Origin of the sequence: Streptodolium elevatio, assembly GCF_040649515.1 — a bacterium.
GTDB classification, from domain to species: Bacteria; Actinomycetota; Actinomycetes; order Streptomycetales; family Streptomycetaceae; genus Yinghuangia; species Yinghuangia elevatio.
Genome location: NZ_JBEZFP010000082.1, coordinates 1 through 42,283, shown reverse-complemented (window position 1 = coordinate 42,283; position 42,283 = coordinate 1). Strand labels below are relative to the sequence as shown.

39 protein-coding genes and 2 pseudogenes are annotated in these 42,283 nt (G+C 70.0%); 24 read left to right on the top strand and 17 right to left on the bottom strand.

The window, feature by feature from the left end; translation table 11 throughout:
• The first annotated feature begins 208 nt into the window (after positions 1-208).
• Positions 209-523, top strand: a complete 315-nt coding sequence (locus AB0C36_RS27430; RefSeq protein ID WP_358358832.1) for a hypothetical protein — start codon at positions 209-211, stop codon at positions 521-523.
• Positions 524-1,000: 477 nt separating this feature from the next.
• A pseudogene (locus tag AB0C36_RS27425) lies at positions 1,001-1,681 on the top strand (ice-binding family protein); the annotation flags it as partial.
• A gap of 73 nt (positions 1,682-1,754) precedes the next feature.
• On the opposite strand, the gene AB0C36_RS27420 reads toward AB0C36_RS27425, so the two are convergent.
• The gene (locus AB0C36_RS27420; RefSeq protein WP_358358840.1) at positions 1,755-2,036 is read right to left on the bottom strand and encodes a hypothetical protein; all 282 of its coding nucleotides are present in this window, start codon (positions 2,034-2,036) and stop codon (positions 1,755-1,757) included.
• A gap of 886 nt (positions 2,037-2,922) precedes the next feature.
• On the opposite strand from AB0C36_RS27420, the gene AB0C36_RS27415 reads away from it, so the two are divergent.
• Positions 2,923-3,114 (top strand): hypothetical protein, encoded by a 192-nt coding sequence (locus AB0C36_RS27415; RefSeq protein WP_358358830.1) that lies wholly within the window; start codon positions 2,923-2,925, stop codon positions 3,112-3,114.
• An 87-nt stretch (positions 3,115-3,201) separates the two neighbouring features.
• Here AB0C36_RS27415 and AB0C36_RS27410 read toward each other — a convergent pair whose 3' ends face one another.
• The gene (locus tag AB0C36_RS27410; RefSeq protein ID WP_358358827.1) at positions 3,202-3,960 is read right to left on the bottom strand and encodes a MerR family transcriptional regulator; all 759 of its coding nucleotides are present in this window, start codon (positions 3,958-3,960) and stop codon (positions 3,202-3,204) included.
• Between the two features lie 626 nt (positions 3,961-4,586).
• Here AB0C36_RS27410 and AB0C36_RS27405 point away from each other — a divergent pair.
• Positions 4,587-5,972, top strand: coding sequence for an alpha/beta fold hydrolase (locus tag AB0C36_RS27405; RefSeq protein WP_358358824.1), 1,386 nt, complete (start codon positions 4,587-4,589; stop codon positions 5,970-5,972).
• A 376-nt stretch (positions 5,973-6,348) separates the two neighbouring features.
• On the opposite strand, the gene AB0C36_RS27400 is transcribed toward AB0C36_RS27405, so the two are convergent.
• Complete coding sequence (locus AB0C36_RS27400) at positions 6,349-7,545, bottom strand: hypothetical protein (RefSeq protein WP_358358821.1); 1,197 nt, start codon at positions 7,543-7,545, stop codon at positions 6,349-6,351.
• Positions 7,546-7,850: 305 nt separating this feature from the next.
• On the opposite strand from AB0C36_RS27400, the gene AB0C36_RS27395 reads away from it, so the two are divergent.
• The 9 genes from AB0C36_RS27395 to AB0C36_RS27355 all read left to right on the top strand — a co-directional run bounded on the left by AB0C36_RS27395 (position 7,851) and on the right by AB0C36_RS27355 (position 18,237).
• Positions 7,851-8,771 carry a menaquinone biosynthetic enzyme MqnA/MqnD family protein gene (locus AB0C36_RS27395; protein ID WP_435839123.1) on the top strand — a complete coding sequence of 307 codons (921 nt, stop codon included), beginning with the start codon at positions 7,851-7,853 and terminating at the stop codon, positions 8,769-8,771.
• A gap of 115 nt (positions 8,772-8,886) precedes the next feature.
• Complete coding sequence (locus AB0C36_RS27390; RefSeq protein ID WP_358358818.1) at positions 8,887-9,468, top strand: pyridoxamine 5'-phosphate oxidase family protein; 582 nt, start codon at positions 8,887-8,889, stop codon at positions 9,466-9,468.
• Positions 9,469-9,503: 35 nt separating this feature from the next.
• Positions 9,504-10,724: a cyclic dehypoxanthinyl futalosine synthase gene (gene mqnC, locus AB0C36_RS27385; protein ID WP_358358815.1), complete on the top strand. Its 1,221-nt coding sequence runs from the start codon at positions 9,504-9,506 to the stop codon at positions 10,722-10,724.
• Positions 10,725-10,877: 153 nt separating this feature from the next.
• Complete coding sequence (locus tag AB0C36_RS27380) at positions 10,878-12,131, top strand: amidohydrolase family protein (RefSeq protein ID WP_358358813.1); 1,254 nt, start codon at positions 10,878-10,880, stop codon at positions 12,129-12,131.
• Between the two features lie 342 nt (positions 12,132-12,473).
• A complete protein-coding gene (locus AB0C36_RS27375; RefSeq protein ID WP_358358811.1) occupies positions 12,474-13,235 on the top strand; it encodes a DUF4232 domain-containing protein in 762 nt (253 codons plus the stop codon).
• A gap of 156 nt (positions 13,236-13,391) precedes the next feature.
• The gene (locus AB0C36_RS27370; RefSeq protein ID WP_358358809.1) at positions 13,392-14,093 is read left to right on the top strand and encodes a demethylmenaquinone methyltransferase; all 702 of its coding nucleotides are present in this window, start codon (positions 13,392-13,394) and stop codon (positions 14,091-14,093) included.
• Positions 14,094-14,244: 151 nt separating this feature from the next.
• On the top strand, positions 14,245-15,843 hold the full coding sequence (locus tag AB0C36_RS27365; protein WP_358358807.1) for a N,N-dimethylformamidase beta subunit family domain-containing protein: 1,599 nt from the start codon (positions 14,245-14,247) through the stop codon (positions 15,841-15,843).
• A 90-nt stretch (positions 15,844-15,933) separates the two neighbouring features.
• Positions 15,934-16,635 carry an MOSC domain-containing protein gene (locus tag AB0C36_RS27360; protein ID WP_358358805.1) on the top strand — a complete coding sequence of 234 codons (702 nt, stop codon included), beginning with the start codon at positions 15,934-15,936 and terminating at the stop codon, positions 16,633-16,635.
• A 354-nt stretch (positions 16,636-16,989) separates the two neighbouring features.
• On the top strand, positions 16,990-18,237 hold the full coding sequence (locus AB0C36_RS27355) for a geranylgeranyl reductase family protein (protein WP_358358837.1): 1,248 nt from the start codon (positions 16,990-16,992) through the stop codon (positions 18,235-18,237).
• Positions 18,238-18,295: 58 nt separating this feature from the next.
• On the opposite strand, the gene AB0C36_RS27350 is transcribed toward AB0C36_RS27355, so the two are convergent.
• Together AB0C36_RS27350 and AB0C36_RS27345 are read right to left on the bottom strand one after the other, a co-directional pair.
• Complete coding sequence (locus AB0C36_RS27350; protein WP_358358802.1) at positions 18,296-18,472, bottom strand: DUF397 domain-containing protein; 177 nt, start codon at positions 18,470-18,472, stop codon at positions 18,296-18,298.
• A 2-nt stretch (positions 18,473-18,474) separates the two neighbouring features.
• Positions 18,475-19,320: a helix-turn-helix domain-containing protein gene (locus tag AB0C36_RS27345; RefSeq protein ID WP_358358799.1), complete on the bottom strand. Its 846-nt coding sequence runs from the start codon at positions 19,318-19,320 to the stop codon at positions 18,475-18,477.
• Positions 19,321-19,506: 186 nt separating this feature from the next.
• Here AB0C36_RS27345 and AB0C36_RS27340 point away from each other — a divergent pair, with 186 nt between their 5' ends.
• From AB0C36_RS27340 to AB0C36_RS27330, 3 genes are all read left to right on the top strand, one after another.
• Positions 19,507-19,956, top strand: a complete 450-nt coding sequence (locus tag AB0C36_RS27340; RefSeq protein ID WP_358358797.1) for an ATP-binding protein — start codon at positions 19,507-19,509, stop codon at positions 19,954-19,956.
• Between the two features lie 54 nt (positions 19,957-20,010).
• Positions 20,011-20,412 (top strand): ACT domain-containing protein, encoded by a 402-nt coding sequence (locus AB0C36_RS27335; protein ID WP_358358794.1) that lies wholly within the window; start codon positions 20,011-20,013, stop codon positions 20,410-20,412.
• A 74-nt stretch (positions 20,413-20,486) separates the two neighbouring features.
• Positions 20,487-21,248 (top strand): hypothetical protein, encoded by a 762-nt coding sequence (locus AB0C36_RS27330; protein WP_358358791.1) that lies wholly within the window; start codon positions 20,487-20,489, stop codon positions 21,246-21,248.
• Between the two features lie 89 nt (positions 21,249-21,337).
• Here the strand turns inward: AB0C36_RS27330 and AB0C36_RS27325 are convergent, their stop codons facing one another.
• Together AB0C36_RS27325 and AB0C36_RS27320 are read right to left on the bottom strand one after the other, a co-directional pair.
• Entirely contained in the window at positions 21,338-22,483 is a 1,146-nt protein-coding gene (locus tag AB0C36_RS27325; RefSeq protein ID WP_358358788.1) for an alpha/beta hydrolase family protein, read from the bottom strand.
• Positions 22,484-22,724: 241 nt separating this feature from the next.
• Positions 22,725-23,327 (bottom strand): annotated as a pseudogene (locus tag AB0C36_RS27320) (hypothetical protein); the annotation flags it as partial.
• 746 nt (positions 23,328-24,073) lie between these two features.
• Between AB0C36_RS27320 and AB0C36_RS27315 the strand changes: the two are divergent.
• Positions 24,074-25,246 carry a hypothetical protein gene (locus AB0C36_RS27315; protein WP_358358786.1) on the top strand — a complete coding sequence of 391 codons (1,173 nt, stop codon included), beginning with the start codon at positions 24,074-24,076 and terminating at the stop codon, positions 25,244-25,246.
• A gap of 175 nt (positions 25,247-25,421) precedes the next feature.
• The gene (locus AB0C36_RS27310) at positions 25,422-26,387 is read left to right on the top strand and encodes an SDR family NAD(P)-dependent oxidoreductase (protein WP_358358784.1); all 966 of its coding nucleotides are present in this window, start codon (positions 25,422-25,424) and stop codon (positions 26,385-26,387) included.
• A 43-nt stretch (positions 26,388-26,430) separates the two neighbouring features.
• Here AB0C36_RS27310 and AB0C36_RS27305 read toward each other — a convergent pair whose 3' ends face one another.
• On the bottom strand, positions 26,431-27,213 hold the full coding sequence (locus AB0C36_RS27305; protein WP_358358782.1) for an alpha/beta hydrolase: 783 nt from the start codon (positions 27,211-27,213) through the stop codon (positions 26,431-26,433).
• 192 nt (positions 27,214-27,405) lie between these two features.
• Here AB0C36_RS27305 and AB0C36_RS27300 point away from each other — a divergent pair, with 192 nt between their 5' ends.
• Positions 27,406-28,470: a hypothetical protein gene (locus AB0C36_RS27300; protein WP_358358780.1), complete on the top strand. Its 1,065-nt coding sequence runs from the start codon at positions 27,406-27,408 to the stop codon at positions 28,468-28,470.
• Positions 28,471-28,561: 91 nt separating this feature from the next.
• Here the strand turns inward: AB0C36_RS27300 and AB0C36_RS27295 are convergent, their stop codons facing one another.
• Positions 28,562-29,107: a hypothetical protein gene (locus AB0C36_RS27295; RefSeq protein ID WP_358358777.1), complete on the bottom strand. Its 546-nt coding sequence runs from the start codon at positions 29,105-29,107 to the stop codon at positions 28,562-28,564.
• Between the two features lie 126 nt (positions 29,108-29,233).
• Between AB0C36_RS27295 and AB0C36_RS27290 the strand changes: the two genes are divergently transcribed.
• Entirely contained in the window at positions 29,234-29,764 is a 531-nt protein-coding gene (locus AB0C36_RS27290; RefSeq protein ID WP_358358774.1) for a PadR family transcriptional regulator, read from the top strand.
• Positions 29,765-30,028: 264 nt separating this feature from the next.
• Complete coding sequence (locus AB0C36_RS27285) at positions 30,029-30,811, top strand: hypothetical protein (protein ID WP_358358772.1); 783 nt, start codon at positions 30,029-30,031, stop codon at positions 30,809-30,811.
• A gap of 78 nt (positions 30,812-30,889) precedes the next feature.
• On the opposite strand, the gene AB0C36_RS27280 is transcribed toward AB0C36_RS27285, so the two are convergent.
• Entirely contained in the window at positions 30,890-31,537 is a 648-nt protein-coding gene (locus AB0C36_RS27280; protein WP_358358834.1) for a TetR/AcrR family transcriptional regulator, read from the bottom strand.
• Positions 31,538-31,694: 157 nt separating this feature from the next.
• Between AB0C36_RS27280 and AB0C36_RS27275 the strand changes: the two genes are divergently transcribed.
• A complete protein-coding gene (locus AB0C36_RS27275) occupies positions 31,695-33,167 on the top strand; it encodes an MFS transporter (RefSeq protein ID WP_358358769.1) in 1,473 nt (490 codons plus the stop codon).
• 522 nt (positions 33,168-33,689) lie between these two features.
• Here AB0C36_RS27275 and AB0C36_RS27270 read toward each other — a convergent pair.
• From AB0C36_RS27270 to AB0C36_RS27250, 5 genes are all read right to left on the bottom strand, one after another.
• On the bottom strand, positions 33,690-34,097 hold the full coding sequence (locus AB0C36_RS27270) for a hypothetical protein (RefSeq protein WP_358358766.1): 408 nt from the start codon (positions 34,095-34,097) through the stop codon (positions 33,690-33,692).
• Between the two features lie 104 nt (positions 34,098-34,201).
• On the bottom strand, positions 34,202-34,651 hold the full coding sequence (locus AB0C36_RS27265; RefSeq protein WP_358358764.1) for a hypothetical protein: 450 nt from the start codon (positions 34,649-34,651) through the stop codon (positions 34,202-34,204).
• A gap of 450 nt (positions 34,652-35,101) precedes the next feature.
• Positions 35,102-36,064 (bottom strand): AraC-like ligand-binding domain-containing protein, encoded by a 963-nt coding sequence (locus tag AB0C36_RS27260; protein WP_358358762.1) that lies wholly within the window; start codon positions 36,062-36,064, stop codon positions 35,102-35,104.
• A gap of 605 nt (positions 36,065-36,669) precedes the next feature.
• Positions 36,670-37,788: a serine/threonine-protein kinase gene (locus tag AB0C36_RS27255; protein WP_358358760.1), complete on the bottom strand. Its 1,119-nt coding sequence runs from the start codon at positions 37,786-37,788 to the stop codon at positions 36,670-36,672.
• A 159-nt stretch (positions 37,789-37,947) separates the two neighbouring features.
• Positions 37,948-38,865, bottom strand: coding sequence for a helix-turn-helix transcriptional regulator (locus AB0C36_RS27250; RefSeq protein WP_358358758.1), 918 nt, complete (start codon positions 38,863-38,865; stop codon positions 37,948-37,950).
• 336 nt (positions 38,866-39,201) lie between these two features.
• Between AB0C36_RS27250 and AB0C36_RS27245 the strand changes: the two genes are divergently transcribed.
• A complete protein-coding gene (locus AB0C36_RS27245; RefSeq protein WP_358358755.1) occupies positions 39,202-40,053 on the top strand; it encodes an aldo/keto reductase in 852 nt (283 codons plus the stop codon).
• 123 nt (positions 40,054-40,176) lie between these two features.
• Here the strand turns inward: AB0C36_RS27245 and AB0C36_RS27240 are convergent, their stop codons facing one another.
• Positions 40,177-40,725 (bottom strand): NUDIX hydrolase, encoded by a 549-nt coding sequence (locus AB0C36_RS27240; RefSeq protein WP_358358752.1) that lies wholly within the window; start codon positions 40,723-40,725, stop codon positions 40,177-40,179.
• A gap of 273 nt (positions 40,726-40,998) precedes the next feature.
• On the opposite strand from AB0C36_RS27240, the gene AB0C36_RS27235 reads away from it, so the two are divergent.
• Positions 40,999-41,580 carry a CAP domain-containing protein gene (locus tag AB0C36_RS27235; RefSeq protein ID WP_358358749.1) on the top strand — a complete coding sequence of 194 codons (582 nt, stop codon included), beginning with the start codon at positions 40,999-41,001 and terminating at the stop codon, positions 41,578-41,580.
• Positions 41,581-41,875: 295 nt separating this feature from the next.
• On the opposite strand, the gene AB0C36_RS27230 is transcribed toward AB0C36_RS27235, so the two are convergent.
• A partial coding sequence (locus AB0C36_RS27230) for a DUF885 family protein (RefSeq protein WP_358358747.1) occupies positions 41,876-42,283 on the bottom strand: 408 nt, incomplete at its 5' end.

The following is a 42,283-nucleotide window of genomic DNA, read 5'->3' as shown; positions in this document are numbered from 1 at the left end:
TGTCGCAGACTGACCGTCGGGAGCCGGTCTCAGTCTGACGAGCACACAGCAAGCGGCCCCGTTCCCCCCATGCCGTAGGGGACCGGGGCCGCTTGCGGTCGGCCACTACGCGCGGGGCGGCAGCCGTCCGGCGTCTTGGCGGGTTCTTGCGCGTTCCAGGGGCGGCAGTATGCCGGAGTCGCGACGCCATCGCTGAGGGAGCAACTGAGTGAACGAGCACTTCCGAGGTTTCCTGCGCACGTACCTCGATCTCGAGCAGGGGTACGACACCAGCGGTTACCTCCGTCCCACCCTGATGTCCTTCAGCGATGCCTACGTCGAAGCGGTGCGCGAAGGCTTCATACAGGTGGCGAGAGACCACTCGTTCGGCCCGGCCGAGTACGAGCGTCTGACCAACATCGAGTTTCCCGACCGGCAGAGCTTGCATGCGTACCTGCGGGCGCTCTACGCCTACCTCTTCGCAGAGGCGGAGCGGCAACCCCTGCCGCCGGAGGACCGCTGGCCACGTACGCCGGGAGGTTGACCGACGCTCCGGACGACACCGACTTGGACGTCGACACCACCAAGAACATGCCCGCCCAGACGGACCGTCGGGAGCCGGTCTCAGTCTGACGAGCACACAGCAAGCGGCCCCGTTCCCCCCGTGTCGTGGGGGAGCGGGGCCGCTTCATGTCTGGAGCCTTGACGCAACGTGGAGGGCGTCGTGCCGTGGTCCCTGGCGTCGCGCCCGGCCTGTACCGGTTTCCCACTGGTAGCGGAGAATCACCCGTTTGACTCCCGGAAATTACGATAAAACGATGCTCTGATTGCAGATAGTGAGCGTTGGATTGTCACGATTCACACTCATTGTCCCAAGAGTGGACGCGTCCCATGGCTCCCAAGGCGACGCGCCCGTTCGCCCTTGTGTCGTCCCCGCGTCATTCGACGGGCCCCACGCAGATGGGGATACGTCGGCCTGTCGGCTGTCTCGTGGCGGCATCGAATTTGTGAAAGGCCATCCATGGCAATCGACGACGCCTGTTCAACGGGCTTCCGAGAACCCCGGCTGCAACGATCTGCCGGACCAATGGCGGTGTTTCTCGGGCTGACCCTATTGGTCTCGGCGGCCCTCGTGTCGCTGGCTCCGATCGCCGGGGCGGCGACCGCCACAGTCGACTTGGGAACCGTCGGCAGCTATGCCGTGTTGGGCGGGCAGACCGTAACCAACACCAATCCGACCGTTCTCCACGGCGACCTGGGCGTCAGCCCGGGAACAGCGATCACCGGTTTCCCCCCGGGAATTGTCAACGGCACGACGCATGCGGCCGACGCGGCCGCATTGCAGGCGCAGTCGGACCTGACCATCGCCTACGACAACGCGGCCGGCCGTGCGCCTACCGCGAGTGTGGCGGGCGACCTCGTCGGCCAGACCCTGGTCTCCGGCGTCTACAAGTCCACCGGCCCACTCGGGCTCACCGGCACCGTCACGCTCGATGCTCAGGGCGACCCCAACGCGGTCTTCATCTTCCAGATCGCGGACACCCTGATCACCGGCTCCTCCAGCACCGTCGCGCTCATCAACGGCGCCCAGGCGTGCAACGTCTTTTGGCAGGTCGGCAGTTCGGCCACCCTGGGGACGAACACGTCGTTCAAGGGCACCATTATGGCGCTGACCTCCATCGCGGTGACCACCAGCGCCACCATCGAAGGCCGGGCCCTCGCCCGCAACGGCGAGGTCACCCTTGACAACAATGTCATCACCAGGCCCTTCTGCATCATCGGACCGCCTGGACCGAGCGGTTCGCCTGGGCCGACCGGACCAGCGGGACCAACCGGGTCTCCGGGGCCCACTGGACCGGCGGGACCGACCGGACCGACCGGACCGACCGGACCGGCAGGACCGACCGGTGCGCCGGGTTCGCCGGGTGCACCGGGTTCGCCGGGTGCACCGGGTTCGCCGGGCGCGCCTGGAGCGCCCGGATCACCAGGCTTGCCTGGAGCGCCCGGAGCGCCCGGAGCGCCCGGAGCCCCTGGGGCGCCTGGAGCGCCTGGAGCACCGGGCTCCCCCGGAGTCCCCGGAGCCCCTGGTTCGCCGGGGGCGCCCGGAGCACCGGGAGCGCCCGGTTCGCCTGGACCGGTCGGACCCGCTGGACCGGTCGGACCCGCTGGACCGGCTGGCCCCGCTGGACCGGCTGGCCCCGCTGGACCTGCTGGCACCCCGGGAGCAACTGGGCCCAGCAGTCCGACAGCTCGACCCTCGGGCTCTCCCAAGCCGAGCGGCACGCAAGCCACGCCCAACAGGCCCGGGAAACCCGGCGATCATGGGTCGAACCGGCCCAGCACGTCGCATACCCGTCCTGCCGACGGTGTGCAGACGACCGCTGCCGCCCCGCATCACGGGGGGCCCAAGCCGATTGCGTCGCAAACCTGTTGTGCCAGCAGCCCGCAGACCTCGGCTGCTGCTGTGCATCAGGGCGGTGACGGCCGCGGCAGTGCCTCGCATGCGGTATCACCCGACAGATTGGCCAATACCGGCTTCAGTGACCTCACCGGCTGGCTGGTCGGTGCCGGTGTGGCAATGCTCGCCTTGGGTGTCCTGGGCATCGCCTGCACCCGAAAGACCCGCACCCCCGCAATCGAAGCCGGTGGTCGCCACGAACAAGGCTAGGCAGGTGTCCCAAATGGCCGGGTAACAGCCCCTCCGACTTCCGCCCCCGATTCGCGGTGACATGTGCCGCGACTCGGGGGCGGACTGTTTTCGGCGATCCGGCCGACACGTCGATCACGGGTGTGAATCAGTCAAATTCGATCATCTAGCCGTTATTGTGTGATTCGAGCGCGTCCTGGCCGTGGAAGATGAGGCCAGGGCGCGCCACGGCCTCGGATATACAGCCAGGGGTGCAGCGGGCAGGCACGGCCCTGGGCGGGTGTCCCGGCATTGGCGTGTCCGCCACGAAGGTGGCCGGTCAGGCGGTCGTCCCGGTCCTGGTCTCCGCTCGCGAGAAGACGCTCGACCTGGAGAAGTACAACAACCCGCGTGACATCGATGCGCCGGACGACGACGAGTCCGGCCCCGTCGACACCACCAAGAACGTGCCCGCCCAGACCGACCGTCGGGAGCCGGTCTCAGTCTGACGGTCACACCCCAAGCGGCCCCGGTCCCCTCGTGTCGTGCGGGACCGGGGCCGCTTCACGAGCAGGGGACGCCAGTTGGCCTGTGGTTCAGGTCAGCCGGTTGGTCGTGTAGGCGTGGATGGCGTCGCGCTGGAACGTGGACAGGCCTGGGGCGATGGCCTCGTACGCGGTGTGCCAGGTCTCGTTGTCCACGCAGGCGTTTCCGATGGCGCGGTACTCCGCGGCGGAGACCGCGCGCAGTTGGACCAGAGCCCGGTACTGGACGTCGATCTCGTCTTGCACCGGCTCGGAATCGGCTGGGTGGCCCGCGGCCATGAGCTCGGCCAGCCGGATCATCTGGGCTGTGCGTGCGCGGTGCGCGGCGTCGGCATCGGCCTGGCTCATCGTGGCGGCTTGCCTTCCGACCGCTTCGGCGATGCCGGGGAAGTCGCGCATGTTCTCTTCGTAGTGGGAAGGCCGTACGCCCTCGAAGAGGTTCTCTGGTCGGTTGATGGCCATCGGCTTGCCGTCCTTCCTGGACTGCTCCAGTTCGGCGATCGTGCGGGAGACTGTGCCGGCCAGGGCGTCGAGCCGGTCGCGTTCCGCGAGCAGGCGCCGGTGATGACCCTGTAGGGCCACCACCTCGTCGACCTGTTCGGAAAGAACACGCCCGATCTCCGGAAGGCCGAGGCCCAGGGCGCGCAACACGAGGATTTGCTGCAGACGCAGGAGCTGCTCCTCCTCGTAGTAGCGGTGTCCGTTGGCGCCGATCCGGGATGGCACCAGCAGACCGGTCTCGTCGTAGTGGCGCAGTGTCCGGGCGGTCACGCCTGCCATCCGGGCCACCTCGGCAATCGGCCAGTCCATCCCCGCTCCCGCGCGATATGTCACCGGGCCGGTCGCTCCGGCCTGGTCACGACGGTAGGAGCTGCCGCAGCGGCAACTTCAACCCAAAGCTCGGGTACCCATTCGAACCAGCACGAGCCCGCTCGCCCACTCCCGCCATGTCATTCCGCGCGGCTGTGCCTGGGAGTGCACGTTCGAGCTGCTGAGACCCTCGGCCGCGACTGCGGGTGCCGACTTGGTCCGCCCAGCAATGTGGCCGGTCAGGCGGTCGTCCCGGTCCTGATCTCTGCCTCCGTTTCGTGGGGGAGTGGGGCCGTTTCGCGTGGCCGTGGATACGCTCGCGAGATTTCCATGCTTGTCCAGCACCGCCGCTGCGACGACGAGACCGGCGGGCGGCCGTCCATGGGCTACGAGTGCGGCTGTTGACGGGCGACGCCGCGTGCGAGGGGATGCGCACCGATCGGCCGGGATGCCGGGGGGATGTGGACAAATTTGTTCGCCGATATTGCGGGGGAGTCGTGGTGAAGTCGGTGAGATTTACCGGGCTCTGACCTCCCAATGTGTCTTGTTCACGTCGGGTGTCGCAGCAATACTGCTCCGGCAACGTAGAACGTGTTCTATCCATAAATGCGGGTGGGGGCCGGGCGATGCGTTCGACAGGCAAGGCACGTACGGGCGTCGTGGGCAGGCGGACACTGCGGCATGCCGCCGCGCTCGCCGTGGTCGGCGTGCTCGCGGCGGCCGGGTGCGGTCGGAGCGGGGTCGACCGGGTCCCGGAGGGGGGCCGCTTCCGGCCCGCCGCCGCGCCCGCCCCGCCCTCCGCGACGCAGACGACGCAGGCGACGCCGCCGACGTCGGCGGCTCCCTCGGAGTCCGGCAACGGGACGGGGGCCGGCGCCGGGTCGATCGGAACGGAACCGGAGGCTGAGGCGTTCTTCGACGCGCCCGAACAACTGCCGGGGGACAAGCCGGGAGGCCTCGTACGCGAGCGCCCCGCCGCGTCGGACAAGGCCGTCGCCGGGGCGGCCAAGGAACAGCTGGTCATGTACCGCACGACCGGACCCGACGGAAAGCCGGTCGCCGCTACCGGCACCGTCGCGCTGCCCGCCGGCCCCGCGCCGGAAGGCGGTTGGCCGGTCGTCGCGTGGGACCACGGCACGACCGGCATCGGTGCGACGTGTGCGCCCACCCGCGAAGGCTCCGGGCCGAGCGAGCAGGGCTCGGCGGAGATGCTCGCCGAGTTCGTGAAGCGCGGGTACGCCGTCGTGCAGCCCGACTACATCGGCATGGGCGTCAACGGGGTCAAGCACCCCTACCTGGACGGCAAGTCCGCCGCGTACGCGACGCTCGACCTCGTGCGCGCGGCCCGCGAGTTGGACACCGGAGTCGGAAAGACGGTGTTCGTCGCGGGCCACTCGCAGGGCGGCCATGCCGCGCTGTGGAGTGCGCACTATGCGCCCGAGTACGCCCCCGAGTTGGAGCTGAAGGGTGTGGTCGCCATCGCTCCCGCCAACGGGTTCCACTTCGTGCCGTTCCTCGCCGCGCAGGGCGACCCGGCGGCCAGTGAGTACATCGGGATCGTGCTGTTGCTGGTCAACGGCGCCGGAGCGGCCGACCCGGCGATCAAGCCGGAGGACCTGCTGAGTGAGGCCGGCGCCGCAGCGGCGGAGAAGGCGTGGACCACGTGCGTGGGGGAGCAGGGTGCCCAGGGACAGCAACCGCCTTCGTCAGCTGAGCTGTTCAAGGCCGGCGCCGACCTGTCGCCGCTGACCCAGCGCCTGGTCTCGAACTCTCCGGACCTGGTGAGGACGCCGGTCCCGGTCCTCATGCCGCAGGGCGGCAAGGACCCGCTCAGTGCGCAGAACCAGGCGCTCGCGCAGTCGATGTGCCAGGCCGGGGGCAGCGTCGTGTACAAGCCGTATCCGGATCTCGCGCATGATGCGGCTGAAGTCTCCACGCCCGCGCCCGACGTGGTCGCGTGGATCGAAGCCCGCAAGGCCGGGACGCCGGTGGAAGGCGCCTGCGCCTCCTAGGCTGCCTGCGTCTTGAGCGGGCCCGCGTCTTGCAGGCGAGCGCGCCCACCTGACGCCACACACTCCGGGGCATCGCCCTCCGGGGCCCGCATCGCGCGGAACCGCGCGGTGCGGGCTTCCGCCTGCGGAACCGCACGATGCCACCCCGGCATAACGCACCGGACCGCGTACGCCCGGCAGTTCACCGGCCCCTCCCGGAGGGCAGCCCGCACGCCGCGGCCGGCCCCGGACCGGACGCGCGAGGGCCGCCGCGGGATCGCATCCCGCGGCGGCCCTCATGTCTGCCGTGTCCGGGCCGTCAACCGGCGGTCACGCCGGTGACGAACCCGCGCGCCCCAGGCACCCGAGGCGTATGCACCCAGGCACCTCGGCCGTCTCAGGCAGCCGACTCCCGCCGACTGCGCAGCACCGCCCCGGCGACCGCCGTACCCGCGAGGGCAACGAGGCTGATCACGACGACGATCCACGACGACGTGATGAGTGAGTCGGTGAAGACGTCGTACACCGCGCCCGTCGCCTCGCTGCTGAGCGTGGAGCTCTTCGTCGCCTCGTCCACGACCGGCGACCGCGCGAGGTTGGTGGCCACCAGCAGCACGCCGCTCGCGACGAGCGTGCCCATCGCGGCCAGCGCGAGCGCCCGCAGGCGGTGGACGGCCACCGCGACCCCGGCGATGAGCAGGCCGATCGCCAGCGACGGCAGCATCCACCCCGCGTCGTCGACGCCCTTGAGCGCGTCCTGCGCGGGACCCGATTCCGGGATGTCGGCGAGCGACACCGGGATCTCGGTGGGCAGTTGGGTCCGGTCGACCCGTACGCCCGCCTTGCTCAGCTCGGTGAACAGCGGGTCCAGCGGCGTCTGCACCTTGATGGTCAGGCTGTCGCCGTTGACCTCGGTCATCGCGGAGTCCTTGCCGAGCAGCGTCGACACCACGACGTTGTGCGCGGTCGCCGCGCCTTCCTTCCACACGCGCTTGAACTCGTCGGTCGCCATGACCGCGCCCACCGACGAGATCACCATCGAGCGCGCGCTCTGCGGGATGGCGGCCTGGTCCATGACCTCGCTGGCGATCCGGCTCTGGATCTCGTCGCGGATCGCCGGCTTCTCGATCAGCTCGGCCGCGTTGTCGGCGAAGCCGGAGTCCGAGATCAGCTCGCCCTTGAGCCACGACGCCGATATCGCGGGGATCGTCAGCAGTACGGTCAGCAGCAGGCACAGGAACGCGGCGGTGCCGCGCAGGCCGGAGTACGCCGGACGGCTCGACCGCGGCGCGCCGCGCGGGCGCCCCCCGGGACCACCAGGACCACCAGGACCGCCGAAGCCGCCGCCGGGCGATCCCGGGCCGCGCGGCGCGTCGCCGAACTGCGGCTGCGGCGGGTAGCCCGAGTCGGCGGGAGCGTACGAGGGGGCGGCCTGCGCGCCGTACCCGCCGTACTGTGTCGGTGCGTCGGCGACGCCGGACGGGGCGGGAGCGGCACCAGGCGGTGCCGGCGGGCGCGGCGGCGGGGCCGCCTGCCCGTAGCCCGGAGGGCCCGGGGGCGTTCCGCTGTCGCCCGGGCGGGACGCGGGGTACATAGGGCCTCCGTGGGTGATCTGGGACTCGTCCCCTGGTAGATGTGGCCGGCAATGCTGCTAATAGAGACTGGTTCCGGGGACAAGTGGTTGCGACAGGCGGTCGCCGCGACCGGCCGCGAGCCTTTCACCGGCCTCGGACCGCGCGCGGGCATGCCTGTTGCCGGCCCCCCTGAATGACGAGAATGCCAGTCGGCGCGCCTGTCCGGGCGACCAGGGGCCTTGTTGTGGCAGGGCGGTGACACTCCTCGGACCTCCCCCTCGCACGGCGGCCCGCCGCCCGGGCATAGCCTCTGGGGGTGGACATCATGGACACGGCGCCCCGCGACCCGGGCGACGCCGGACAGCCCGCTCCGTCGACGATCTCTGGCGCCGCCGAAGGGGAACACCCCACCCGGCCGCGCGTCGGCCACATCCAGTTCCTCAACTGCCTGCCGCTGTACTGGGGCATGGCGCACAGCGGCGCGCTGCTCGACATGGAGCTGACCAAGGACACGCCCGACCACCTCAACGACATGCTCGTGCGCGGCGACCTCGACATCGCGCCGATCAGCCTGGTGGAGTTCCTGCGCCACGCCGACGACCTGGTCGTGCTGCCCGACATCGCGGTCGGCAGCGACGGCCCGGTCATGTCGGTCGTGCTGGTCAGTCAGGTGCCGCTCGACCAACTCGACGGCGCCACGGTCGCGCTGGGCTCCACGTCGCGGACTTCGGTACGCCTGGCCCGCCTGCTCCTCGAAGAGCGCGACGGCGTACATCCCCGCTACTACACCTGTCCGCCGGACCTCGCGCTGATGATGCAGGAGGCGGACGCCGGCGTGCTCATCGGCGACGCCGCGCTGCGCGCCTCGCTGCACGACGCGCCGCGGCTCGGCCTGCACGTCCACGACCTCGGCCAGGAGTGGAAGGAGTGGACGGGCCTGCCCTTCGTCTTCGCCGTGTGGGCGGCCCGGCGCGACTTCCTGGCGCGGCACCCGGACCGGGTACGCGACGTGCACCGCGCCTTCCTGGAGTCGCGCGACATGTCGATGGCCCGGGTGGACAAGGTCGCCGCACAGGCCGCGCGCTGGGAGGCGTTCGACGCCGCGACGCTGGAGCGGTACTTCGCGGAGGCGCTCGACTTCTCGCTCGGCGAGCGGCAGCTCGCGGGCATCGCGGAGTTCGCCCGGCGCACCGCGCACGACACGGGGTACCCGTCGGACGTACGTGTGTCGCTGCTCGACCCGTGAGACCGACCGCGACCACCCGAGAACTCGGACCATCCGGGATCTGAGACGACTGCCACAGCACCTCGTCGCCGCCAGACCTTGCCCTGAAGATCGCCTTGATCAAGGGTGGGCTTCCATGGGCAAGATTTATGCAGAAGGCGTCACGAGCGACCTGAAGTCGTTCATTCTCGACCAGCCGGTCTATTTCGTCGCGACCGCACCGCTGGATCCGGACGGCCACGTCAACGTGTCGCCCAAGGGCCACGCGGGGTCGTTCGCGGTCCTCGACGACTGGACGGTCGCCTACCTCGACTGGACGGGCAGCGGCGCCGAGACGCACGCCCACATCCTGGAGAACGGCCGCATCACCCTCATGTGGACGGCCTTCACCGGCCCGCCGATCATCGTGCGCCTGCACGGCCGGGGCGAGACGGTACGCCGCGACGACGCGCGCTGGCCCGAACTCGCCGCGCACTTCAAGGACGCCGACGAGCCCGGTATCCGCGCGATCGTCCTGGTCCACGTCGCGCGCGTGTCGGACAGCTGCGGCTACTCCATACCGTTCATGGACTACGTGGGCGAGCGCCCGGTGCTGCGTGAATCCTGGGACGGCAAGACGGAGGACGAAGTCGAGGCGTACATGGAGAAGAAGAACCGCACGAGCATCGACGGCCTTCCGGCCCTGCCCGCGGCACAGGGGGCCTCGGCCGCCGGTTAGGCTTCGTGGTGGTTCCAAGTTGCCGTGGAGGTCCCGTGAGTGCTGTTGCCGCCGAGTCCGAGGGTGTTCGGTACGAGCTGCAACCGGTCCTGGACCGGGCCGCCGCGGGCGGCCGCATCACCCCCGAGGAAGCCCTGGAGCTGTACGCCCACGCCCCGCTGCACGCACTGGGCCGCGCCGCCGACGAGGCGCGCCGCCGCCGGTACGCCGGGACCGAGCACATCGCGACGTACATCATCGAGCGCAACATCAACTACACGAACGTGTGTGTCACGGCGTGCAAGTTCTGCGCGTTCTACGCCCCGCCCAAGAGCGAGAAGGGCTGGTCGCGCGAGCTCGACGAGATCCTGCGCCGGTGTGCGGAGACCGTGGAGCTGGGCGGCACCCAGATCATGTTCCAGGGCGGCCACCACCCGGACTACGGCGTCGAGTACTACGAGCGCGCGTTCTCCGCGATCAAGGCGGACTTCCCCGAGCTGGTGATCCACTCGCTCGGCGCGTCCGAGGTCGAGCACATGTCCAAAGTGTCGGGCGTGCCGATCGAGGAGGCCATCACCCGTATCAAGGCGGCCGGCCTGGACTCGTTCGCGGGCGCCGGCGCCGAGTTGCTGCCGGCCCGTCCGCGCCAGGTCATCGCGCCGCTCAAGGAGTCGGGCGAACGGTGGCTGGAGATCATGGAGACGGCACACGGCCTGGGCCTGGAGTCGACGTCCACGATGCTCATGGGCACCGGTGAGACGAACGCCGAGCGCATCGAGCACATGCGCATGATCCGCGACGTGCAGGACCGCACGGGCGGCTTCCGGGCGTTCATCCCGTACACCTACCAGCCGGAGAACAACCACCTGAAGGGCCGCACGCAGGCGACCCTGCTGGAGTACCTCCGCATCATCGCCGTCGGGCGGCTCTTCTTCGACAACGTGAACCACCTCCAGGGCTCGTGGCTGACGGTCGGCAAGGAGGCCGGGCAGCTGTCGCTGCACTACGGCGCCGACGACCTCGGCTCGGTGATGCTGGAGGAGAACGTCGTCTCGTCGGCGGGCGCGAAGCACCGGTCGAACCGCATGGAGCTGATCCACCTGATCCGCGCCGCGGGGCGCGTCCCGGCGCAGCGCGACACGACGTACAACCACCTGGTGATCCACGACGACCCGGCGGCGGACCCGGTGGACGACCGCGTGGTGTCGCACCTTTCGTCGACGGCCATCGAGGGCGGTACGGCGCACCCGGCGCTGACGATCGTCGAAACCCGCTGACCGCTCTCGCCGCTCTCAACGCCCTCAGCGCCCTGACCGGGCCGGCCCGTCGCTTCCGTCGACGCGTCCGTGGCCTCTGCCGCGCACGGGTACGTCGGCCGCCGTCCACACGCGGGATGGCGGCCGACGTACCCTCTCCGGGAGGATGGCCCGATGCCGCTGACCATCCACGCCGCGCCCGTCGTGCTCACCATGACGGGCGAACCTCCCCTCCGTGACGGCGCCGTCGTCGTGGACGGCGACCGCATCGCGGCGGTCGCGCCCGCCTCCGAGGCGGTCGACCGCTTCCCGGACGCGCGTGTGCGCCGCTGGCGCGGCGTGCTCACGCCGGGCCTCGTCAACGCGCATGCCCACTTGCAGTACACCGACTTCGGGCACCTGGCGTCGTCCGGGCTGCCGTTCCCGGAGTGGCTGGCGGCGCTCAACCGGGACCGCGCCGACTACACCGAGGCGCGCTGGCAGGAGAGCGCGCGGCGCGGCGTACACCTGATGCTCAAGTCCGGCACCACGGCCGTCGCCGACATCGTCTCGAACCGGCCTGCCCTGACCCCGGTGGCTCGGTCCGGCATCCGCGGTATCTCGTACATCGAGGTCATCGCCGACTCCGCCCGCTGGGACGCCAAGCGCCGCGCACGCCTCCTGGACGTCCTGACCTCGCCCGCGGACCGGACGCTCGGCGTCTCGCCGCACACGCCGTACACCGTCGGCACCGACGTCTTCCGCGAATGCGTCGCCATCGCCCGCGAACGCGGCCTGCGCATCCACCCGCACCTCGCGGAGTCCGCCCACGAGATCGAGTTCGTACGCGACGGCACAGGCCCCTTCGCCCTCGTCAACCACGCCGTCGGCTTCACCCTCGAACTCCTGGACGGCGGCAGTGGGTTGACCCCCGCGGCCTACCTTGACTCGATCGACGCCCTCGGCCCGGACGTGCACGTCGCCCACGGCGTGCACCTGGACGCGGCCGACCGCGCGGTGCTGCGCGAGCGCGGAACCCCCGTGGCGCTGTGCGTACGCTCCAACCGCATCCTCCAGGCCGGCGAACCCCCTGTCGCCGACTACCTGTCCGAAGGTTCCCCACTCGCCCTCGGCACCGACTCCCTGGCCTCCTCCCCGTCCCTGGACCTGTGGGAGGAGGCGGCTGCCGTACGTGAGTTGGCCCTGCGCCAGGGCTACACCGCCGCCGACCTCGACCGCCGTCTCGTCGAAGCCGCCACCGTCGGCGGTGCCGCGGCTCTCGGCCTCGGCGAGACCGGCGCCGGCACCCTGCGCCCCGAAATCCCCGCCGACTTCGCCGTCTTCGACGTCCCCACCGACGAAACGGACCCGCACACCGCGCTGGTCATCGAAGGCGGCGGCAGTTGCATCGGAACGGTCCTCGCGGGACGCCTCGTACACCGCCGCTGACACACCCAACTCCTGTGTGGAGCCCGTACTTTCGGGCCGAAAAGCGCGCCTGCGCCGGCCCCGGGAGCCGTGCTCGGAGCAATCTGCCCGCGATCCGGCACGCCCCCCCGAAACCGCAGGCTGTTACACGGGCGGAGCCCAGTCCCCGCAACGAGGAATGCGGCGTACGAGGCCGTCCGGTGCGCGTTTGTGTGACCATGTCACTGGTTGGTGACAGCGCAGTCGTGGATCGACGACGCCTATTTCCCCTCGGTTCACACCCGCCACATAGTGATCACACAAGCACCGAGGAGCCGAAACCGCTTCGGCTTCGATCACTGACTGGCTATCAAGGGGTTCTCCATGTTCGGCCACCGTCGCAAGGCTTTGCTCGTCTCCGCAGCCCTCGTCAGCAGCGCCATGCTGCTCACCGCGTGCAACGGCTCGGACTCGGACTCGGGCGCCGCGCAGGGTTCTTCCTCTGCCGCACAGCCCGGCGCGGCGGTTCCCCCCTCCAACGCCCCCGCCCCGGGCAACGGTCAAGGCGCCGGCGCGGGTGATTCCGGCACAAACGGCAACGGGCAGGCCCCCGCTCCCGCCGGGAAACCGTCCGGCGGACAGGGGACGGCAGCCGGAAGCGGGGCCGGGGCCGGCGCCGGGACCAGCGCCGGGGCGGGAGCCGGGACCAGCGGTGGCGCCGACGGCAGCATCGGCAAGTGCCGTACCGACGACCTGAAGATCACCGCGATGGACGCCACCATCACGGGCGACCCCAATGGCACCGTCGCGGTGACGTTCGAGAACATAGGCCACAACTGCACGATGTCGGGTTACGCGGGTGTCGACCTGAAGACCGCCGCGGGGTCGGTGTCCGCGCAGCGCATCGGCCAGCCGGCCGAGCCGACGGTCCTGCAGAGCGGCAAGTCGGTGTCCTTCGGTATCGACTACCCGATCAACGACTCGGGCGGCTCCGGCGTCCGCATCACGGACCTGGTGGTCACCCCTCCCGGTGAGACGAAGTCGATCACCCTCAAGTGGCCGGGCGGCGGCTCGCTGCCCGTCACCGACGGTTCCGGTACGCCGGTGCAGGTCGGCCCGATCGGCAGCGCCGGCCAGGGCGGCTGATCCGCGCGCCCGCGCCCGGGCAAGGCAAAAGATCCGACAATGTCCGTGAGTTCGGGCCCCATCGCGAGAGCGGTGGGGCCCGCGCCGTTGTGCCGACGGGGCTCGCCCGGACCCCGCGTGCGCGGTGCGCGTACGCCGACAGGCGAAGATGTACCCGTGACCCGAGCATCCCTGGACAAGAAGCCGCGCGACGTCGCCGCGATGTTCGACGACGTGGCCGAGAAGTACGACACCACGAACACGGTCCTCTCCCTGGGCCAGGACCGCCTGTGGCGCAAGGCCGTCGCGCAAGCCGTCGACGCACGCCCCGGAGAGCGTGTGCTCGACCTCGCAGCCGGTACGGGCACCAGCTCGCTGCCGTTCCGCGACGCCGGCGCCACGGTCGTACCGTGCGACTTCTCCATCGGCATGCTGCGCGAAGGCAAGCGCCGCCACCCCGAACTGCCCTTCACCGCGGGCGACGCCATGCGGCTGCCGTTCGCGGACGGCGTGTTCGACGCGGTGACCATCTCGTTCGGGCTTCGCAACGTCAGCGACCCCGAGGCCGGCCTCGCCGAGATGCTGCGCGTGACGCGCCCCGGCGGCCGACTGGTCGTGTGCGAGTTCAGCCATCCCACCTGGAAGCCGTTCCGCACCGCGTACGTCGAATACCTCATGCGCGCCCTGCCCCCGGTCGCGACCAAGGTCAGCAGCAACCCGGACGCGTACGTCTACCTCGCCGAGTCGATCCGCGCCTGGCCCGACCAGGCCCACCTGGCCGCGCTCGTGCGCGAGTCCGGCTGGGAGCGCGTCGCATGGCGTGACCTGTCCGGCGGGATCGTCGCGCTGCACCGTGCCTTCAAGCCGTCGGCTCGTTAAGCAAGGCGCAAGCGAAGAAACGCAACAGATCGTCAGGCGAGGAACCGCAGGCGCACCCGCGCGATGTCCGGGGAGTCCGTCGGAGCCTTGCCCCGCACACGCGCGTCCTCCCCGCGGCACCGGCGGCGGAGCGGCGCCGAGGAGCTGATCGATGCGCTGGGCCGCCCTCATGGTCGCCGCTGTCCTCACCGCCGCGGCGGGCTGCTCGTCCGGGGACGCCGGAGCCCCTGTCGCGGCGTCGAAACGCCCGGGTGAGCCGAACGGCGCGCACGGATCAAGCGTTCCAAGCGGTGCAAATGGTTCAAATGGTTCAAATGGCGCCGAAGCTCCGCGCCCCGGCGGTCCGCAGCCCAATACCGCGGCCCTCGACGTCGCCGCCGAGAACGCCAAGCCGGGCACCGAGGACTGGAAGACCGGCCTGCGCACCGACCCGACGAAGTCGATCGAGGCGTACGCCGACCGCATCGCGGTCCGTCCGGGCGAAACCTTCCGCCTCTTCGTCTCGACCACCGCGCCGGGGTTCACCGCCAAGGCCTACCGAATGGGCTGGTACGGCGGCAACAAGGGCCGCGAGGTGTGGAAGTCCGCGCACACGCCCGGCCGCAAGCAGGCCGAGCCCGTCATCGACCCGGGCGTCAACACGGTCCACGCGGACTGGGATCCGTCGCTCACCGTGCCCACAACCGACTGGCCCGAGGGCTCCTACCTCCTGCTCCTGACCTCCGACGCGGGCTTCAGCACATACGTGCCGGTCACCGTGCGCAGCGGCCAGACGCGCGGGCGCACGGTGCTGCTCAACGCCGTCACGACCTGGCAGGCGTACAACGAGTGGGGCGGCTACAACCTCTACAACGGTCCGAGGGACTACAGCGACCGGGCGCGCATTGTGAGCTTCGACCGGCCGTACGACAGCACCGGCGCCGCCGGGTTCCTCAACATGGAGCTGCCGCTGATCGCGGTCGCCGAGCGCATGGGCCTACCTGTCGCGTACGCGACCGACGTGGACCTCGACGCCGAGCCGAAGATGTTCGCCGGCGCAACCGCCGTCATCACACTCGGACATGACGAGTACTGGTCGACCGCGATGCGCGAGCACGCCACCGAGGCCCGCGACTCCGGCACCAACCTCGCCTTCCTGGGCGCCAACGCCGTCAACCGGCACATCCGGTTCGGCAGGACCGCGCTCGGCGACCGCCGCCTCGTGATCTGCTACAAGTCCGCCGCCGAGGACCCGATGGCCGCCGACGACCCGACCGAGACGACGCAGGACTGGCGCCTGCCACCGCACTCGCGGCCGGAGAACGTGCTGACCGGCACGTACTACCAGTGCTTCCCGGGGAACGCGCCGTTCGTCGTCTGGGACGCCGACGCGTGGGTGTTCGCCGGTACGGGCGCCCGGCGCGGCACCGCGTACAAGGGTCTCGTCGGTGTGGAGTACGACCGCGTCGTCCGCGACCCCGCGCCGCCCCAGCCCATCCAGGTCCTCAGCCACTCGCCGGTGACCTGCGGGGGCAAGGCGGACTTCGCCAACGCCTCCTACTACACCGTGCCTTCGGGGGCGGGCGTCTTCTCCACGGGCACGATGCGCTGGGTCTGCGCACTCGGCACGGCCTGCGGGCAGTACCTCGACGAGGCCGGCCGGCGCTTCGCGACCCAGGTGACGGAGAACGTCCTGCGCGCGTTCGCCGCCGGTCCCGCCGGAGAGACGTACCCTGCCCGCGCTAACTTCGCCGAGGTCGCCGGGCCGTGATCCACAGGCACTTGTGGACCGGAATCCACGTTGTCCACAGCTCGCGGCCGATGTCGATCGTCCCGGCATCCGGCTAGGTACGGTGAGGGCATGTCAGCACTCATGTCAGTCAACGTCGGCAAGGCCACCGCGACGGAGCACTCCGAGGTCGCGGTCACCGGGATCGACAAGCGCCCGGTCGAGGGGCCGGTGCGCCTCGACGTCCCGGTCGAAGGCAGCGGCGTCGCGGGGGACGACGTCTGCGACCTGCGCAACCACGGCGGCCCCGACCAAGCGGTGTACGCATTCGCGTGGGAGGACCTGAGCAGTTGGTCCGACCGCATCGCGGCCGAGGTCCGCCCGGGCGTCTTCGGCGAGAACCTGACCACGGTCGGCATAGACGTCACGGGAGCGGTGATCGGCGAGCGCTGGCGGGTCGGCGGTGCGCTGCTCGAAGTGTCCGTGCCGCGCATACCGTGCCGTACCTTCGCCGGGTTCCTGGGGGAGCGCGGCTGGATCAAGCGGTTCACCGAGGACGCACGCCCGGGGGCGTACCTGCGGGTGATCGAACCGGGTGAGGTGCGGGTGGGCGACACCGTCGAGATCGTGCGCAGGCCCGCGCACGGCGTCGACATCGGCACGGTCTTCCGTGCGCTCACCAGGGAGCCGGAGCTGCTGCCGAAGCTGGTCGACATCGAGGAACTCCCGGAGGAGACGCGCAACAAGGCGCGCAGGCGCACGGGTATGGCGGTCGACGTGGACCTGGCTTCCGGTCCGGATGCCGTACCGGATCGCCTGCGCGACGCGGACTGATCCCGACCGAATGGTTGGGGGCAAGCGATGCCGGGGCCGGAACGCACCGCGCGCCGCCCTAGACTTGAGCCAGTTGCAACCCTGAGTTGCAACACGGAGTTGTAACCCTGAACTGCAACCCTGAATTGCAACACCGTGTGGCACTACCGACTTGCACGACCGACTTGCACCACCGACTTGCTGTAGCGAGTCGCAGCACCATCCGCAGTACGCCGAACCTCTCGGCACCCGAACCCATCGGCGCACCCCAGGAGAGCCGCGTTGACCGAGACCAAGTCTGACGAGTCCACCGCGTCCCTTGCCGCCTCCCGCACCGGCTCGGGTGCCGCGGACTCCGCGCACGAGGCCGATGTCATCGTGGTCGGCGCCGGCCCGGCGGGATCGACGACGGCGTACCACCTGGCAAAGGCCGGGCGCAGCGTGCTGCTTCTGGAGAAGACGGCATTCCCGCGCGAGAAGGTGTGCGGTGACGGGCTGACGCCGCGCGCGGTCAAGCAGTTGGTGTCGATGGGCATCGACATCTCGCCGGAGGCGGGTTGGCTGCCCAACAAGGGGCTGCGCATCCTCGGCGGCGGCATGACGCTCCAGCTCGACTGGCCCGACCTCGCCTCGTTCCCGAACTACGGCCTGGTGCGCAAGCGCACCGACTTCGACGAGATCCTCGCGCGCCAGGCCGCGTCCGCGGGGGCGAAGGTGCACGAGCGTACGAACGTGACCGGCCCGGTGCTCGACGAGCGCACCGGCCGGATCGTCGGTGTCCGGGCCAAGGTCGGCGCCTCGAAGGAGGAGAAGATCTTCCGCGCGCCGGTCGTCGTCGCGGCGGACGGCAACTCGACGCGGCTGTCCCTCGCGATGGGCCTGCACCGCCGCGAGGACCGGCCGATGGGTGTCGCGGTGCGGACGTACTTCAAGTCCCCGCGCCACGAGGACGACTACCTGGAGTCGTGGCTGGAGCTGTGGGACAAGCGTGACGGCAAGAACGACCTGCTGCCGGGCTACGGCTGGATCTTCGGCATGGGCGACGGTACGTCCAACGTGGGTCTGGGCTTGCTCAACACCTCGGACTCCTTCAAGGACATCGACTATCGCGACCTGTTGAAGGCGTGGGTCGCGGGCATGCCGGAGGAGTGGGGCTACACCGAGGAGAACCAGGAGGGCCCCATTCGAGGTGCGGCGCTGCCCATGGGCTTCAACCGCCAGCCGCACTACACGAAGGGATTGCTCCTCGTCGGCGACGCGGGCGGGATGGTGAACCCGTTCAACGGCGAGGGCATCGCGTATGCGATGGAGTCGGGCGAGATCGCCGCCCAGGTCATCGCGCAGGCCCTCGCGCGCAACACGCCGGAGGGCCGGGAGCGCGCGCTGCACGACTACCCGCGCATCCTGAAGCAGACGTACGGCGGTTACTACACGCTGGGCCGGTTGTTCGTGAAGCTCATCGGCGAGCCGAAGGTGATGAACTTCGCGACGAAGCACGGCCTCCCGCACCCGATGATGATGCGGTTCGTGCTGAAGATGCTTGCGAATCTGACGGACCCGCGCGGCGGGGACGCCATGGACCGCATCATCAACGGCATGGCCAAGATCGCCCCAGCGGCCTGAGCGAGGGTGGTACACCCGGGCGGCCGGCTCTCCCCGAGCCCGGCCGCCCGACCCCTCTTCAGCCCTGTTGCTTGAGCGCGTCCACGAATTCGTCCCAGGCTGTACGCGGGACGCTCACGCAGCCGCGTCCCCGACTCTTCGTATCGCGCACTCCGGCGACCGGCGGCAACGATGCGACCTCGACGCACTCCTGATTGCCACTGGAGTAAGACGACTTCCGCCAGACCGGTTCCACACTCACAACGCTTCCAATCTCGACGCGATCAGCTGTAGCGACTCGTCGCCACCCAACGCGTGCCCACACACGTGCTCAACGCTCCTGCGATAGCGACGCACATCCCGCTCGCCGTCCTTGAACTGGGCGCCGCCGTGATACTCCACGTAGACCACGCTGGGCTCGCTCGCCCCGGCGAAGTCCACCAGCGTGAACGCCCCCACCAGTGTGCTGGCTGTCGCGCTGAACGGAACCACACGAATCTGCACGTTCTGAAGCCTGCCCAGAACAAGCAGGTGCTCAAGCTGCCCCCGCAGTACTTCGACGCCGCCGATCTCGGCGTGGAGCGACGCCTCGCTCACAATCGCCGTGAACTCCACCGGACTTTCGCCGGTCAAGATGCGTTGACGCTTCATACGCAACTGGGTCAGCGCATCCGCGTCGTCGATGTCCGGCACGAACGGGCTGCCCATGATCGTTGCGTGGGCGTAGGCCGAGGACTGCAACAAGCCTGGAATCAGGCACGAGTTCACGGTGTAGATCGTCGACGCCTCGCCTTCCAGCGAGATCAGCTCCTCGTACGGCGCGGTGAGGATGTCGGCGTACTCGGTCCACCATCGTGGGCCACGGCTGTCCTCCATCCAGGTCTCGAGCCGCCGCAACTCCTCGCAAGGAGCCTCGTAGAGGTCGATCAGCTTGTGCAGATCATGACGCGACAGGGACACTCGCGCGTTCTCGATCCGACTCAGCTTGGACTTGTCCCATCCGCATACTTCGGCGACGTTCTCCAGGGACATCCCGGTCCCGCCGCGCAGAGACTTCAGCGCCGCGCCGAGACGCCGCCGGGCGTAGGACGGTGTGGCGGGCATCGCTCTTCTCCCACTCCGTGCGGATGCAAGTGCGCGGCAGGTTACCGCCAATTCCGCTCGACTCAAGGCAAGTTCGCGCACGTTAGCTCAACTCAGCGAATCTGCTTGTGTGCAAGGTTGCACGTCTGCCAGGCTCGCAATAAGGCGGTCACGCATCGTAAGTGACCCGCTACCTCGGGGAGCCGAATGTCCACCGGCCAAGTCCATTCCGTACCCTCCGATCACCACTTCCTGACCCCGTTGGCCGCCGTCACCTGTCCCGTCGCTCCCGAACTCGTGCGCCACCTCCGCAACTTCGTGCGCGACTGCACCCTGGGCCTCGACGCGTCCGCCGATACCGCCGACACCGCGCGGCTCCTCACCAGCGAGCTCGTCTCCAACGCCGTCCGCCACGTTGCGCCCGGCAGTCCGCTGCACCTCGAAGTACTCCGCGACGAGGCATGCCGCCTCCTCCTCGTCACTGTCGAGGACGGCGACCGCACGCTCCCCGCCTTCCCCCCGACGTCGTCGCCGTCGTCGTGCCACGCCGCCGAGTCCGGGCGGGGGCTGCCGCTCGTCTCCCTCCTGGCGGAGGAGTCCGGCGTGGCCCCGTCGCCCACCGGCAAGCGCGTGTGGTTCGCTCTCAAGCTCGCATGATCCTTCGGCGCGTCGTACGCAAAAGATCCCAACAAACACCATCAAAATCACTTCATGACAGGTGAGCGCGACCTCCGGCGACTTCTCGGCACGATGGAGCCTGAACTCCGGGCGGGCGTATGGGTCTTCACTTCGGTGAAAGGCCCCGCCCCCGAGGGCTTCGACATCGCCGTCACCGTCGCCGAGGCCGAAGGCACCACGCTCGTCCTCCCTCAGGAGCAGGCCGACGCCGCGGGCTTCTCGTACGACTTCCGCGCCGCCTGGATCATCCTGCGCGTGCACTCCGCCCTCGACGCCGTCGGCCTCACCGCCGCGGTGGCCACCCACCTCGCCGACTTCGGCCTGAGCTGCAACGTCGTGGCCGGCTTCTACCACGACCACATCTTCGTTCCACACGACGAAGCCGACGCGGCCATGTCCGTCCTCAAGGCCCTCTCCGCCCAGCACCGCCTGTAGCGGCCTCCCTCGGCAGCCCCGTCCACCGAATACGCTGCGGTGTCGACACCCTCTTCGACACCGGAGTCTCGATCTTGGCCTCCTTCACCACCCGTTACCGCAACGGCGAGCACGAAGCCGTCTGGACGGAGCTGCGCCTCCTCGGCCCCGTCCCCGCGTCGCTGTCCGAGGATTGCGCCGACGTCGCGGCCGAGACGATGCGCCGCGTACGCCGCCACGTCGACCGCCTCGGGGACGCGTACCGCGAGCTCGGTTTCACCGGCGGCGAGGGTGTGGCTCCGCCCCCGGAACCGGCCGAACTCGCCGAACTGGACAGGCTGGCCGCGGAGATCGGCGGCCTGCCGTACGCCCTCGACGCCTGCATGCGCATCGTCGGGTTCGTGGACTTCATCGGGGACTGCGAGCCTCTGAACCTCTGGTACAGCGACCACGAACGCGGCAAGCAGTGCCCAGTACTGCCGGATCCGCTGGCGACTCCGCCGACCTACATGCTCGCGCTCAACTGGGAAAGCTACTGCGACGACCACGGCGACGAGTACCACGACGACGAGTACCACGACGACAGCGACGAGCCGATCGCGGACCGGCCGGGGTTCGCGCTCGACTTCGCGCCCGACGACATCAGCAAAGCCAACTACAGCGGCTCGACCCAGACCGTCGAACTCCCCTCACGGGTGGCCGATCCGCCGCTGTCCGGCATCAGCGAACGCTCGGGCATCACCCTCGTCGACTACCTGCGGCTGTCCATCGCCTGGGGCGGGTTGCCGGGCTGGTCGCTGACCGACAAGACCCCGCCCGAGGCGCTGAGCACGCTACGGGTCACGCCCGACTTCTAGCAGTCGTCAACGCGTTGGACTTCACATTCGACAGCGCCCGGCGTCAGCACGCGCAACCCGTGCTCGCATTTTCCGGTACGGCTCGTGGCTCAGATGCCGCTCCCCTTGCCCAGCCCCTTGCTCAGCCCCTTGTCCAGCGCCATGCCCGAAGTGGGCTCGCCGAGAGCGCGAGTCGTCATGACATTGGGGGTCGCGTTCGCGAGGGCCAGACAACTTTTCTGGGGCGGTGTGCCGAGGCGGGCCATGTCGGCGACGGGCGTCAGGGCTGCGACGGCCGCCTTGAGGCCGGGTGCCGCGGTCGGCAGCGGGGTCGACAGCCCCGTGCGGGCGGCGGCGGTCGCGAAGACGCCGCTGAGCAATTCGGGCGGTGCGTAGTTGACCTGGTGTCCGCCCTCGGCGGTGTGGATCAGTGTGTGCGGCACCCCCTCGGCGTTCAAAAGACCGGAGTAGCGCAGGCCGTTGTCCTTGGGGGCGACCCGCGTGTCGTCGGCGCCCACCGCGATGACGACGTGGGTGCCGCCGCCCTTCTGCCAGCCGAGTGACTCCAGTCGCCGGTTGGCGTCGATGGTGTCCGTGCCCGGGCCGAACTTCCACAGGCCGCTGCAGTCGGAAGGGACACGATCCGGGTGTCGGTCCAGATCCTCCAGGTCGTGCTGCGGGAACCCGACCATCGGTGCCACGGCCGCCACCACGCGGAAGGCGCCGGGGGAGTCGCGTGCGATGTTGAGGAGTGTATTGCCCGGCCCGGAAAAGCCGAGTGCCGTCGCGGCGTCCGGTGCGCACACGCCCGCGGCCACCAAGGCGTCTTTGGCGTTCAACCAGTCCTGCTGCGACAACCGCCCGTCGGCGCCGTCACGAGCGTGTCCGCGACGTTCGCCGAGGTCTCCGCCGCCCGGCAACACGGCTGATGCCACCACACCTCCGGCCCGTCGCCAGGCGTCGAACGCGTCCGCCACGTACCCGGGTTCGATGTCGGCGGCAAGCCCCATCACGCCGTACCCGGTCAGCAGGGTCGGCGCCGGTTCGGTGACTCCCCTGCGGCGCGAGACCCAGATGACGGCCTCGGGCTCCTGCCCTGCGGGCTGGAAGCGGACCGGGAAAACCTCCGTGTCGCTCTGGACCGGGCCCGCGGTGGTCCCGACGACCGACGGTGGCCGCCAAACGCGCGCGGGGCGGTCCGGTTCGTTCAGATTGTGCTCGGTCGTACTGCGGAATCCGGGAGCCTGCCAGCTCACCAGCAACCGATCCGCAGCCCCGCCGACCCCGCGGATCGATGCCGCCTGGGTTCCCTCCGGAGGCCGGATGGTACGCAGCAACTGGCCATCGGTGTCGTGGAGAGTCAGCCAGGACGCGCCGTCCCGCGACCGGGTCACCCTCAGACCCTGCCTGCCGCCGACGTCCCCGGGGGCCACCGCTGTCCTGGGGAATCAACTGCCGCCAGCGCTCGGGGTCTGCCAAGTCCCGGGGCTCCACCGCGAAGACGGAGCCGCGGTCGTTCGCCGCCTCTGCGGACACCACGTGAAAACGCCCGGCGGCGAACGCCGGCAGACGGCTTGTGAACGGAGTCTTGACCGCCACCGTGGCGACCGCCGGCGCTTCCACGGCGTTGCGTTTCGTCGCATCCGACGCGTGCAGATCTGTGATGTGGAGGAGTGTGTCGGTGGTGCAGCCGTCGTGGCCGGCGACGACGAGCCAGCGCCCGTCGTCGACCACTATGGGAGCCAGAAAGGGGCGGCGCGGGTCCTGGCCGGGAACGGGGAGTGCGGCGTCCCGGTCGGCGGGCTCTCCGACGACATGCCGCAGCAGATGCTGCCGGTAGACCCCGAGAACAGGGTCCGTACGCACATATATGAACCCCGAAATGTCCGGCAGCCACGCGATATTGGTGGATCTGCAGCGGTCGGTCGGACCTTCGAGCACATCACCCGTATCGCGGTCGAGCACCCATAACCGGGTTTCCTCCCGGGCGTCGATCGTCTGCACGGCCAGCCTCCGGCCGTCGGGTGACAGGTCCCACCTTCCTATCCAGGACCGCCCCGAAGGGTCGAGACGGCGGGGATCGACCAGCGTACGGACCATGCCCCGGTCGAACGCGAGCACCTTGTTGCTGCGATCGCGCGCCGACCTCACCTCGAGCAGGAAACGGTGGCGATCTCCCACCGGCAGTCCGGTCGTCGTCGATGTCGCGGTGAACCAGGCCCGCCAGCCCGACGACTTCCCATGCCCCGTAGCGCCCATCGCCCTCGCTCCCTTCGGCCAGGCCGGTGTCACGGATGCCGTTGACAGTCCGGACAACCGACCCGACTTCTGCGCGTCGTTGTTCGGGACCGAGCGTTGCCGCGCCCCTCAGCGGCGTGCTCGATCCTTGCGCGGTGACCGGGGAGCAGGGAAACAACGAAATGCTGTTCCCACCACAACGTTTCGCCGTATGCGCCGCGTTCGCCGAGAGGCAGGGCGCTCACCCTCGACGTCGACCAGACCGGGGTGCAAGGACTTGGAATCCGGGTATTTCGGGCTCTGAGGTGTCGCGTCTTGTGAGGGTCTGGGTCTCGCGCGCGGCCCGCGCAGGGGACTGACCCGGTCGCTCGGTCGTTCTCGCAGCGGCACGACTCGTTCGGGGCCCGGCGTACGCTTCCCGGCGCAAATACGCCATCTGGGCCATGTTCCCGATCCCGTGTGCCCGCAGAGTGGATCACGCCGGGACGCCGACCGACGCGACCCCGGCTCCGGGGCGTCCCCCCCAGCAGCGCCGTCCCGCTCTGCCCCCACTCGACGGATGCCGCCGCTCGCACCCTCGCGCGGCGTTCGGGATTTGAGGAACTGCCTTGCTCAGGACCACCGCGCCACGCGTACGAACCTCTCGTGCCCAACTCCTCCGCACCACCACCGCCGTCGCGTTCGCCGGGCTGCTCGTCAGCGCATGCGGCAGCGGCGGGGACGACGCCGGTTCCGGCAAGCCGCCGTTCGGGTCCACCGAGCAACCCGGCGCCGTCGGAGGCGTCTCGTCGGGTGTCGGCAAGCCGTCCTCGTCGGCCTCGGGCAAGGGGGACACCACCTCTGGCAAGGGAAAGATCGACGTACGCACGGTCGATCCCTGCTCCTTCGTCGCCCACGAAGCCCTCACCTCCTACGCCGCGGCGAAGTCCCCACCCGCCACTCGACCCGGCGCGTCCCCGCTCCCGGCCAAGGATCCGATCACGTCCAACCCCGGTGTCACGTACAACAGTTGCACCGTGAACATGCTCGCCGCCGTGGGCGGCTCGGTCGACGTCGCCGTCGATCTCGCCGACATCGCGGTCGAGGAAAAGGCCCTCGCGGAACCCGCCAAGGGAGCCACCGTCCGCGAGGCGAACGGCCTCCGCATCGTCTCGTTCACTCACGAGGGTGACGGCACAACGTCCTGCCAACGCGCTCTCGTGGACAAGGACATGAAGGCGACCAAGGTCGACGTACGTGGCAACGCCGCCGCCGCCCGCGCCGACGTCTGCGCGATCGCGGACGCCGTCGTCGAGGCCGGGAGCAAGCTCGTCGCCGACGGCGGCCTGGCGGTGCGCACCTACGCGCCGAAGTCCTTCGTGAAGCTGCGTCCCTGCGACGAGGTCTCGGACAGCGCCCTCGCCAAGGTGCCGGGGCTGGCCATCAACAAGGTCCCGAACGCGACCGGCTTCAACTGCTCGGTCGGCCCGGCCGGCAACGATGCGAATGCCACGGTCGTCCTGGTCCGAGTCGGCCTCAGGACCTCCGCGCTCGCCGGCGACCCGGCCAAGCAGGTCCAGATCGCCGGACGCGCGTCGACGGTCGAGTACGAAGAGGCCGCGCCCGCGTACCGCCTGCCCGGCCGCTGCTCCGTCGCGACGACGGGCGCCGCACTCGCGGACACGAAGTCGGCGGAGATAGCCGAGGTCGTCGTCCTCGCGCCCAGCGAGCCCAACGAGGAGAAGGTGTGCGCCGCCGCCAAGGAGGTGGCCGCCGACTTCTGGGGCAAGCTGCCGAAGTAGTCGGGCACGGCGCTGGTTGGGCGATCCGGTCCTACGTCTCGGCGGACTCCTATTACTTGATGGAGTCTAGTATCTTGTCGGTTCCGATCCGCTCCGATCGTTCCGACCCGATCGGCGGCGCCGCAGCGGGCCGGAGGGCCCGACGTCCAGACGTACAGCCGAGGTGCACACAGCCATGGACCCACTCCGCTTCGACAACCGCGTCGCCGTCGTCACCGGCGCGGGCCGCAATCTCGGCCGGGTGTACGCCCTGGCCCTCGCCGAACGCGGCGCCCGCGTCGTCGTCAACGACCTCGGTGTGGCGATCAGCGACACCGACGGCTCCGGCGACGGGCCGGCCGAGAACCCGGCGGTCGCCGTCGTCCGCGAGATCGAGGCGCTGGGCGGCGAGGCGGTCGTGAGCACCGACTCGGTGGCGACGGAGGAGGGCGGCGCCGCGATCGTCGACACGGCCGTCGAGGCGTTCGGACGCGTCGACATCGTCGTCAACAACGCGGGAGTCGTGCGTACCGCCCCGTTCGCCGACCTCCCCCCGGAGTTGGTGGACCCGGTGCTGGCCACGCAGATCGCGAGCGTCTTCCATGTCACGCGCCCGGCTTGGCGTCTGATGGCCGCGCAGGGCTACGGCCGCATTGTGAACGTGAGTTCAGGATCGGCGTTCGCGGGCGTGCCGGGCCTGTCCGCGTACGGCGGTGCGAAGGCGGGCGTCATCGGCCTCACCCGCCAGATGGCGACCGAGGGCGCCGGGCTCGGCATCAAGGTCAACGTCATCGCGCCGTACGCGAAGACCCGCCCCGGCACCGGCTTCGGCCCGATCCCCCCGTCGGACGAACTCAACGCCTGGATGCGCCCGGAGTTCCTCACACCCCTGGTCAACCTGCTCGCACACGAGGAATGCCCGGTCACCGGCGAGTGCTTCGCGGCGGGCGCCGGGTACGTCAGCCGAGTGGTGTGGTCCACCACCGAGGGCCTGGTCGACCGCAACATGACCACGGAGACGCTGCTGCGCGACTGGGAACACGTGATGGACACCGACGGCATGGCAGTAGTCGGCCACGACGGCGGCGGCACGACCCACAAAATGCTCGTCGGCTTCACTCCGCCCCAAAGTCCGCCGACGCCGAAGTCCTCGTCGGCGTAACGGACTCCGCGGATCCGACCCGACAGTGTTCGGCAAAGCGCTACTACAAGGCGCGTCGCCTGGACAACGAGGTGAGTTCCGCTGTCACGTGTTGCCATGCGACCGAGGAGGGGTCGATCACGTCGTAGTGGTCCGCCTTCGGGACGGCGACGAGTCGTGTGGAGGGGTGTGCCGCCGCGTACGTGTGGCTCAGGGCGAGCGGGACTGTGGCGTCCTCGGCCCCGTGAACCAGGGTCACCGGGGTGTCGGGCGTGTCCAGGCGCAGCGGGTCGAGGTCCGGGCGGGCAGCGGGGGACGTACCGAGGAAGGCCCGGACCGCTCCGCCGCCCAGGCCCGCGACGTCGGCGGCCGCGAGGTCGGTCACCGGTGACAACGCGACTGTGCCCAGCAGACGCCCCGGCGGGCACACCGACGCGGCCCAGAGGACGAGCTGACCACCCGCCGAGTGCCCCATCAGGACCGTCCGCAAATGCCCGGCGCCCAGCGCGGGTTGCGACGGCACCTCGCGCAGAGCCAGCCGTACGTCGTCCGTCGTCGCCTCCGGCGTGCCCGGGACGCGCCGGTACTCCAGCGCCGCCACCGGCCAGCCCGCGTCACGCAATGCGGCCGCCATGTGCCGGGTGTGCACGCGGTCGTAGGCCGGCCGCCAGAACCCGCCGTGCACCAGCAGCACGAGCGGTGTGCCGGTGCCGACGGCGGCGGCCTCGGCGGGCAGCCACAGGTCCGCGACGTGCTCGTCCTCCGGCCCGTACCGCAGTTCGCCGTCCGGCTCCGGCGTCGGCTTCGCGAGGATCGACTCGTCGTCGGCCATCAGCACGACCTCCACCTAGTGCGCCTTCGACAACAGACACGTACTCCACCACATGCCGCTGTCGTTCGACCGGAGGTCTCCGCACAGCCCGGTCGGCAATTCCGGCTGCTCGTCCGTCCGACGCCGAGGGCGCCGCCGGAAATTCGGTTGGGAGCTCGGGGCGGGGTTGGGATCATCGCTGTGTTTGCCGTGATGGGGGAGGCGCCGTTGGATGCATTCGAGTGTGCGGCGTGCGGGGCGGAACTCACCGTGCCCGTCCGGCGGGTGGCCCTGCCGGTGCATGCACGGCAGCACTACAGCTGCGAGCTCATGCCGGTGCTGATGGAGTCGGGTACGTACGCCGTCGATCCGGAGCCGTTCGGACCGCCGTGGCGGCGATGGTCGGAGGTCGCCGCGGACGACGCCGCCGCACGCGGGCTCTTCGCGCCGGTGCCCGTGGTGTCCTTCGGGCCCGCAGGAGCGGTGGTCGTCGCCCCCGGTGACGTACGTGGCACCGTGGTCATCCCGGAGCGCCGGGACGGCTACTGCTGTGGGCTCGACGGTCGCGACGGCCCCAACCTCGCATGCGAGCACTGCGGCGACGCGGTGGCGACGCTGCTCGACGACCACGCGCTGTGGCGGGCGGTATGGCTGGACCCGACGGCAGTCCGCCGCATTTCCGACGTCGCTCCCTCGCCGGCGCCGGACACCTGGGAGGCGCTGCTCCGCAACCGGCCCGGCACGCCGCCGCGCGACGGGTACGGCTGGTGGGAGCCGGAGTGGGCGGCCGCCGTCGGTGTCGCGCTGGCGCACCTGCTCGCGGCGTGCGGCGGAGTTCCGGTGGCGGTGCCCGACGGCCTGATCGCACACACGTTCCGGCGACCGCTGCGCGCGGTCCTACCGCAGGGCCCGCCGGAACTGACGCTGGCCCTCGCCGGGCCGGGGCTGCCGACGCCTGACGCCGACCTTGTCCTCGTGCCGGTTCATCCGCAGACCGGCCGGACATGGCAGTTGCCCGGGAGCGCGTCCGAGCCCGCCGTGGTGCCGCTGTCGTTCGACGTGTGGCGTTATCTGGCCTTCCCGGAGCGCCAGGCGCCGATACCGGCCACCGGCCGTATGCCGGACGACGTCCTGCGGGACGACTACGCGCCGCCGCCGCCATCCGCCGTACCGTTCCGACCGGACGAGCGGCTCTTCTTCGACCACCTCGCCCGCCTGCCTGAGGTCCGGACGCCGTGGTTGCAGGCGTTCTACGACCGGACCTACGAATGCCCGTACACCGCCTGGAGATAGGCCGTGTGTTCACGTCCCCGTCGGACAGCCCGACGGCCGGCGGGCGTCGCGGGGCGGGGTTCAACACGCGGCCTGGGAACTGCCGTTGGTGTCAGGCGGTGGCGCGGCGGCGGGCGTACTCCGGGTAGCGCGCGGTGAACAGCGCGGGCAGCACAAAGCCGAGCACCTGGACCGCCGTCGAGGCGCCACCGCCGCCGGTGCCGGCCTCGCGTAGTGCGACCAGTGTCGCGGCGGTCAGTGTGAAGGACGCCGCCCAGACCGCGGTCAGAACGGTGTTGATGCGCAGGAAGGCCGGCTTCGCCCAGATCTCACGCGGCACCGTGCGCTTCGCGATGACCAGGGTGAACGGCTTGCGCGCGGCGATCGAGGCCCACGCGGTGACGGCGAGCCAGGCGACCGACGCGGCGGCGGTCCAGTGGCGTACCGGAGAACCGGGGTCGGTGAACGCGACGGCGGTCAGCACCGCGAAGAAGCCCGCGGTGCTGACGGTGAGCAAATCGGCGGACTCGCCGGTACGGCGGCCCCTGAGCACCGAACTGGCCGCCGCGAACAAGCCGACGGCCGCGCCCCAGCGCCAGTCCGCGGTCGACACCGCGGCGAACGCGACCCACGGGACGAAGCTGCGCAGGTAGCCCATGGTCAATCCTTTCCCCGGCCGCGCTCGCGGCGTTCCGTCGGCCGTTCGGCGACGTGTCAACAATGACATGTCAGAATTGGACCATCCACCAACGACAGGTAAACATTCACAGGTAAGGTCGGCCCTATGAGCCTTCGCCACGCCCTCCTGGGACTCGTCGCCGAGCGTCCGGCGAGCGGATACGACCTGCTGAAGACGTTCGAGACCTCGCTCGCCCACGTCTGGCCCGCCACCCAGAGCCAGGTCTACGGCGAACTGGGACGCCTGGGCGATGTGGGACTGCTGACCGTCGCGGCGCAAGGGCCCCGCGGTCGCAAGGAGTACACGATCACCGACGAGGGACTTGCCGAACTGCGGCACTGGCTCCTGAGCACCGCGCCCGAACGGCCCGCGCGCAGCGACATGTTGCTGCGCGTCTTCTTCCTGGGCCGGGTGGCCGCCGACGAGGCCGCCGACTATCTGGCCCGGCAGGGCGAGGCCGCCGCGGCGCGCCTCGCCGGCTTCGAGGAACTGTCCGACTCGATCGACTGGGGCCAGGATCCACTGTCGGTCTACGGCAAGGTCGCGCTCGAGTACGGTCGGCGCATCAGTGCCGCCCAACGCGAGTGGGCGGACTGGGCGGCGGCACAGGTCCGCGCGGGTGAACGCGGGCAGTGAAGGGCCCAGCGACGTCCCCGAGCGGCCGTACCGCTACCGCAATTGCGTACCCCGCCACGGCAGTCGGTCCGGCGACAACACCGGTCGTGGGTACCGCAGCTCGGGTGCGTCGACTTGGGTGACGCGGCTTCCTGACCCGGCGCCGACCCGTGAGGGGGATCCCCGTCGACGCGGGCCCGGCCGCTGCGGCAGCCTGACGGACTGTCACGTCAGTTGGCAGACGCACAGGTCGAATATGAACCTTCTTGGGAAGGAAGCCTCTTCATGCACGTTCGCGCCCGCTTCGCCGCCGCCGTCCTGGCACCCCTCCTCCTGGCGACCGCCGCGTGCGGTGGGTCGGAGGACGGCAAGGAGGAGGCGAAGGCGACGCCAGGCGCCGGCGGCACGGCGGGTGCGACGGCCGGCGCCTCGGGCGACAGCGGTGCGGGCAACAGCGGTGTGGGAAACAGCGAGGTCGCCGACGACACCAAGGGCTACAAGCTCGTCGCTCCGGAATCGATCGACGCGTACACGAAGTCGAGCCCGGGCAACACGCCCGGCGCGAAGGAGGCCCAGGACCTCGGGGTCGACAACGCCCAGACGGTGTCCGGCATTTACAACGCGCCCAGCACCGACCCCGCCGACCGGACGAAGGTCGGTGGTACGCGGCTGACCTTCTACGGCTACTACGGCGAGGTCGCCGATCCCGCCAAGGCGCTCGACAACTACTTGGCCACTGCCGGAAACAAGGGCTTGAAGGGCACCGGAAAGCCCCAAGGGATGGAGATACAGCCCGCCGGCAGCGCCAAAACGGTGAAGCCCGCCGGCTTTGAGGGTGCGCTGATGAAGTGTCAGGACATGCAGGTCACCCGTACCAAGGTCGCAGGCGCGCCGGACGAGGGCGCGGACTTCCGGTTCACGGTCTGCGCCTGGTCCGACCACTCCACCCTCGGCGCCGCCGATGTCGTGGGCTTGGCGCAGATGAGGATCGGCGGCGAGGGCCCCACGCAGGACGAGGTCGCCGCACTGACGGCCAAGCTCTACAACGCGGCCCGTCAGAAGGCCTGACACGCAGCAGGGAAGTCGGACCGCCAACGCAAACTCAACGCTCACGCCCGACAGGACAACGGCTTCCCAGAGGCCGGTTCAGGATCCGGCTTGTCGGCGGAGGCCCGTGAGGGTGAGATCCAGGGCGGCGCGGAACTGGTCGACGTCGTCGTGGCCGTCGAACTCGTCGACGATCTCGTGGACGAACGGGAACTCCGCCGGGTCGAGTTCCCGCCATGTCTGGGCAAAGCGCCCGAGGTACTCGTCGCGGTCCGCCGCGCTGTCGAGGAGCTCTTCGGGCAGCACCCGCCCCAGGTCGATGGCAGTGCCGACGACGACGCCGACGATCGCCGAGACGGCGTGGAACCGCTGCCTCGCCGTGAGGTCGAGGCGCAGGGTCTGCTGACCGAGCTTCTCGTACAGGCGCAGCGCGTTGCCCTGCACGTCGGTGTTGCGCATGAAGTAGGCGGCCAGCCAGGGCCGCGCCACGATGGCGTCGAACAGGGTCAGGGCCATCGCGCGCAGGTCGTCGATCGGATCGTCGGTGTCCGGCAGCTTTTCGACGTCGGCCAGGACCGTGCCGATCACGTGGTCGGTGGTGCGGTCGAGCAGCTCGTCCTTGTTCGCGACGTACCAGTAGATGCTGGCGGCGCCGCCGCCGAGGCGCTCGGCGAGTGCCCGGAAGGTCAATGCCTGCGGCCCGGCCTCGTCGAGCAGGGCCGCGGCCTGGGCGAGCACGGACTCCATCGAGTGCGAAGCCCGTCGGCGTCCTGCGCCGGCGCGGTTCTGCTGGCGTGCCATGGCTCCTACCTCTCCTGTTTGCATCGAATCGAACGTTGTTCTATCGTAACTCATCGTACGACGTTCGATAACCGAACCATGTTCGATCGAAAGGAGGAGGCCCATGGTCGCCACCACGCTCTCGACCACCCCGTCTCGCACCTATCCGTCCCTGCGCGCCGCGTGGATTCCCCTGGCCGCCCTTTGCCTGGCCTTCTTCGTCGAGATGGTCGACAACACGCTGCTGTCGATCGCGCTGCCCACCATCGGCCGCGACCTCGGCAGCGGGACCACCGCCCTGCAGTGGGTCACCGGCGCTTACTCGCTGACCTTCGGCGGCCTGCTGCTCACCGCCGGATCGATGGCCGACCGGCTCGGCCGGCGCCGCGTCCTGCTGATCGGGCTGACCGTGTTCGGCGCGCTGAGCCTGTGCGTCGTCTGGGTCACCACCGCAGGTGAGCTCATAGCCCTGCGTGCCGCCCTCGGCATAGCCGCCGCGGCGATGGCCCCCATCACGAACTCCCTGGTGTTCCGACTGTTCGACGACAAGGCGCTGCGGATGCGCGCCATGACCGTGATGATCATCGTCGGCATGTCCGGCTTCGTCCTCGGCCCGCTGCTCGGCGGCACCGCGCTGGCCCATGTGCGGTGGGAATGGCTGCTGGTCGTCAACGCCCCGATCGCCCTGATCGCCTTCGTCGGGGTCCGCCTCGGTGTGCCCGCCGACCGGCCCGAGGACCTGACCCACGACAAGCTCGACGTGCCGGGCGCGGTCCTGAGCGTCGCCGCCATCGGCCTCGCCTGCTATGCGCTGACCAGCGGCGTCGAGCACGGCTGGCTCTCGGTACCCACCCTCGCCTCGATCGCGGGCGCCCTCGCGGCCGGGATCGCGTTCGTCCGCCACGAACGCCGCAGCGCGGCCCCGATGCTGGACCTCCGTCTGTTCCGCGACGGCACGGTCCGCGGCGCCACCATCGCGCAGGTCGGCACCTCCATCGCCATGGCCAGCGTGATGTTCGGGCTGATCCTGCACTTCCAGTACGCCTACGGCTGGAGCCCGGTACGCGCGGGCCTGGCGAACCTGCCGATCATCGTGACGATGCTCCTCGCGACCCCGCTGTCCGAGTGGCTCGCGCGCCGCTTCGGCCACCGCATCGCCTGCCTGGTCGGCGCCGCCTGCCTGGCCGGGGCCCTGGCCGGTCTGGCGTGGGGCGTCGAGCACGGCTACGCCGTCATCGCGGCCTGCATGGTCGTCATGACCGTCGGACTGCGCACCGTCATGACCATCTGCGCGGTCGCCCTCGTCGAGGCGATGCCCGCCAACCGCACCTCCATCGGCACCGCCCTGAACGACACCGCCCAGGAGGTGGGCTCCAGCGTCGGCACCGCGATGGTGGGCACGCTGATCGCCGTACTGGTCACCACCCAGCTACCCGCCGGCGTGTGGAGCAGCGACCTCGTGGAGTCCTTCTTCCGCGGCGAACGCATCACCTACGCCCTGCTCGCCGTCGTCGTCGGCCTGATCGCAGCCGGCGGTGCGCTGAGCCTCACCGACTCCCACAGCGTCGACGAACACCCCGCCGAGGAATCCGCCTGAGCGGCGACGAGCCTCCCGCCGGGCACTGCCACCCCGGGCGCATCGCGGCTGTTCGCGTCTCCAAAGGTTGTCTCGCGGCCGACATGGCCGTGTCGCGTCGGTCGGGTGCGGGTGTACGCGGACACCCGCCTGGTGGTCGCGGTCGGCCGATGCCGGGCAACCGCAACGGCTGCCGGGCGTTCGCCGAATCCGACGTCGACACCGCAGCCGGCGCGGTGACCGTGCTCGCCGACGGCGGCGGCTGCCGGGGCACAGCCTGCCTGATCCCGCACCGCCGCCGCCGGGCGAGCCAAACGTCACCGGCCGGCGGGTCGAGCACAACCGCGACCACCGACGAGTCCGCACCCGCGTCGAGTACGTCTTCGCGCGGATGAAGAACTGGAACGTCCCACGCCACTGCCACCGCAAAGGCGACGGCGTGGTCTGGGCCGTGAGCGATGTCCCGCGGATGCACGACCTCGCCCTGACCGGACGATCAACGCGACCGCAGGCCAACGCCGTTCGCCGGTTGCCCGACAATCCTCAGCCGCTGGCCGTCGTCCGGGCCCAGGCGGAGCAGATCATGGCCGTCGAGGCGTTGTCCACGCACGCTCGGAAGAAGAGGACGGTGCTCTCGGGGTAGTCGATCGTCGTCGAGTTGGTCTCACCCTTGCCGGCCACCCGCAGCTCACCCGTGACGCTCGCGTTCTCCGAGCCCTTCCGCCACTGCACAATTGCCGTCTTTCCATCCGCAGCTGTGTCCTCGATGCCCCAGTGGTCGCCGTTGTACGCGAATTTGGCGTAGGCCCCGGGGACGGCGATCGCAACGGAGTTCCCGGACACCGAGGGCAACGGCAGGACCCATGCACTCGCGGAAGATGCGCCGATGAACGACAGGGCGGTGGTGGTGGCCAGAACACCGAGAACTCTGGCTTTGATGCCGATTTTCATGCCGATCACTCCGGTTCGTTCGATTTGACGATGATCAAGCGTTGGAATCGAACTCCCCGTTGCCGTACGGGAGTCCGGGCGGCGCGTCGTCCACGCATTCGCGGTCAGTGGTCGTTGGACCATGCCGAGTAGGTGCTGCCGAGTCCGCCTTGGCCCTCGTAGCTCATGCCGATGGTGCTGTACTCCGCCAGGTCGTATCGGCCGCCCTGGGTGGCCTGGCGCGTGGCGCACGTTCCCTTGCCCGTGGTGACGGAGAGCTTGTAGCCCGAGATGTTGTCGGAGACGTTGTCGACCGCCACCCAGGCGGCGTGGCCGTTCGCCGAGGTGTCGCACACGGAGATCATGTCTCCGTGTTCCTTGACATAGACCTTGACCCCGGGGCCGGAGTAGATGTGGTCCCACGCGATGCCGGAGGGAAGCGTGGCGGCGCCGGCCGACGGCGCGGTCACGACACCCAGCGAAGCCAGGGCGGCCGCACCGAACAGCGCGGCGACGATGTGTCGGCCGCGGGGGAAGCGCCGAGTGGTGGTGGAAGGTGCACTGGGATGAGGCATGGGCCCTCTCGAATCGTTTGTCCGTCAAGGGATTGCTCTCGGGCATGAAGTCGGCGAGAGGCGGATATACCGAGGCCGTCATGCGGGGCTGTCGCCCGACACCCGCAAGCCGGAAGCCTGTTTTCCTGAATGCCGCAGGAGCGATACGAGGTCGTCGATTTGATGTGGGGTGGGATCGCGAAGGATTCGGCCGCGATCTTGTGTCGATCGTTGTCCCCCACAACGTCACGTGCCGAGCCTGACGTCTCGGCAGTGGATCTTGCCTCGTGGTGAACGCGTCCACGATGCCAATCTCGAGTTGATGCAACCGGTGATCCGCGTACTGCCGCCCGTCGATTCACGAACAGCGCCGAGGAGACGTTGCGGTGGGTGGGCGCGGTGACGTCCGGGGAACCCGAGGTCTTCGCGCGGTTGCGGACCCGATCGCCGACCGGACAGCGGGAGGGTGGATCAGCGGATGCCGGAGGCGCGGTCGTGTCGGTACTCGCGCGGGGTGGTTCCGTACCGGCCGCGGAAGGCCCGGGCCAGGACGTCGGGATCACCGATTCCGACGGAGTGGGCGACCGCGGCGATCGACCGGTGTCTTTGCCGAGGGTCCGCAAGCATCCGCCGCGCCTCGTCCAGCCGCGTGTCGCGGATGGACCGCGCGGGGGAGGAGCCGGCCTCGCGGAAGACGAGTTCGACGTAGCGGATCGAGACCCCGAAAGCGTCCGCGAGCATGCGCGGCGACAGGGCGGGATCGGCCAAGTTCCGGCGGATGAACACCCGCATGCGTGCCAACTGTGCGGTGCGCGACAGGTGTACGTCGCCGGGGCGGGCGCCGGCACCCATCGACGCGCGAAGCGTGGACATCAGCAATTCGTAGGTGGTGTGCCCGACTTCGGCCATCGTCTCGGTCGTCAGGTCATTCACGTTGCGACCGAGTTCCGTGACGACCGCGGCCAGCACCCGAAGCATCGGGTCGCGGGCCGGGATGACGCCGCCGAGAACCGGCGCGGCGGCGAGGTCCCGCCGCAAGGCGGACCGAGGCACGTTGATCGACAGGTAGTGCGCGAACCTGTCGGCGGTGAGCGAGTACGGCTGGGTCGAGTCGACCAGCACGGCGTCGCCCGGCCGAAGCAGTCCGTGGTAGGTACCGGCGGCCGCTCGGCTGGGACGCCGGGCGAGAAGGAGGTGGTAGAAGTCCACGGGGTTGCGACTGATCAGGCGGGGAGTGCGGGCGACACGCACCGGGTCCGACGCGACGTCGCTGATGCTGACCGCCCCGAGGTCCAGGACGTTCACCCATCCCGTATAGGCGTGACGATCCGGCGGTCCGAGCGGCGTGGCGTCCAGTTCGACGATCGAGTCCCGCAGGATCTCCCGCCACACGTCGACGTCAGGCGCCGCGCCCGTACCCGGATAGCAGGGCATGGGAGCCGGCACCGACGCCGGTCGCCTGCGACCATCCGGGCCGAGCCTGTGACGGCCTGAAGAACCGGGCGGGAGGGGTCGCGCGAGATCGCCGCCTGACCGCCGATGCGTCGGCGTCTCCGGACACGTCATGGCATCACCGCCCATATCGGGCCGCACGGTTGCGTGGAGCGTTCCGTCTCCGACGGGACGCACCGGCGCCGGAAGTGACGGTCGCTGCCGCCCCGGTTGCCGCGGCGTCCGGCGTCCCCGTTGGCTGACTGGCGGCCCTCGTTGGCGGGCACCCGACGTCTCCCCTCGAATACGCCGGGAATGATAGCCACCGGCACGGCCGGGTCACGGGGAGGGCCCTTCCCTTCACGCCCATGCGTCGGATCCGGCCCGATCGGGTCGGCCGTAGGCACTGTCGTTCGAAGACCGGGTCTTGGCGGCCGCGTTCTATATACGTACGAAACTGACAATTCGGCAGCTCGGGCCGCTGTGCGGGAAGCACGGTGAAGGGGACGGCGTAGGTGTCGACCCTGACCCACCGGGGACAGCGATCACCTGCGCGCGCTGTGTGCTCACCGCGCTGTGCTCACCGCGCGATGCTCACCGCGCTGTGCTCACATCTCCTTCGAGAGCTCCGCCGACGGTGGGTCCGGGCCGAGATCCGGCTGGTTCCCGGACGTCTGGTCCTGAGGACCCGGCGCCGGCGTGGTGGCGGCTGCGTCGCCTGGTTGCATTGCGGCGGACTCCCGTCCGGGGCCAGGGCCCTGCCCCTGCTGGTCGCGCCCGACGTCACTGCCCGCGTCTCGTCCGGCCGACAGCGCCGTATGGGCTCCGTCCATACCCAGGGCGGCAATCTGCGTCACGTCCTGAGCCGTGTCGGCCGCAGTCTCCCGTGCGGCGAATGCGACCAACTGCTGCTGTACGTCCGCTGCTTGCTGCGGCCGCGCGTCAGGGGACGGCTGCATGAGGCCGGTCACCAGGTCCGCGACATCCTTGGGTACGTCCGCAACTTGGTCGAGTGGCTGCACATCGCCGTGTACTTGCGCGGTCAGGACAGCGACGACATCGCTGCCGGGGAAGGCCTTGCCCCCGGAAGCCATCTCGTAGATCACGGAGCCCAGTCCGTACAGGTCGGTGGCCGGTTCGCCCCGCGGTGGAGGCTGCTCCGACGTCGGAATCCGCTCCGGCGCGAGGTATCCGATGGATCCGGCGTTCGGGTTCAGGTCGGGCACCGCGGGATCCTGATAGGCCGCGATTCCCAGGTCGACGAGTTTGACGCTGCCGTCCGTGCCGAGCATCACGTTCTCCGGCTTCACGTCGCGGTGCACGATCCCCGCGTCGTGCGTCGCGCTCAGCCCCGCGGCGATGCCCGCGCCGATGCGCAGCGTCTCGTCGAGGCTGAGCGGTCCCCCTGCCGTGGAGAGGTGGGTCCTCAGGTCGGTCCCGCTCAACCGCTCCATGACGACATACGGAGCGCCATTGTCGAATTCGCCTTGCGCAAGGCCCGCTACGACATGGGGGCTTTGGACGCGCATGAGCATGTCCGCCTCCTGGCGGAAGCCCGCAACGGCCCTGGGGTCGTCGTTGTGCAGCACCTTCATGGCGACAGGGCTGTCGGTCACGTTGTCGGTCGCCGCGTACACGACCGCGTCGGCCCCGCGGCTGAGGACCTGTGACCCGCCTGCGTCGACGGTGTAGCGGGGCTGAGGGGGCTCGGGGACTTCGCCCGCCATGGTTCGGAAACGTCCCCTTCAAGAGTCATGTCATGTTCGCCAGATGTTAGGGGCGGCCGACGACGACCCGCCACGACGGTGCATGCGGGATCCCTGGAGGCCGGGACCCGTCGGCCGCCGCCCGCCACTTGCCGCCCGGTGTCGCGCGTCGGTGCCCCGTCAACGTTTGTCGCGGGGCTCCCGCAGGTTCGTCGCCGGGCGGTACGGGGCGGGCTGCGGTGCCGTCATGTCGAGCAGAAGCAGCGCGTCGTGGTCGGGCGTACCGGGGTGGGCGACGTACACGCCGAGGCGTTGGCCGGGGGTGCCTTCGAGCTCCATGGACTGGGCGGTGAGGGTGATGGTGCCGACGTGGGGGTGGTGGAAGGTCTTGTCGGCGGGTTTGCGGCCGGTCACCTCGTAGCGTTCCCACAGCTTGGCGAAGTCGGGGCTTTTCAGGAGCAGTTCGCCGACGAGCTGGGTCAGGTCGGGCGCGTCGGGCGCGGTGCCGGCCAGCGCGCGCAGGCGGGCGACGCAGGCGCGTACCTGCGACTCCCAGGCGGGGAACAGGTCGCGCGCGGCGGGGTGGAGGAAGAGGTAGCGGGCGAGATTGCGCTGCTTCGCGGGCCAGTCGTCCAGGCCCGCGTACAGTGCGAGGCCGCCGGGGTTCCAGGCGAGGAAGTCGAAGCTGCGGCTGACGACGTACGCGGGGTTCGGGCGCATCGCCTCCAGCAGCAGCTTCACGTGCGGACGGATGGTGCGGCTCGGCGCGGCCGGCGGCTCGGGGGCGTACCGCGCGGCGCGGGCGGCGAGTTCGCGCAGGTGCTGGTGCTCCTGGTCGTCCAGGCGGAGCGCGCGGGCCAGCCCGTCGAGCACCGACGGGCTGGGGCGGGTCTCCTTGCCGCGCTCCAGACGTACGTAGTAGTCGATGCTGATCCCCGCGAGCGTGGCCAACTCCTCCCTGCGCAGCCCAGGGGTACGCCGCAGACCCGTGCCGACGGTCAGGCCGACCTGGTCCGGGCCGGTCTGGGTGCGGCGGGCGCGCAGGAACCGGCCCAGCTCCAGGCCGGCGCTGTCGCTCGGGGTGTGCTCGGGTGCCATGACTTCAGTGTCACACCGCGCTGACCTGCGCGGCGACGCCGTGAGGGGCCCTGTCGTCACCCCCGAAGGGCCCGCCCTGCCACCAGGGGCGGAAACGCGCGAAGGTTGATTCCTGCCGATGCCTTGCGTCGCGCCGCGGACCGTACCGAACCGCCGCCACGCCTGATACGGGCACGCGGGCCGGCGCTGCTCCATCCGAGGGGGCGGCGCGTCCGACCAGGGACGGCGGCGCGCATCGGAGAGGCGGGCGGGCCATGGTGGATACCGCCGCGCGGTGCCCCCCCCGGCCCCCGGCCGCCGCCAGCCACGACCACGCCGACACCGAAGGAAGCACCCATGCAGTACGTCACCCTGAACACCGGCTCCCGGATGCCGATCCTCGGCTTCGGCGTCTACCAGATCCCGCCGGAGGAGACCGAGCGCGCCGTCGCCGACGCGCTCGCCGCCGGATACCGCCTCCTGGACACGGCGGCCGCGTACGGCAACGAGGAGGCCGTCGGCCGCGCGATCAAGAGCAGCGGTGTCTCGCGCGAGGAACTGTTCGTCACCACCAAGCTGTGGGTTCAGGACGCCCCGGCCCAGGAGAACACCCTGCGTGCCTTCGAGGCGTCGCTCGGCAAGCTGGGCCTGGACCACGTCGATCTCTACCTGATGCACCAGCCGTACGGCGACGTCTACGGCCAGTGGCGCGCCATGGAAGACCTTTACCGCGCGGGGCGGGCCAAGGCGATCGGCGTCGCGAACTTCTTCCCCGACCGGCTCCTGGACCTGATCGTCAACAACGAGGTCACCCCGGCGGTCAACCAGATCGAGACGCACCCGTTCTTCCAGCGCGCCGCCGACCACAGACTCATGCGCGAGCACGGCGTCCAGCACCAGTCCTGGGGCGGGTTCGCCGAAGGCAAGAACAACCTGTTCACCCACCCGGTCCTGGCCGCGATCGGCGCGCAGTACGGCAAGTCCGTCGCGCAGGTCGTCCTGCGCTGGCTCGTCCAGCGCGACATCGTCACGATCCCCAAGTCCGTCCGCGCCGAGCGCATGGCCGAGAACATCGACGTCTTCGACTTCACCCTCACCGACGACCAGATGGCCGAGATCGCCGCCCTGGACACCGGCACCACGCTGTTCTTCGACCACCACGACCCCGAAATGGTCGCCTGGCTTGCCAAACGACGCCTGGAGAGCTGACCCCGGCAGGGACCTGGGATCCCGGCAAGGCCGCCGTCGGGCCGCGACCGGAGGCGTGGCGACGGCGGCATGCCGCTGCCAACGCCTTCGGGCCCCCGACCACCAGCGGGCCGCGACCGCGGCTTAGCGCACGTCGTCGTCCGCGTCCCGGCGGTCGTCCGCGAGGTGCTCCAACAGCCTTTCCACGAAAGCTACTTGGGCCGGGTTGAGCTTTTCCCGCGCGACTTCGGGGGTGCACCACAGCGCGTGGTCGATCTCGGGGAAGCTACTGACGGTGCCCGACCCGGGGGGCCACACCATCTCGAAGTGGTTGCTGACCAGGGTGGTGACGTCGAAGTCGTCCTCGACCGCCCAAGCGGTGACGATCTTGCCGTTCCGCTGCGTCACCGAGCCGAGGTCGACGGCCTTGCCCGGGTCCACGACCGCGCCCGTTTCCTCCTCGAACTCCCGTACGGCGGCCGCCTGCGGCTGCTCGTCGTCCAGGTACTCGCCCTTCGGGATCGACCAGGCCCCCGCGTCCTTCCGCGCCCAGAACGGGCCGCCCGGGTGCACGATCAGCACCTCGACGATGCCGTTGCCGTTGCCGTTGCCGTTGCTGTTGCCGTTGGCATCGCCTTCACCGCCGCTGTTGAGGACGCGGTAGAGCATGATTCCGGCACTCTTCTTGACCATGGCGGGGCCTTCAGCTTGTCGTTCGGACTTCTGCCGAATCGTACGGTGGCGAAGGTCGGTTCCCCGCTCGTAGTCGTCCCGGGATTTCGCGCTCGGGGCGCCGTACGCAGTCCTTCCACAACCGCGGGCCTGGCCGAGGCCACCCGCGCTCGCGGCCGGCCGGGGTGCGCCGGGCGAGTGAACCAACGGCGTGGTTGCTCGAAGGGGCGCCGGTCGGCTGGCACGGTCTGCGGTGTCGGCAGCGAGCCGGTTCGGGCGTCCAGGAGGAGCATCGTGAAGCGTAGGCGCTGTGTGGCGGTCGTCGCCGCGGCTGTGGCGGCCGTGTCCCTGCTGGGTTCGGCCCCGGCCTTGGCCTCGACTGCGGAGGTCGCCGCCCGCCCGACGGCGGCGCAGGTTGTTCCGGCGGACGTACGTCAGGCCCGCGAGTACTACCCGGACGTCGACTACATCACTTGCGAGATCAACAAGGAACGGACTGTGCAAGGGCTGAGTCCGCTCCTGGTCTCCGACCGCGCGAGCGAGGTCGGGCGCGGCCACGCCCGGGACATGGCCGGCATGAAGCGGCTCACTTCCGTCGGAAGTGACGGCCGGGGCCTGCGCGACCGGCTCAACGACGCGGGCATCTACTCGAACCTGGTCCAGGAGTTCATGTTCTCCGGCTACAACCACGACGGCCACTTCGCCGACATGGCCACGGACCCCACCCCGGAAAACGGGTTCTACAAGGCGCTGATGAGCCGCGATGTCGTGGCGTGGGGCGTCGGTTACGACCGGCTTTACTGGGACGTCAATCTCCTGGGGTACCACCGGAAGCTGGGCGCCCGGCCCGCTGTGTGCAGCCGTACCGCCGGGTGATTGCCGCGTAACGCTGCTCGTGCACAACCCAGCTCGTGCACAACGCAGCTCGTGCACAACGCAGCTCGTGCACAACGCGGCTCGCGTACAGCGCAGTTCGTGCGCAAGGCAGTTCGCGATCGTGCAGACAGATGGCAGCCGCGCATCGGAGCGACGCGTACGCACGCCGGCCGTGACCGCCTCTGCCAGGTAGCCGAAACGGGTTGCCTGGCAGAGGCGTTCGCGCCCGAAGCGCCGTCCCGACGGCCGTCGGGCAGGCGTACGGCGACCGCAAGTAGCTTTGCGACAACCGCAGTTAAAGTGCCGAGAGTTCGTCCACCAGGTCGTCCAGGCCCAGCGAGCCCTGCGACAGCGCGGCCATGTGCCAGGCCTTGAGGTCGAACGCGTCCCCGTGTGCGCGACGGGCGTTCTCGCGGCCCAGCAACCACGCGCGTTCGCCGAGCTTGTAGCCGATGGCCTGGCCCGGGATCGTCAGGTAGCGGGTCAGCTCACTTTCGATGAACTCGGCGGACCGGCTGCTGTGCGCGCCGAAGAACTCCTGCGCCAGGTCGGGCGTCCAGCGCTCGCCGGGGTGGAACGGGCTGTCGGCGGGGATCTCCAGCTCCAGGTGAACCGCCCCGGGTGAAGTGGGGACTCGATTACGTGTAAGGATCGAGTTATGGGACGTCCGTTCACCTATCCGCTTGAGCTGCGTCAGCGTGCG

What these genes read in the sequence shown, in the direction of transcription:
- AB0C36_RS27245 (WP_358358755.1), top strand. Translation starts at nt 39,202, where the DNA reads ATGCAGTACGTCACCCTGAACACCGGCTCCCGGATGCCGATCCTCGGC.
- AB0C36_RS27405 (WP_358358824.1), top strand. Translation starts at nt 4,587, where the DNA reads ATGCGTTCGACAGGCAAGGCACGTACGGGCGTCGTGGGCAGGCGGACA.
- AB0C36_RS27255 (WP_358358760.1), bottom strand. Translation starts at nt 37,788, where the DNA reads ATGGCGGGCGAAGTCCCCGAGCCCCCTCAGCCCCGCTACACCGTCGAC.
- AB0C36_RS27365 (WP_358358807.1), top strand. Translation starts at nt 14,245, where the DNA reads ATGCGCTGGGCCGCCCTCATGGTCGCCGCTGTCCTCACCGCCGCGGCG.
- AB0C36_RS27395 (WP_435839123.1), top strand. Translation starts at nt 7,851, where the DNA reads ATGGACACGGCGCCCCGCGACCCGGGCGACGCCGGACAGCCCGCTCCG.
- AB0C36_RS27335 (WP_358358794.1), top strand. Translation starts at nt 20,011, where the DNA reads ATGACAGGTGAGCGCGACCTCCGGCGACTTCTCGGCACGATGGAGCCT.
- AB0C36_RS27390 (WP_358358818.1), top strand. Translation starts at nt 8,887, where the DNA reads ATGGGCAAGATTTATGCAGAAGGCGTCACGAGCGACCTGAAGTCGTTC.
- AB0C36_RS27400 (WP_358358821.1), bottom strand. Translation starts at nt 7,545, where the DNA reads ATGTACCCCGCGTCCCGCCCGGGCGACAGCGGAACGCCCCCGGGCCCT.
- AB0C36_RS27265 (WP_358358764.1), bottom strand. Translation starts at nt 34,651, where the DNA reads ATGCCTCATCCCAGTGCACCTTCCACCACCACTCGGCGCTTCCCCCGC.
- AB0C36_RS27360 (WP_358358805.1), top strand. Translation starts at nt 15,934, where the DNA reads ATGTCAGCACTCATGTCAGTCAACGTCGGCAAGGCCACCGCGACGGAG.
- AB0C36_RS27340 (WP_358358797.1), top strand. Translation starts at nt 19,507, where the DNA reads ATGTCCACCGGCCAAGTCCATTCCGTACCCTCCGATCACCACTTCCTG.
- AB0C36_RS27260 (WP_358358762.1), bottom strand. Translation starts at nt 36,064, where the DNA reads ATGCCCTGCTATCCGGGTACGGGCGCGGCGCCTGACGTCGACGTGTGG.
- AB0C36_RS27240 (WP_358358752.1), bottom strand. Translation starts at nt 40,725, where the DNA reads ATGGTCAAGAAGAGTGCCGGAATCATGCTCTACCGCGTCCTCAACAGC.
- AB0C36_RS27275 (WP_358358769.1), top strand. Translation starts at nt 31,695, where the DNA reads ATGGTCGCCACCACGCTCTCGACCACCCCGTCTCGCACCTATCCGTCC.
- AB0C36_RS27310 (WP_358358784.1), top strand. Translation starts at nt 25,422, where the DNA reads ATGGACCCACTCCGCTTCGACAACCGCGTCGCCGTCGTCACCGGCGCG.
- AB0C36_RS27250 (WP_358358758.1), bottom strand. Translation starts at nt 38,865, where the DNA reads ATGGCACCCGAGCACACCCCGAGCGACAGCGCCGGCCTGGAGCTGGGC.
- AB0C36_RS27285 (WP_358358772.1), top strand. Translation starts at nt 30,029, where the DNA reads ATGCACGTTCGCGCCCGCTTCGCCGCCGCCGTCCTGGCACCCCTCCTC.
- AB0C36_RS27290 (WP_358358774.1), top strand. Translation starts at nt 29,234, where the DNA reads ATGAGCCTTCGCCACGCCCTCCTGGGACTCGTCGCCGAGCGTCCGGCG.
- AB0C36_RS27280 (WP_358358834.1), bottom strand. Translation starts at nt 31,537, where the DNA reads ATGGAGTCCGTGCTCGCCCAGGCCGCGGCCCTGCTCGACGAGGCCGGG.
- AB0C36_RS27375 (WP_358358811.1), top strand. Translation starts at nt 12,474, where the DNA reads ATGTTCGGCCACCGTCGCAAGGCTTTGCTCGTCTCCGCAGCCCTCGTC.
- AB0C36_RS27380 (WP_358358813.1), top strand. Translation starts at nt 10,878, where the DNA reads ATGCCGCTGACCATCCACGCCGCGCCCGTCGTGCTCACCATGACGGGC.
- AB0C36_RS27295 (WP_358358777.1), bottom strand. Translation starts at nt 29,107, where the DNA reads ATGGGCTACCTGCGCAGCTTCGTCCCGTGGGTCGCGTTCGCCGCGGTG.
- AB0C36_RS27345 (WP_358358799.1), bottom strand. Translation starts at nt 19,320, where the DNA reads ATGCCCGCCACACCGTCCTACGCCCGGCGGCGTCTCGGCGCGGCGCTG.
- AB0C36_RS27270 (WP_358358766.1), bottom strand. Translation starts at nt 34,097, where the DNA reads ATGAAAATCGGCATCAAAGCCAGAGTTCTCGGTGTTCTGGCCACCACC.
- AB0C36_RS27410 (WP_358358827.1), bottom strand. Translation starts at nt 3,960, where the DNA reads ATGGACTGGCCGATTGCCGAGGTGGCCCGGATGGCAGGCGTGACCGCC.